Source organism: Cupriavidus basilensis, from assembly GCF_000832305.1.
GTDB classification, from domain to species: domain Bacteria; phylum Pseudomonadota; class Gammaproteobacteria; order Burkholderiales; family Burkholderiaceae; genus Cupriavidus; species Cupriavidus basilensis_F.
Window position 1 is genome coordinate 173,015 of the sequence record NZ_CP010537.1, and the last position, 56,041, is coordinate 229,055.

General features: G+C 67.3%; 53 protein-coding genes (2 of these 53 cut by a window edge). 23 read left to right on the forward strand and 30 right to left on the reverse strand.

What is annotated here, in order from left to right; translation table 11 throughout:
• Positions 1-51: the end of a hypothetical protein gene (locus RR42_RS21590; protein ID WP_052494845.1), read on the forward strand. 2,733 nt of this gene lie to the left of the window's left edge; only the last 51 of its 2,784 coding nucleotides appear in the window; its start codon lies beyond the left edge, outside the window; its stop codon occupies positions 49-51.
• Here RR42_RS21590 and RR42_RS21595 read toward each other — a convergent pair.
• The 4 genes from RR42_RS21595 to RR42_RS21610 all read right to left on the reverse strand — a co-directional run bounded on the left by RR42_RS21595 (position 48) and on the right by RR42_RS21610 (position 4,127).
• Positions 48-812: an IclR family transcriptional regulator gene (locus tag RR42_RS21595; RefSeq protein WP_043352872.1), complete on the reverse strand. Its 765-nt coding sequence runs from the start codon at positions 810-812 to the stop codon at positions 48-50. The genes RR42_RS21590 and RR42_RS21595 overlap by 4 nt on opposite strands.
• Before the next feature lie 63 nt (positions 813-875).
• Complete coding sequence (locus RR42_RS21600) at positions 876-1,985, reverse strand: nucleotidyl transferase AbiEii/AbiGii toxin family protein (RefSeq protein WP_052494846.1); 1,110 nt, start codon at positions 1,983-1,985, stop codon at positions 876-878.
• On the reverse strand, positions 1,966-2,373 hold the full coding sequence (locus RR42_RS21605) for a DUF6088 family protein (protein WP_043352873.1): 408 nt from the start codon (positions 2,371-2,373) through the stop codon (positions 1,966-1,968). Before RR42_RS21605 ends, RR42_RS21600 begins: the two co-directional genes overlap by 20 nt.
• A 443-nt stretch (positions 2,374-2,816) precedes the next feature.
• Positions 2,817-4,127, reverse strand: a complete 1,311-nt coding sequence (locus RR42_RS21610; protein WP_043352878.1) for an MFS transporter — start codon at positions 4,125-4,127, stop codon at positions 2,817-2,819.
• On the opposite strand from RR42_RS21610, the gene RR42_RS39820 reads away from it, so the two are divergent.
• The gene (locus RR42_RS39820) at positions 4,126-4,530 is read left to right on the forward strand and encodes a hypothetical protein (protein ID WP_144409916.1); all 405 of its coding nucleotides are present in this window, start codon (positions 4,126-4,128) and stop codon (positions 4,528-4,530) included. The two genes, RR42_RS21610 and RR42_RS39820, sit on opposite strands and share 2 nt — an antisense overlap.
• Before the next feature lie 11 nt (positions 4,531-4,541).
• Here RR42_RS39820 and RR42_RS21615 read toward each other — a convergent pair whose 3' ends face one another.
• The 3 genes from RR42_RS21615 to RR42_RS21625 all read right to left on the reverse strand — a co-directional run bounded on the left by RR42_RS21615 (position 4,542) and on the right by RR42_RS21625 (position 9,309).
• Positions 4,542-7,568 (reverse strand): c-type cytochrome, encoded by a 3,027-nt coding sequence (locus RR42_RS21615; protein WP_052494847.1) that lies wholly within the window; start codon positions 7,566-7,568, stop codon positions 4,542-4,544.
• The gene (locus RR42_RS21620; protein WP_043352880.1) at positions 7,565-8,071 is read right to left on the reverse strand and encodes a (2Fe-2S)-binding protein; all 507 of its coding nucleotides are present in this window, start codon (positions 8,069-8,071) and stop codon (positions 7,565-7,567) included. Before RR42_RS21620 ends, RR42_RS21615 begins: the two co-directional genes overlap by 4 nt.
• A gap of 83 nt (positions 8,072-8,154) precedes the next feature.
• Positions 8,155-9,309, reverse strand: coding sequence for an FAD-dependent monooxygenase (locus RR42_RS21625; RefSeq protein WP_043352882.1), 1,155 nt, complete (start codon positions 9,307-9,309; stop codon positions 8,155-8,157).
• A 381-nt stretch (positions 9,310-9,690) separates the two neighbouring features.
• Between RR42_RS21625 and RR42_RS21630 the strand changes: the two genes are divergently transcribed.
• Genes RR42_RS21630 through RR42_RS21645 form a run of 4 tightly spaced genes read left to right on the forward strand, consistent with a single transcriptional unit; the run spans position 9,691 to position 13,078 of the window.
• Positions 9,691-10,443: an Asp/Glu racemase gene (locus tag RR42_RS21630; protein WP_043352885.1), complete on the forward strand. Its 753-nt coding sequence runs from the start codon at positions 9,691-9,693 to the stop codon at positions 10,441-10,443.
• 28 nt (positions 10,444-10,471) lie between these two features.
• A complete protein-coding gene (locus RR42_RS21635; RefSeq protein ID WP_043352888.1) occupies positions 10,472-11,314 on the forward strand; it encodes an alpha/beta fold hydrolase in 843 nt (280 codons plus the stop codon).
• Positions 11,315-11,343: 29 nt separating this feature from the next.
• On the forward strand, positions 11,344-12,444 hold the full coding sequence (locus tag RR42_RS21640) for a 2,5-dihydroxypyridine 5,6-dioxygenase (protein WP_043352891.1): 1,101 nt from the start codon (positions 11,344-11,346) through the stop codon (positions 12,442-12,444).
• Positions 12,437-13,078 (forward strand): N-carbamoylsarcosine amidohydrolase, encoded by a 642-nt coding sequence (locus RR42_RS21645; RefSeq protein WP_043352892.1) that lies wholly within the window; start codon positions 12,437-12,439, stop codon positions 13,076-13,078. Before RR42_RS21640 ends, RR42_RS21645 begins: the two co-directional genes overlap by 8 nt.
• 43 nt (positions 13,079-13,121) lie before the next feature.
• On the opposite strand, the gene RR42_RS21650 is transcribed toward RR42_RS21645, so the two are convergent.
• Positions 13,122-13,859: a TetR/AcrR family transcriptional regulator gene (locus tag RR42_RS21650; protein ID WP_043352895.1), complete on the reverse strand. Its 738-nt coding sequence runs from the start codon at positions 13,857-13,859 to the stop codon at positions 13,122-13,124.
• A gap of 162 nt (positions 13,860-14,021) precedes the next feature.
• On the opposite strand from RR42_RS21650, the gene RR42_RS21655 reads away from it, so the two are divergent.
• Positions 14,022-16,286 carry a xanthine dehydrogenase family protein molybdopterin-binding subunit gene (locus RR42_RS21655; protein ID WP_043352897.1) on the forward strand — a complete coding sequence of 755 codons (2,265 nt, stop codon included), beginning with the start codon at positions 14,022-14,024 and terminating at the stop codon, positions 16,284-16,286.
• Positions 16,287-16,293: 7 nt separating this feature from the next.
• On the opposite strand, the gene RR42_RS21660 is transcribed toward RR42_RS21655, so the two are convergent.
• The 3 genes from RR42_RS21660 to RR42_RS21670 all read right to left on the reverse strand — a co-directional run bounded on the left by RR42_RS21660 (position 16,294) and on the right by RR42_RS21670 (position 18,271).
• Entirely contained in the window at positions 16,294-16,806 is a 513-nt protein-coding gene (locus RR42_RS21660) for a MarR family winged helix-turn-helix transcriptional regulator (protein ID WP_043352899.1), read from the reverse strand.
• Positions 16,807-16,912: 106 nt separating this feature from the next.
• Positions 16,913-17,893 (reverse strand): CDF family Co(II)/Ni(II) efflux transporter DmeF, encoded by a 981-nt coding sequence (dmeF, locus tag RR42_RS21665; protein WP_043352901.1) that lies wholly within the window; start codon positions 17,891-17,893, stop codon positions 16,913-16,915.
• A gap of 99 nt (positions 17,894-17,992) precedes the next feature.
• Positions 17,993-18,271, reverse strand: coding sequence for a metal/formaldehyde-sensitive transcriptional repressor (locus tag RR42_RS21670; protein WP_043352904.1), 279 nt, complete (start codon positions 18,269-18,271; stop codon positions 17,993-17,995).
• A gap of 329 nt (positions 18,272-18,600) precedes the next feature.
• Between RR42_RS21670 and RR42_RS21675 the strand changes: the two genes are divergently transcribed.
• A complete protein-coding gene (locus RR42_RS21675; protein WP_043352906.1) occupies positions 18,601-19,041 on the forward strand; it encodes a YbaN family protein in 441 nt (146 codons plus the stop codon).
• A 15-nt stretch (positions 19,042-19,056) separates the two neighbouring features.
• Here the strand turns inward: RR42_RS21675 and RR42_RS21680 are convergent, their stop codons facing one another.
• Entirely contained in the window at positions 19,057-19,743 is a 687-nt protein-coding gene (locus RR42_RS21680; protein WP_052494848.1) for a TetR/AcrR family transcriptional regulator, read from the reverse strand.
• A gap of 81 nt (positions 19,744-19,824) precedes the next feature.
• Here RR42_RS21680 and RR42_RS21685 point away from each other — a divergent pair, with 81 nt between their 5' ends.
• Entirely contained in the window at positions 19,825-20,841 is a 1,017-nt protein-coding gene (locus tag RR42_RS21685; protein WP_043352909.1) for an LLM class flavin-dependent oxidoreductase, read from the forward strand.
• Positions 20,842-20,890: 49 nt separating this feature from the next.
• Here the strand turns inward: RR42_RS21685 and RR42_RS21690 are convergent, their stop codons facing one another.
• From RR42_RS21690 to RR42_RS21700, 3 genes are all read right to left on the reverse strand, one after another.
• Positions 20,891-21,418: a GNAT family N-acetyltransferase gene (locus RR42_RS21690; protein WP_043357564.1), complete on the reverse strand. Its 528-nt coding sequence runs from the start codon at positions 21,416-21,418 to the stop codon at positions 20,891-20,893.
• A 14-nt stretch (positions 21,419-21,432) separates the two neighbouring features.
• Positions 21,433-22,020: a helix-turn-helix domain-containing protein gene (locus tag RR42_RS21695; RefSeq protein WP_043352911.1), complete on the reverse strand. Its 588-nt coding sequence runs from the start codon at positions 22,018-22,020 to the stop codon at positions 21,433-21,435.
• A gap of 529 nt (positions 22,021-22,549) precedes the next feature.
• The gene (locus RR42_RS21700; protein ID WP_043357566.1) at positions 22,550-24,121 is read right to left on the reverse strand and encodes a methyl-accepting chemotaxis protein; all 1,572 of its coding nucleotides are present in this window, start codon (positions 24,119-24,121) and stop codon (positions 22,550-22,552) included.
• 284 nt (positions 24,122-24,405) lie between these two features.
• Between RR42_RS21700 and RR42_RS21705 the strand changes: the two genes are divergently transcribed.
• The 10 genes from RR42_RS21705 to RR42_RS21750 all read left to right on the forward strand — a co-directional run bounded on the left by RR42_RS21705 (position 24,406) and on the right by RR42_RS21750 (position 36,095).
• Positions 24,406-25,371, forward strand: a complete 966-nt coding sequence (locus RR42_RS21705; RefSeq protein WP_043352912.1) for an aldo/keto reductase — start codon at positions 24,406-24,408, stop codon at positions 25,369-25,371.
• A 27-nt stretch (positions 25,372-25,398) separates the two neighbouring features.
• Positions 25,399-26,160, forward strand: coding sequence for a haloacid dehalogenase type II (locus RR42_RS21710; RefSeq protein WP_082055038.1), 762 nt, complete (start codon positions 25,399-25,401; stop codon positions 26,158-26,160).
• 273 nt (positions 26,161-26,433) lie between these two features.
• Positions 26,434-28,470 carry a sigma-54-dependent Fis family transcriptional regulator gene (locus RR42_RS21715; RefSeq protein WP_043352914.1) on the forward strand — a complete coding sequence of 679 codons (2,037 nt, stop codon included), beginning with the start codon at positions 26,434-26,436 and terminating at the stop codon, positions 28,468-28,470.
• A 260-nt stretch (positions 28,471-28,730) separates the two neighbouring features.
• Positions 28,731-29,855, forward strand: a complete 1,125-nt coding sequence (locus tag RR42_RS21720; RefSeq protein ID WP_043352917.1) for an ATP-NAD kinase family protein — start codon at positions 28,731-28,733, stop codon at positions 29,853-29,855.
• Between the two features lie 11 nt (positions 29,856-29,866).
• Positions 29,867-30,871 (forward strand): thiamine pyrophosphate-dependent dehydrogenase E1 component subunit alpha, encoded by a 1,005-nt coding sequence (locus RR42_RS21725; RefSeq protein WP_043352919.1) that lies wholly within the window; start codon positions 29,867-29,869, stop codon positions 30,869-30,871.
• A 67-nt stretch (positions 30,872-30,938) separates the two neighbouring features.
• Positions 30,939-31,955, forward strand: coding sequence for an alpha-ketoacid dehydrogenase subunit beta (locus tag RR42_RS21730; RefSeq protein ID WP_006157630.1), 1,017 nt, complete (start codon positions 30,939-30,941; stop codon positions 31,953-31,955).
• Positions 31,955-33,067 (forward strand): acetoin dehydrogenase dihydrolipoyllysine-residue acetyltransferase subunit, encoded by a 1,113-nt coding sequence (locus tag RR42_RS21735; protein WP_043352921.1) that lies wholly within the window; start codon positions 31,955-31,957, stop codon positions 33,065-33,067. The genes RR42_RS21730 and RR42_RS21735 overlap by 1 nt, the downstream gene beginning before the upstream one ends.
• Before the next feature lie 131 nt (positions 33,068-33,198).
• A complete protein-coding gene (locus tag RR42_RS21740; protein ID WP_043352924.1) occupies positions 33,199-33,975 on the forward strand; it encodes an SDR family NAD(P)-dependent oxidoreductase in 777 nt (258 codons plus the stop codon).
• 65 nt (positions 33,976-34,040) lie between these two features.
• Positions 34,041-34,796 (forward strand): lipoyl protein ligase domain-containing protein, encoded by a 756-nt coding sequence (locus tag RR42_RS21745; protein ID WP_043352926.1) that lies wholly within the window; start codon positions 34,041-34,043, stop codon positions 34,794-34,796.
• Between the two features lie 141 nt (positions 34,797-34,937).
• A complete protein-coding gene (locus tag RR42_RS21750) occupies positions 34,938-36,095 on the forward strand; it encodes a CaiB/BaiF CoA transferase family protein (protein ID WP_043352928.1) in 1,158 nt (385 codons plus the stop codon).
• 370 nt (positions 36,096-36,465) lie between these two features.
• Here RR42_RS21750 and RR42_RS21755 read toward each other — a convergent pair whose 3' ends face one another.
• The 13 genes from RR42_RS21755 to RR42_RS21815 form a co-directional block, all read right to left on the reverse strand.
• Entirely contained in the window at positions 36,466-37,302 is an 837-nt protein-coding gene (locus RR42_RS21755) for a shikimate dehydrogenase family protein (RefSeq protein ID WP_043352931.1), read from the reverse strand.
• Between the two features lie 105 nt (positions 37,303-37,407).
• Complete coding sequence (gene gabD / locus RR42_RS21760) at positions 37,408-38,856, reverse strand: NADP-dependent succinate-semialdehyde dehydrogenase (RefSeq protein ID WP_043352934.1); 1,449 nt, start codon at positions 38,854-38,856, stop codon at positions 37,408-37,410.
• A gap of 139 nt (positions 38,857-38,995) precedes the next feature.
• The gene (locus RR42_RS21765) at positions 38,996-39,736 is read right to left on the reverse strand and encodes an SDR family NAD(P)-dependent oxidoreductase (protein WP_043352936.1); all 741 of its coding nucleotides are present in this window, start codon (positions 39,734-39,736) and stop codon (positions 38,996-38,998) included.
• A 14-nt stretch (positions 39,737-39,750) separates the two neighbouring features.
• Complete coding sequence (gene lpdA / locus RR42_RS21770) at positions 39,751-41,151, reverse strand: dihydrolipoyl dehydrogenase (RefSeq protein ID WP_043352937.1); 1,401 nt, start codon at positions 41,149-41,151, stop codon at positions 39,751-39,753.
• A 10-nt stretch (positions 41,152-41,161) separates the two neighbouring features.
• On the reverse strand, positions 41,162-42,394 hold the full coding sequence (locus RR42_RS21775) for a pyruvate dehydrogenase complex dihydrolipoamide acetyltransferase (protein WP_043352940.1): 1,233 nt from the start codon (positions 42,392-42,394) through the stop codon (positions 41,162-41,164).
• 1 nt (position 42,395) lies between these two features.
• The gene (locus tag RR42_RS21780; RefSeq protein WP_043352944.1) at positions 42,396-42,881 is read right to left on the reverse strand and encodes a VOC family protein; all 486 of its coding nucleotides are present in this window, start codon (positions 42,879-42,881) and stop codon (positions 42,396-42,398) included.
• A gap of 45 nt (positions 42,882-42,926) precedes the next feature.
• Complete coding sequence (locus RR42_RS21785; RefSeq protein WP_043352947.1) at positions 42,927-45,116, reverse strand: alpha-ketoacid dehydrogenase subunit alpha/beta; 2,190 nt, start codon at positions 45,114-45,116, stop codon at positions 42,927-42,929.
• Between the two features lie 58 nt (positions 45,117-45,174).
• The gene (locus RR42_RS21790) at positions 45,175-45,999 is read right to left on the reverse strand and encodes an SDR family NAD(P)-dependent oxidoreductase (RefSeq protein ID WP_236702145.1); all 825 of its coding nucleotides are present in this window, start codon (positions 45,997-45,999) and stop codon (positions 45,175-45,177) included.
• Positions 45,996-46,730, reverse strand: coding sequence for an ABC transporter ATP-binding protein (locus RR42_RS21795; RefSeq protein ID WP_043352949.1), 735 nt, complete (start codon positions 46,728-46,730; stop codon positions 45,996-45,998). The genes RR42_RS21790 and RR42_RS21795 overlap by 4 nt, the downstream gene beginning before the upstream one ends.
• Positions 46,727-47,485, reverse strand: coding sequence for an ABC transporter ATP-binding protein (locus tag RR42_RS21800; RefSeq protein ID WP_043352950.1), 759 nt, complete (start codon positions 47,483-47,485; stop codon positions 46,727-46,729). The genes RR42_RS21795 and RR42_RS21800 overlap by 4 nt, the downstream gene beginning before the upstream one ends.
• On the reverse strand, positions 47,482-48,777 hold the full coding sequence (locus RR42_RS21805) for a branched-chain amino acid ABC transporter permease (protein ID WP_043352952.1): 1,296 nt from the start codon (positions 48,775-48,777) through the stop codon (positions 47,482-47,484). The genes RR42_RS21800 and RR42_RS21805 overlap by 4 nt, the downstream gene beginning before the upstream one ends.
• A gap of 2 nt (positions 48,778-48,779) precedes the next feature.
• Entirely contained in the window at positions 48,780-49,721 is a 942-nt protein-coding gene (locus tag RR42_RS21810) for a branched-chain amino acid ABC transporter permease (protein ID WP_043352955.1), read from the reverse strand.
• 116 nt (positions 49,722-49,837) lie between these two features.
• A complete protein-coding gene (locus RR42_RS21815) occupies positions 49,838-51,085 on the reverse strand; it encodes a branched-chain amino acid ABC transporter substrate-binding protein (RefSeq protein ID WP_043352956.1) in 1,248 nt (415 codons plus the stop codon).
• A 426-nt stretch (positions 51,086-51,511) separates the two neighbouring features.
• On the opposite strand from RR42_RS21815, the gene RR42_RS21820 reads away from it, so the two are divergent.
• Positions 51,512-52,216, forward strand: coding sequence for a FadR/GntR family transcriptional regulator (locus RR42_RS21820; protein ID WP_043357572.1), 705 nt, complete (start codon positions 51,512-51,514; stop codon positions 52,214-52,216).
• An 89-nt stretch (positions 52,217-52,305) separates the two neighbouring features.
• Here the strand turns inward: RR42_RS21820 and RR42_RS21825 are convergent, their stop codons facing one another.
• Positions 52,306-52,863 carry a hypothetical protein gene (locus tag RR42_RS21825; RefSeq protein WP_144409918.1) on the reverse strand — a complete coding sequence of 186 codons (558 nt, stop codon included), beginning with the start codon at positions 52,861-52,863 and terminating at the stop codon, positions 52,306-52,308.
• A gap of 87 nt (positions 52,864-52,950) precedes the next feature.
• Positions 52,951-53,865 carry a LysR family transcriptional regulator gene (locus RR42_RS21830; RefSeq protein WP_043352959.1) on the reverse strand — a complete coding sequence of 305 codons (915 nt, stop codon included), beginning with the start codon at positions 53,863-53,865 and terminating at the stop codon, positions 52,951-52,953.
• A 116-nt stretch (positions 53,866-53,981) separates the two neighbouring features.
• On the opposite strand from RR42_RS21830, the gene RR42_RS21835 reads away from it, so the two are divergent.
• The 3 genes from RR42_RS21835 to RR42_RS21845 form a co-directional block, all read left to right on the forward strand.
• Positions 53,982-55,103: a muconate/chloromuconate family cycloisomerase gene (locus tag RR42_RS21835; protein ID WP_043352961.1), complete on the forward strand. Its 1,122-nt coding sequence runs from the start codon at positions 53,982-53,984 to the stop codon at positions 55,101-55,103.
• 37 nt (positions 55,104-55,140) lie between these two features.
• Entirely contained in the window at positions 55,141-55,419 is a 279-nt protein-coding gene (gene catC, locus RR42_RS21840) for a muconolactone Delta-isomerase (protein ID WP_043352963.1), read from the forward strand.
• 109 nt (positions 55,420-55,528) lie between these two features.
• Positions 55,529-56,041, forward strand: the 5' portion of a protein-coding gene (locus RR42_RS21845; RefSeq protein ID WP_043352965.1) for a tripartite tricarboxylate transporter substrate binding protein. It continues 474 nt past the right edge of the window; the window shows 513 of its 987 coding nt (coding positions 1-513); its start codon is at positions 55,529-55,531; its stop codon lies beyond the right edge, outside the window.

Consider the following 56,041-nt stretch of genomic DNA (forward strand, 5'->3'; position numbering starts at 1 on the left):
GGTGGTGGCGCCGGCGGCGATGCGGTGGCGCGCGCCTTGTGGGCGCGTTAGCGCCCGAAACCCACCACCTCTTCCAGCCGGCGGCTGGCTTCGCGCAGGGCTTCCAGCAGGCGCGGGACCGACTCCTCATTCAGGCGTTGCTGCGGGCCCGCAATGGCCAGTGAGCCAACCACCTCGGTCTGGTCGCGCGACCACAGCGGCAGGGCCAGCCCCGCCACGCTGGCGGCGGCCTCGCCGCGCGTGTGGGCCCAGCCCTGTTCGCGGATCTCGGCAAGCTGCGGCTCGATGACGGCGGGATCGGGCGCGGCCAGCGCAGGCTGGTCCTGGGCGCGCTGCCTGGCGTTTTCCAGCACACGGGCCCGGAAAGCGTCGTCCTGGAAGGCCAGGATGGCCTTGGCGTGCGCGCCCGCGTGCAGCGCAAAGCGCTGTCCAAGTTCAATCGAGAAGCGCAGCTGATGCTGGCTCTGGACCATGCCGACGCAAAGCCCTTCATGGCCGTCCAGCCACGACAGGAAGACAGTCTCGCCGCTTTGCGCGGCCAGCTTTTCCAGCACGGGCTGCACCACCTCTGCGGGCGAGAACGTCTTGCGCACCACCTGGCCCAGCTCGAACAGCCGCAGCCCCAGCGAATACTTGCCGCTGGCCGCGTCCTGCACCAGGAAACCGTTGGCGGCAAAGGTGGCCAGCACGCGGTGCACCACCGCGTGATGCACGCCGCTGTGCTTGGCCAGCTCGCGCACGCCCCAGGTGGGCTGGCGCACCGTGAAGTAGGTCAGCAAGGCCAGCGCGCCGTCCAGAGTCTTGAGAGTCATACCGTTATCCTGCCTTGATCCTGCTTTGCATGGGCAGCATGGTACGGATAAGCGGCGCGCGGCTCAATCTTTGTTGTCGGGAAGGCACGGTGGCGGGGGGTGCCAGCCGGACTTCGTCACACTTGCCGTTGTCAGGAAGTGCTCTGCGATCGCGGCGAAAGACGCAAAGCAGGTCTCGAAAACTGGCTTCTCTTTTGCGAACAGGAGAGGGAGCAGGCGCTGCGAGAAATCTCGGCGCAGGCCTTCGTCGCTACGGGCGCGATCCAGCGCGTTGCTCAGGACTGCGTAGGGTTTGGTATCGAACCCAGGATGTTGGCCCTTGAACTCTTCAACGTCTTTTACCACGAGCGCGGCAAAGACAGCGCGAGCCGGCTCGATTGCCTCTGGCCGTGCCGTGTGGATACGCCAGACGTCATAGACGTGGCGAACCAGCGCCGGGTCGGAGTCGCCGCGCTGGTGCCCATCCCACTTCCAGGCGCAGCGTCGCAAGAGCGAGAGCACCTTCTCCGCAAGGGTCTCCGCGACCGAGATCGCAAGCATCTGGAAACGAACCGGCGTGTCGCGGGGAATGAAACGATCCAGCAGGTAGCCCATGTCGAGCGCTTCGACCGGGAGCTTGGGCGGACGATGGATGAGCTCGACTTTCAACTCTGGACGCAAGACGCCGGAGACATCCTTGAATTGCGGACCATACTCAACCGCGAGCCTGTAGTAGCGACGGTTGTCATTGGAGAACGGGTTGTTCTTGTCTTCGATTTTCGTAAAGACGAAGCCAACCCGGGTCAGGCGCTCCTCCAGTTCGGTCTGGATGTCGCCCAGGCGCTTGCGCGTCGAATGACCTTTCGGCAGCGCATAGCCATCCGGAGCGTTTTCCAGCAGAACCTTGATGTCGATGTCTTCCGACATCCGTTCGATGAGGCCGTGGGCTTTCGACAGGCAGGTGCCGCCGGCAAAGACAAGCTGGCTCTTCAATGCTACCCGAGCCGGGCGGGTATCTCCCTTCCTGCGCTCTTGCCGATGTGCAATGTGCGCGATCCGGATTTTGGAGAGTGCAATCAGCGCATCGGTGATGTGGATGTCTTTTTCCGCTACGGCGGGCGGCAAGCTGCTCAGCAGGCCAGCTGCGGCAGCGTCTTCAATGTCGGACTTGAGCTCAGCGGTGATGGCTTTCATATTGGATGGTCCGATCGCCTACCGTGATTTGCCGGCTGATGCGCCGGCGCCCAGTGTTGACAACGCTTCCCATCGGGATCTGGGTGCTCCTGCCGCTGTTGTATTCCTCCGCGAGCTGGCTTGGGGAGATCGCGATGCCAAGCTTCTGGAACAGCTCGGCAGCAATGTCTTCGAGCGTGCCGGCGGGCGTTGGCTTTCCGGTGAACTTGTTGACGCGCGTCTTGGCGAACGCTCCCTTGCTAACGCGGACCAGCTTGCCCTCGTCCACAAGACGGGCTAGCACGCGGCCCACCTGTGCGGAGCTTCCCAGCTTGGCAAGCTCCGAGCGCAGGATGACAGTCGCGGCGCGCTGCGTCAGCGAGCGATTGATTCGGTCTTCCAGTTTCATGGCTTGCCTGCCGGGTTGGATTTACGTTCGTAGTGACTCTATCACATGAAATGCCAGAAACCGGCTGTGGCATTGGGAAATACGTTTTCAGAATCTGCTCATTTACGATCAGTTGTTGTGAGCGAAGTCAGCGGAAAAGCGCATAAAAATCCACAAAAAAAGCTCCCGATTCCTCGGGAGCTCAGATTGCTGACAAATCCGGATCTACGTTGTCCTGCTCCTCTCTCCCGCGCGCGGGAGAGAGGTTGGGAGAGAGGGCGGGCGCTCGTCATGCCAGCGTGCTGGATAACCCCACGGGCTTCGCTTCAAGTGGCTCCTAGCTAAGCCACCCCTACCCAGGAACCTCCCCGGCCCTCTCCCCCTGAGGGGAGAGGGAGAGACAGCCGTCGTCAGGGCGCGCGGATTTTGCCCGTTCGGCGGCTCCGGCACGGGCTTGATCCAGGCTAGCGGTTGACCACCTTGGCCGGCATCGCCAGCACCAGGAAGCAACTCGCCACCAGGCAGCCTGCGAACAGGATCAGGCCGGCGCTGGGGCTGTGGAATGTGTCCTTCAGCCAGCCCAGCAGGTAGGTGGCCGCGAACCCGCCCAGGTTGGCGATGGAGCAGGCCAGCGCGATGCCGGCGGCGGCCGCGGTGCCGCTCAGGAAGGTGGATGGCAGGCACCAGAACACCGGGAACGTCGCCACGATGCCTACGTTGGCCACCGTCAGCATCACCAAGGTGGCGGAGGTGGAGCCGGTGACGAAGGTGCTGCCGACCAGGCCGGCGGCGCCTGCCAGGGTGGGCAGCACAATGTGCCAGCGGCGCTCGCGCGTCTTGTCGGAGTGGGCGCCGTTGAGCAGCATCCCGATCACCGCCGCGGCGTGCGGGATGGCGGTGAGCAGGCCGATGTGCAACGGGCTGGCCACGCCGGAGTCGCGGATGATGGTGGGCATCCAGAAGCCGATGGAGTACGTGCCCATCAGCAGGCACATGTCGATCAGGCCCAGCATCCACACGCGGCGATCGGTGAAGGCGGCCATGAGCGAGTGGTTGCTCTCCACCAGCACGTCCGTGTCCAGGTTGCGCTGCAACGTGCGCTTTTCGTCGGCCTGCAGCCACTTGGCGTCCTTGATGCCGTTGGGCAGGTAGATGAACACCATCACGCCCAGCAGCACCGAGGGAATGGCCTCGAGGAAGAACAGCCACTGCCAGCCGGCCCAGCCGTGCATGCCGGCGAAAGCGGTCATGATCCAGCCGGACAGCGGGCTGCCGATCATGCTGGCAAGCGGCAGGCCCATCATGAACAGCGCGATGATCTTGCTGCGCTTGTGGGTGGGGAACCAGTAGGTCAGGTACAGCAGCACGCCGGGCAGGAAGCCGGCCTCGGCCGCGCCCAGCAAGAAGCGCAGCACGTAGAACTGCGTTGGCGTGGTGACGAACATGGTCGCCCCTGACAGCAAGCCCCACGTCACCATGATGCGGGCGATCCACAGGCGCGCCCCCACCTTTTGCAGCACCAGGTTGCTGGGTACCTCGAACAGGATGTACCCCACGAAGAACAGGCCCGCGCCTAGCCCGTAGATCGTCTCGCTGAAGTGCAGGTCGTCCAGCATCTGCAGCTTGGCCAGCCCGACGTTGATGCGGTCGAGATAGGCGGCGAGATAGCAGGCGCAGAAAAACGGGATCAGGCGCCAGGTCACCTTGCGGTAGATGTCTGGCTCGGCCGCCGCGGGTAGTACGCCCGCCGCGCCGTCTGGATACTGATACGACATGTTCACTCCTTTACTGTTTGCCGTTGTCTACCGTGTGTGTGTCTTTGCCACCGCCGCGGGCGGCTGGCTTGTGCTGTTTGCCATGCAAGCAGCGGGCCAGGCCTGTTCAGTGATGGATGGCTGTCTTCTTATGGTTTCCGGCGGGCTGGCCGGGGTGTTACGCGCCGTCCTTGTGCAGGGGCGGCACCGCTTTCCTTCATCCGGCACTCATGTAGTGCCCGCTACATTATGGTTCAGCGTAAGCTACATAAAAAAAGCTGGCAAGAGCGTGGTGGTGGTTTTCTCCTCGGGGTTTTCCCCCTGCCGTGCGGCGTACTCAGCGGGTACGCGCGGCAGGCGGCTGCGGCAAGGTGGCTTGCCGGAAAAATGGCGGACTGGTGGCTTCAGGCAGGACCGGTATTGATCGGGGCCTGCTTAATGATTGGGTTGGTGATTGGGCCGGTGAGCGGGAGCCGCGCGCAGCCGCGCGAGCGTATCGTCCACGTTGTCCCAGGCGGGTTTGTCGGGGGCGAAGCGCTTGCGCAGGTAGTGCACCAGTTGCGTCAGCTGACGGTCGTCCAGGCTCTCGCCAAAGGCTGGCATATAGCCCAGATCGCTGGTCCCCGGCGTGGGAATGCCATCCAGCAGCACGCGGATCAGGTTGTCCGGCTTGTCGCCGTGCAGATTGGTATTGAGCGCGAGCGACGGCTTGATGCCGAATTGCCTGATGCCCTGGTCGCTCTGGTGGCAGACCGCGCAGGCATTCTGGTACAGGCGCGCGGCGGGTCCCCCGAGCGTGCGCGCGGCGTCAGCGCTGCGTTGCTCAAGCTGGCGCGCCTGTGCGCTGGCTAACGCCGCATCGGGCTGCGCGTCGCCGAACGATGCCACATAGTGCGCGATGGCGCGCACATCCTCCTCGGGCAGCAGCGCCAGCTCTTCGATTACCGGCGCCATCGGCCCGGCCGCCGCACCGTGATGCGGGGCGTAGCCGGTGCGCAGGTAGGAGAACAGCGCTTGCTCCGTCCACGGCACCGGCGCGTGCGACAGCTTGCCCAGCGCGGGCGCTTCCCAGCCTTCGGCCTCGCCGCCGCCAAGATAGCGCCGCCCGCCTTGCTCGGCGCCCAGCGCGTTGCGCGGCGAATGGCAGGCGCTGCAGTGGCCCAGCCCTTCGGCCAGGTACGCGCCACGGTTCCACTGCGCCGAGCGGGCCGGATCGGCCTCGAATGGCTTTGGGCTGTGGAACAGCAGGTTCCATCCCGCCATCAGCGGGCGCAGGTTGTAGGGGAAGGCCAGCGCGGTCTCGGGCGCCTTGGCGCGCACCGGCTCGGCGGCCATCAGGTAAGCGTAGAGCGCTTGCAGATCGCCATCGCTGGTCTTGGCAAAGGCGGTGTAGGGGAACGCCGGGTAAAGATGCCGGCCATCGCGATGAATGCCCTGGCGCATGGCGCGCTCGAACGCCGCGTAGGACCAGTTGCCGATGCCGGTCTCGACATCGGGCGTGATGTTGGTGCTGTAAATGGTGCCGAATGGGGTGTCCAGCGCCAGCCCGCCCGCGTTGCGCGCGCCGTTGGGCGCCGTATGGCAGACCGCGCAATCCCCGGCCGCCGCTACCAGCCGGCCGCGCTCGATGGTCGCGGCCGAGTAGAAGCCGGCCCCCGGCGGGGCCACCGGGGCGATGGGCGCGCGCCATGGCATGGCCGTGACAAACAAGCCGGCCGCGGCGGTGGCGCCGGCCAGCAGCCAGTTGCGCTTGCGGGCGGCACCGCGCTTGGGTGTGCTCTCGGGATTGGCCTGCGCGGCGAGCGCAAGCCGGATGCGTTCGCCGCTGAAGGGCGGCTCGCGCAGGCGCACGCCGGTGGCGTCGAAGATGGCATTGGCCACGGCCGGCGCGGCGGGCAGGGTGACAGCCGCGCTCGTGCCGAGCGTGGCGCTGGCGGGGCGCAGCGCGCCGCCAACGCGCACTTCCGGCAATTGCGCGGTGGCAAGCGCCGGCAGGCTGGCATCGTGTACCGCGGGCAGGTTGGCGGCGGGCCAGCTATCGGAGCGGCTGCCGTCGACGGTGAGTTGCTGCGCGGCGCGCGCGGCCTCCTGCTGCAAGGCCACGGCATCGACCCCGCCTTGTTCGCCCGCATCGCTGTCGTGTCCTAGCGTGACACCGGTGACGCTGACCTCGCCGGTGGTGGCATCCACTTCGACTTCCGCCACCCAGGCCGACCAGCTGTGCACGGGCTGGCCGCCATCGGCCAGCCCGGCTTCAATGGTGCTGGCGTACGCAAAGCCGCGTCCGCGCCGTACGTTCTGTTGCGCTTGCGGGCGTTCGCCGCGTGGCTGCCAGTTGGCCTGCGCCGCGACCCGGCGCACGAGGCCAGCGCCGCGCGTGTCGTCGAGATGGCGCAGCCGCAAGGCCACGGGATCCTGCGCGCTAGCTGCCGCCACTTCGTCCAGGTGCGACTCATGCGCGAACACGTGGGCGCGCGCTGCCTGCGCCGGCGTGCTCTCCACGCGCGGCTGTCCCGGCAGGTCGGCCTGCGTCACGCTCAGGCTGTCAAAGCGGTAGGGGGGCAGGATGGCGTCGTCGCGCGTGTCGCCTCCAGCGGATGCTTGCGGCTCTATTTCGGTGACCGGCGCCGTCGTGCGGGTCAGCCACAAGGCCAGCGGCGGCGCATGCATGACCGCAGCGCTGCCGCGCGCATCCACGGCCGTATTGACGGCATAGGCGGCGATTTCGCCATCGCGTGTCCAGGCGCTTTCGATGTGGGTGTTGACCACCGCCTGCGTGGCGCCAAGTTCATGCGCCTCCACGCGCACGCGCACCACTCGCCCGGCCGAATGCGCCAGCAGGGCGGCATCGGCGGCGGCGTGGTGGGCGTACAGGGGATCTTCGTCGTGGCCCGGAGCCTGCCAGCAGATCAAGGTAATGCGGTCCTCGCCGATGCCGAGCAGGGCGGCGAGTTCGGCCCGCAACGCGCCGGGGCGGCGGCTGGGCAGCCACACGCGCAGCGCGCCGTCGCGCCATTCCGCCATCGCGGAGCAGCCGGCGGCTTGCAGGCCGGCGAGTGGCCATGGATAGTCCTGCGCGCTGCGGCCGGCGGCATCCGCCATGGCCTGCGCGGCGTCGCCGTGTTCGGCAACGATGCGGCGGGCGAGCGGCAAGCCCGAGGCTGCCGCTTTCGGCGGGGCTTGCCAGCGGGCACGCAGCGCGTGGGCGGCTTGCAGCGCCTGTGGCGCGGTATCGGCAGCGATGCCGAGAAAGTCGCCCCGGCGCAATACCGTGGCAACGCCAGGCAGAGCGCGCGCGGCCGTCTCATCGCAGCCGATCAGGCGGGCGCTAAGCAGCGTGCCGGTTTGCCATGCCAGCACGGGCGGGCGGATGACGTGCCCGGCCAGCCACTCCCGCTCGGGCGGCGGCTGCCATGCGCCGGGGCTGGCCGGCGCCATGACGAGGTCGTCGCGCCCGCTCATGCCGCGCCATCCTGGCCGGCGGCCTGGCGCAGCAGCACGGCGGCGCGTTGCACCGCGCGCAGGATCTCCACGTGCGTGCCGCAGCGGCAAAGGTTGAAGCGCAGCGCCTCGCGGATCTGCGCCTCGCTGGGGTCGGGGTTTTCCGCCAAGAGTGCCTTGGCGGTCATGATCATGCCGTTCAGGCAATAGCCGCACTGCGCGGCCTGCTCATCGATAAAGGCTTGCTGCACCGGGTCGGGCTGCCCGCCGGTGGCCAGCCCGTCGAGCGTGGTGATGGCGCGCTGCGCCACCGCTTTCACGGGAATCACGCAGGAGCGCGCCGCCACCCCGTCCACCAGCACCGTGCATGCGCCGCACTGGCCCAGCCCGCAGCCGTACTTTGGCCCGTTGCAGGCGAGGTCATTGCGCAGGACGTAGAGCAGCGGCGTGTCGGGATCGACCTCGGCATCGAGCTGGTACGTGGTCCGGTTGACCCGGAGGCACAGGGGGCGGGGCGTGTTCATCGGGGGGCAGGGGGCGTTTTAGAACATCACTCGCTCGGGGCCGGGGCCCCGGAAGGCACCCGGCGGTCTGGCCGGGGCGTGGCTCAGGCTGCGGCGGCCACGCGCCCGGCTTCCACCAGCGGCTCGTTGAACACATCGTAACCGAAGCACCAGTCCGGGTTCTCGTTGGTGCGCAGCCAGGTGTTGTTATGCGAGACCAGTTGCACCTTGCCGGCACGCTCGGCGCGGTTGGCTTCGTACAGCGAGAACGCGGCGCTGAAGTCCGACAGCCCGGTCTGCTGCAGGCAGCGCGTCAGCATGGCAGCGTCTTCGATGGCCATGGCCGCGCCCTGCGCCATATGCGGCTTCATCGGGTGGCAGGCGTCTCCCAGCAGCACCAGGCGGCCGCGGCTCCACACCGGCAGCGGGTCGCGCTCCAGCAACGGCCACTTGGTCACTTCCACGGTGCCTTCGATCAGCGATTGCACACCTTCATGCCAGCCGTCGAACGCGGCGCGCATTTCCTCGATGCTGCTGGGCAGCCAGCTCTTGGTCATGTCCCACGTGGGCTCGGGCACGCCGGTGACGTAGTAGATCTCGTCGAGCTTGCTGGTGTCGAAGTACACCATCATATGGCGATCGTCGGACCACCACTTGGTGCAGCGGTCATGGGTGAAGCCCTTGACGCGCGCGATCGGGAACACGGCGCGGTGCGCCACGTAGCCGGTGTACTTGGGCGGCTCGGCGCCCAGCAGTGTTTCGCGGATGCGGGAGTTCACACCGTCAGCGCCGATCACGATGTCGGCTTCGTCCACCGTGCCGTCGGCAAAGCTCAGGCGCACCACGTGGCCAAGGTCTTCCACGCTGGCCAGCTTCTTGTCGAACAGCAGCGTGCCGGGCGCCACCGCCTCGGTCAGCAGGGCATGGAAATCTCCACGGTGCACGGTCAGGTAGCTGGCGCCGTAATGCGACAGCGCATAACGCCCAAGCGGGATCTGGGCAACGACCTCGCCGCTTTGCCAGTCGCGGCTGTACCAGTAGTCCGGGTGGCAGCCCATGTCGTTGAGCGCATCTTCGAGTCCGATCCTGCGCATGACCTTCATCACGTTGGGCCCGACGTGGATGCCGGCGCCCAGGCGCGAGAACGCCGGAGCCTGCTCATACAGCTTGACTTGGAATCCGGCGCGCTGCAGCAGGGCGGCCGCAACCGTCCCCCCCAGTCCGGCGCCAATCACTGCGATCCGTGGTTTGCCTTGCACGATATTTCTCCTGGCGGTGTGATGTGGGTCTGACGTGGCCGTCTGGCCAATCGGTAAATCGAGTGTACACACTAGAAATTTGCTTGTAAAGAAAGGACGTGCCGCCCCTATGGAAAACCCTTATGCCAAAGTGATTGCTCCGTGTTGATGCCCATAAACCGTGAAATGGAGCACCATATGAGGGGTTTATTCATGAAGTGGGCACTGAAATCGTGCGTCGCGCCTGGTCGAGCGTCTTGTTGTGAAAATAACGTGTGTACACTACAATCATTCGCAGGACACGGAGACCGGTGAAGGCTCCGGTCCGGCCGTGCAGGGCGCCTCTCCGGTACGACGGGCGCCAGGGCGGGTGGACAGAACAGACAGATGACGGAGTCGACAGTGCAAAAAATTTTCCGTATCGGCCAGATCGTGCCGAGCTCGAACACCACCATGGAAACCGAGATCCCGGCGATGCTGACGTTGCGCCAGCAGGTGCGCCCCGAACGCTTCACCTTCCACTCCAGCCGCATGCGCATGAAGAAGGTGGTCAAGGAAGAGCTGGCGGCCATGGACGCCGAGTCCGACCGCTGCGCGCTGGAACTGAGCGACGCCCGCGTCGACGTGCTGGGCTATGCCTGCCTGGTGGCCATCATGGCGATGGGCCACGGCTACCATCGCGTTTCAGAGAAGCGCCTGCAGGCCCATACCGCCGCCAACGGCGCTGACGCGCCCGTGATCACCAGCGCCGGCGCGCTGATTGACGCGCTCAAGGTGATCGGCGCCAAGCGCATCGCCGTGGTCGCGCCTTATATGAAGCCGCTGACCGAGCTGGTGGTGGACTACATCCGCAACGAAGGCTACGAGGTGGTGGACTGGCGCGCGCTGGAAATCCCCGACAACCTCGAAGTGGGCCGCCACGACCCCGCCAGGCTGCCCGGCATCGTCGCGCAGATGAACACCAAGGATGTGGACGCCATCGTGCTGTCCGCCTGCGTGCAGATGCCGTCCCTGCCGGCAGTGGCCAAGGTGGAAGCCATGACCGGCAAGCCCGTGATCACGGCCGCCATTGCCACCACTTACGCCATCCTCAAGCAGCTCGACCTGGAGCCGGTCGTGCCCGGCGCGGGTGCGCTGCTGTCGGGTGCCTATTGATCACGTCTTCGGTAAAGGGAGCCCAGCAATGAGCCAGTTTCTCCACGGCGGCAATGTGTTCGCCAATGGCATTCGCCAGCATTACCTGCGCTACGGCGGCAGCGCCGGCGCGCGCGCGCAGCGCGATGCCGTGGTGATCGTGCCCGGCATCACCAGCCCGGCGGTCACCTGGGGCTTTGTCGGCGAGCAGTTCGGCAAGCACTTCGATACCTATATCCTGGATGTGCGTGGACGTGGCCTGTCCGAGGCCAGTGATGCGCTGGACTACGGCCTGGACGCGCAGGCGGCGGATGTGGTCGCCTTTGCGCAGGCGCTCGGCCTGGCGCGCTATGCCATCGTTGGCCATTCCATGGGCGCGCGCATCGGCATTCGCGCCGCGCGCGGCAATCCGGCCGGGCTGACCCGGCTGGTGATGGTGGACCCGCCCGTCTCCGGGCCGGGACGGCGCGCCTATCCCTCGCAGCTGCCGTGGTACGTGGATTCCATCCGCCTGGCGCGCCAGGGCATCGATGCCGAAGGCATGCGCCGCTTCTGCCCGACCTGGACGGATGCGCAACTGCGCCTGCGCGCCGAGTGGCTGCACACCTGCGACGAGCGCGCCATCGTCACGAGCTTCGAGGACTTCCACCGCGATGACGTGCATGCCGACATGCCCTCGGTACGGGTTCCCACGCTGCTGATGGTGGCCGGCCGCGGCGACGTGATCCGCGCCGAAGACATCGAGGAAATTCGCGGTTTGCTGCCTGCCGTGCAGGTTGCGCGCGTGCCGGATGCCGGCCACATGATCCCGTGGGACGACGAGGCGGGTTTCTACCGCGCCTTCGGCGATTTCCTCGGTGCGCCGCTGCTGCAGGACCAGGCTGCCGCCTGAGCTGCCCGCTTCACCAGAAAGGAGAACACATGCCAGTAAGCGATCACGACCTGACCCAGGCATGGCGCCAGGTGCTCACCCTGTCAAAACTGGAGCCGGGCCAGACGGTCACGGTGCTGACCGGCGCCGCCACGCATCCGCAAACGCTGCGCACGGCGCAGATGGCGGCCACGGCGATGGGCGCCATCGTCAACCGGCTGGACCTGCCGCCCGTCAACGCAGACAAGGCGCTCAGCCGCGACGCGCTGGCTTATCTCGGCACGACGCCGCTGACCGGCAACCCGGCCGCCATCGCCGCGCTCAAGGCCAGCGACCTGGTGCTGGACCTGATGACGCTGCTGTTCTCGCCCGAGCAGCACGAGATCCTCTCCGGCGGCACCAAGATCCTGCTGGCCGTGGAGCCGCCCGAGGTGCTGGTGCGGCTGGTGCCCACCGAAGGAGACCGCACCCGCGTGAAAGCCGCCACGGCGCGGCTGGCGCGCGCGCGGGAGATGCACATCACGTCAGATGCCGGCACCGACCTGCGCTGCGCGCTGGGCGAGTTTCCCGCCATCAGCGAGTACGGCTTTGTCGATGAGCCGGGCCGCTGGGACCACTGGCCAAGCGGCTTCGTGCTGACCTGGCCGGACGAGGGCGGCACCAATGGGCGCATCGTGCTCGATCGCGGCGATATCCTGCTACCGATGAAATCCTATGTGCAGGCGCCGATCGACATCACGGTGGGCAAGGGCTATGTCACCCGCATCGAAGGCGGGCTGGATGCCGAGCTGCTGAGTGACTATATGGCCTCGTTCAACGACCCCGAGGCCTACGCCATGTCGCATATCGGCTGGGGCCTGCAGCCGCGCGCGCGCTGGTCCACGCTCGCCATGTATGACCGCGAGGCCACCATCGGCATGGATGCGCGCGCGTTCGAAGGCAACTTCCTGTGCTCCTTCGGCCCGAACAACGAAGCCGGCGGCAGCCGCACGACGGCCTGCCATATCGATATCCCCGTGCGCCATTGCACGGTTCGGCTGGACGGCGAGGCGGTGGTTGAACAAGGAAAGCTGCTGGATCACGAATACCAGCAAGAGCGGCAAGAGCAGCAAGAGCAGCAACGAGATGCCAGGGGAGCCATCCATGCATGATGAAGTGAAAACCTACCAGCGCCAGGGCTTCGGCGCCGCGCTGGAACCCAAGGCACCTTACGGCCTGCTGATCATCGACTTCGTCAACGGCTTCGCCGATCCGGCCGTCTTTGGCGGCGGCAATATCCCCCAGGCCATCGCCAACACCGTGCCGCTGCTGGCCACGGCGCGCGAGCAGGGCTGGCCGGTGGCGCACAGCCGCATCGTGTTTGCCGACGACGACAGCGACCACAACATCTTCACGCAGAAGGTGCCCGGCCTGCTGGCCCTGAAGGAAGACAGCCACAACAGCGCCATCGTCGGGCAACTGGCGCCGCGCGCGGGTGAACTGGTGGTGCGCAAGACCGTGCCATCCGCCTTTTTCGGCACCTCGCTGGCCGCGTGGCTGAACCAGCGCGGCGTGCAGACGCTGCTGGTGGCGGGCTGCGTGACCAGTGGCTGCGTGCGCGCCAGCGTGGTCGATGCCATGTCGTACGGCTTGCGCCCGCTGGTGCTGTCCGATTGCGTGGGCGACCGCGCCATCGGGCCGCACGATGCCAACCTGTTCGACATGGCGCAGAAGAACGCCACGGTGATGCCGCGCGACGAAGCGCTGGCGATGCTGGCGCGGGCTACGGCCACAGCCACGGCTTAAGGGAAAGGCATTCGGCGATGCTGATGACCGCCGGATGCGAGGCTCAGGTGCGCTTGGCGCGTGCCGGCTTCTTGCGGGCGGCGGGCGCCGCCGCTTCGGCCTCGGCCGGGGCGATACCAGTGCCCGGCACGCAAACCGTGCTTAGCACCGTACGCTGGATCACATCGCGCCAGTGCTCCAGCGCCGGCTTGCTCATCATGGGCTCGCCCAGGAAAGCGCTGAGCGTATGATGATTCGAATTGTAGAAGTAGCCCAGCGACGCGATCACCAGGTAGATATCGCGGGCGAGCACATCGGGCTGGAACAGCCCGGCAGCCTTGCCGCGCGCCAGGATGCCGTCCAGCACCGACAGGGCGTAGCTGGAGATCTCCCTGAGCCGGCTCGACTTCTTGGCGTGCTTGCCCTGGCTCATGTTCTCGCTGGACAGGATGGCGACGAACTCGGGATGATCGAGGTAGTAGGCCCAGACGAAGTCGATCAGCTGGGTCAGCGCGCGCACCGGATCCTCGGGGTCGAGCTTGAGCGCCTGCTCGGCCTCGTTGAGCTGGATGTAGATGGTTTCGAGCACTTCGACGAACAGCTTTTCCTTGCTGCCGAAGTAGTAATAGATCATCCGGTCGTAGGTCTTGGCCAGCGAGGAGATCTTCTCCACGCGCCCGCCTTCGTAGCCGCGCAAGGCGAAGACCTTGATGGCGGCCTTGAGGATCTTGGCGCGGGTGTCCTGAGCTTGCCGGGCCCGGGTTCCGGCTGCCGCGCTTTTCTTAGCGGTCGGGGTGCTCATATGTTTGATACGTATTGCTTGTTCGAGGCTGGCAGTATAACGGTCAAGGCGGGCGGCGCCGGAATCCGGCAGTCCGCCAGCGTGCCTACCTGAGACATGGAACGAATGGAAACGACACCCGGCTGCGGACCCCGGTCCACCTCTTTTCCCGCATCGGCGCCGATGTCCCCGGGCGCGCAGCGCGACGCCCTGCTGCAGGCGCGCGGCGTGCTGCTGGTGACGCGCGCGCCGCAAGCCGCGCCGCGGCCCGCGCCCGGCCAGCCCGGCGCGGCCTCCGACTACATCGCCGCGCAGCCCGACATCTTCGTGGCGGTGCGCGACACCGGCGAGATCCTGGCCTTCAACGGTCACGTTGACCTGGGCACCGGCATCCGCACGTCGCTCGCGCAGATCGTGGCCGAGGAGCTGGAGGTGCCGGCGGCGCGTGTGGCGATGACGCTGGGCCATACCGAGGCAACGCCCAACCAGGGCCCCACCATTGCCAGCGCCACCATCCAGATCTCGGCGCTGCCGCTGCGCCGCGCGGCGGCGCAGGCCATGGCCTGGCTGCGCGAGCGCGCGGCGCAGCGTCTTGGCGTGGCGCCCGAAGCGCTGATCGCAGAGGATGGCCGCCTGCGCTTGCGCGGAACAGGCAATGAGAACGCCGAAGGCCTGGCCTACGGCGACCTGCTGGCCGGCGAGCATATCGAGCTGCCCCTGGCTGACGCCATTGCCACCAAGCCGGTCAGCGAATACCGCGTGGTCGGGCGCGCCGCGCCGCGTGTGGATATTCCCCCCAAAGCCACGGCGCAGCTCACCTTCGTGCACGATGTGCGCGTGCCCGGCATGCTGCACGGCCGCGTGGTGCGCCCACCCTACGCCGGGCGCGATAGCGGCGGCTTTGTCGGCACCAGCCTGCGCGGCGTCGACCGCGCGTCGATCCGCGACGTGCGCGGTGTCGTCGACGTGGTGGTGCAGGGCGATTTCATCGGCGTGGTGGCGCAGCGCGAGGAGCAGGCCATGCAGGCGGCGCGCCGCCTGCGCGTGGACTGGAAGCCGGCGCCGCCGTTGCCCCCGCTCAGCGAGCCGGATGACACCGAGGCCGCGCTGCGCGCCAATCCCGCGACACGCCGCACGCTGGTGGAAGAGGGCGACGCCCAAGGCGCCTTCGACTCCGCTGACCGGATACTGTCGCGTGGCTACACGTGGCCCTACCAGATGCACGGCTCCATCGGCCCGTCGTGCGCCGTGGCGGACTACCGCGAAGATGGCCTCACGGTCTGGTCCGGCACGCAAAACCCGCATGTGTTGCGCATCGACCTGGCGCGCCTGACCGGCCTGGATGAAGGCCGCATCGAGATCGTGCGCATGGAGGCCGCCGGCTGCTATGGCCGCAACTGCGCCGACGACGTTTGCGCCGATGCGGTGCTGCTGTCGCGCGCGGTAGGCCGCCCGGTGCGGGTGCAACTCAGCCGCGAGCAGGAACATCTCTGGGAGCCCAAGGGCGCGGCACAGCTGATGGACGTGCGCGGCGCCATCGGCCCCGATGGCGAATTGCTGGCCTACGATTTCGTCAGCCGCTATCCGTCCAACGATGCGCCCACGCTGGCGCTGCTGCTGACCGGCGTGGTCGACAACGCGCCGCGCATGTTGCAGATGGGCGACCGCACCGCGGTGCCGCCTTACCAGTACGCCGCCACGCGCATCGGTTGCGACGACACGCCGGCCATCGTGCGCGCCTCCTGGCTGCGCGGCGTGTCCGCGCTGCCAAACGTGTTCGCGCACGAGTCCTTTATCGACGAGCTCGCGCATGAGTCCGGCGCCGATCCGCTGGCGTACCGCCTGCGCCACCTGCCCGATGCGCGCGCAACAGACCTGCTGCGCGCGCTGGCGGCGCATGCCGGCTGGCGCGAAGGCGCGCGCGGCACGCGTGGCCGGCCGGATGCGGATGGGCTGCTGCGTGGGCGCGGCGTGGCCTATGCCCGCTATATCCACAGCAAATTCCCGGGCTTCGGCGCTGCCTGGGCCGCCTGGGTGGTGGACCTGACGGTCGCGCCCGATACCGGCCAGATCGTGGTGGAGCGGCTGGTGGTGGCGCAAGACACCGGCATGATGGTCAACCCCGACGGCGTGCGCCACCAGGTGCAGGGCAATGTGGTGCAGGCGCTTGGCCGCGTGCTCAAGGAGCAGGTGCGCTTTGACGCCAACGGCGTGGCCAGTCGCGAATGGGGCAGCTATCCGCTGCTGACCTTTACCGAACTGCCGCCCATCGAAGTGCTGCTGATGCCGCGCCAGGAGGAAGCGCCGATGGGCGCGGGCGAATCCGCGTCGCTGCCGGGCGCGCCGGCCATTGCCAATGCGCTGTTCGATGCCACGGGGGTGCGGCTGCGGCGCGCGCCCTTCACGCCGGAGGCGGTGCTCGCGGCGCTGGCCGGCCAGCCCGCCTGAGGCGGGCTTACTCTGGCTCGCCGTCCGCTGCGTTGCCGCGCTCGTCGCGCTCGTCGAACTCGCTCATCTTGCGCAACAGGTAGGTGATCGCCACCCGCTCGGCGGGATTGAGGTCGCCGAAAGTCTGCTCGGAGATCTTGTGCGCGAACGGCACGGTTTGCTCGATCAGCGCATGGCCGGCCGGGGTCACCGTGACCACGACCTTGCGGCGGTCGTTGGTATCGTGCGAGACGGCCACCAGCTCGCGCGCCTTGAGGCGCTCGATGATGCCGCGCACGGTGGCCTGGTCGATGGCGGTGGCCCGCACGATTTCGCTCAGCGAGCACGAGCCGCGCTCGTTGACCGCGCACATCACCACGAACTGCGCCGCGGTCAGCTGCGAGTCGGCAATGGTCTGCTGGAAGATCGCCACGTGGCGCTGGTAGGCGCGCCGCAGCAGGTGCCCGACTTGCTCGGTGAAATCGTAGTCGGCGGCGGCGGGTTTTTGCGCGGCGGTCTTGCGCGCGGAGGAGTTGGACACGATGGGCGGTCTGCAGGCATGAGATAAACGTGCCTCGGAGTATACCGAGCGGGGCCGCGCGCGGCGGGTTTTTTGCGCGTGCACGGCCCCGCACCGTGCAATCCGCTCAATCCGCTCGATCCGCGCAGCGGTGGATTTCCACAGTGATATGCACGAGCTCTTCGTGAACTGCAAGGGCGCTCCTGACGCGCGCTGCCGTCAGCGCAGGGTCGTGAGTCACCAGACTGACAAGGCAGGAGAATGTCTCCTTGCCCACTCGCCAGACATGAAGGTCGGCAACACGGGCACCCTCGTCGCCGGTATCGAAAGCCTGCAACACTTCGCGTACTTCATCCACGACCGGATGGTCCATTTCGCGATCGAGCAGAACGACGCCGGTTTGTTTCAACAGGCCGAAGGCCCATGCGCCGACCAGCCCGGCGCCAACGATGCCCATGACCGGGTCGAGCCAGCGCCACCCGAGCAGCCAGCCTCCGGCGAGTGCCAGAATGGCAAGCACCGATGTTGCGGCATCTGCCAGTACATGGACGTATGCCGAGCGCAAATTCAGGTCATGCTGGTGATGGCCGCCATGACCATGACCGTGTCCATGTTGGTGCCCATGCTCATGCCCATGTGCGTGGCCATGGGCATGCGCATCGCCCAGTATCAGCGCGCATCCTATATTGACAAGCAGTCCGATGACCGTGACTGCCATGGCTTCCTTGTAGTGAATGGCCTGCGGACTGAAGATCCGTTCCACGGACCCGAAGACCATCAAGGCGGCGATGCCGAGAAGAAAGATCGCGCTGGCGAATCCCGCCAGGATCTCGATCTTCCAGGTGCCGAAGGCGAACCGATGGTCATGCGCGTAGCGCCGCGCCGCCGCATAGGCAAAGGCGCTCAATCCGATGGCAAGCGCGTGGGAACTCATATGCCACCCGTCAGCCAGCAGCGCCATCGAGTTGAACCAGAGGCCGGCGGCGATTTCCACAACCATCATCGCGGCGGTGATCAGCATGACGAGGCGCGTTCCTCGCTCGGCAGCCTTGTTGCCTGAGTCGAATACGTGGGTATGCGTCCACGGGGTGATGTCATGTGTATGCATGGTCGATCTGCTTGGTTGTTGCCCAAGCAGCCGCAGGCTTGAGCAGTTTCGTGACGATTCGAGCGTGAAGCGGGCAATAGGCTGAGTGAGTCAGGCTGCTCATTTGAAGTAGCTGTGCACCACCTCGATGAGCTGCTCCCTGGCGTCGCCTTCGGACTCGCCATGGGCTGGCTCGGCTTCGACAAGGTGCGTGCGGATGTGGTCTTCCAGTACCACCGCCAGCAGGCCGTTCATGGCTCCACGGCAACTCGTGATTTGCTGCAGCACGTCCACGCAGCCGTGCTCTTGCTCGAGTGCGCGTTCGATAGCATCAATCTGGCCCCGGATGCGGCGCACCCGGTTCAGCAACTTCTGTTTTTCGCGGATTGTATGGCTCACGGCATCGCCTTAAATATAGTATGGGGGAGTATATATTCCCTGCCGGGAAAGGGACCATGTCCTTGCAAGCCGCGGGGTCTTGCCCGCTGTCCGGTACCTGGCAAGTCTTCCTGCTCGTCCTGCCATGAGAAGCGTTGACCACCTGCATCGCCCGCGTGGACAATGGTGCCAGTCGTGCCTTCTGCCAGAACCGAGAGAACTGCCACATGCCTTCTGCCGTTGCCGTTGCCGTTGCCGTAGCGGTTGCCGCCGCCTGCAGGCTTTCACTGCCGAGGCACCGCTCTCCAGGGCGCCAACCGCGCCAACAGCGAGATTCGCGGTGACCGGCCGTGGATGACGCCGATACGGCTTCGCCGGTGCCGGGCGCCAACCCGGGCGATCCGCCGCTGCGGCTGGCGCGTACCCGCACGGCACGCGCGCTGCTGACCGCGCTGGCGTTGCTGAGCCTGGGGGTGGCCATCCTCGGGCTGTTCGTGCCCGGCCTGCCCAGCACCGAGTTCATCCTGCTGTCCGCCTGGGCCGCGGCCAAGGGGTCGCCGCGCCTGCATGCGTGGCTGCTTGGCCATCGCGTGTTCGGCCCGATGCTCTACAACTGGCACAACGGCCGCATGGTGAGCCGCCGCGCCAAGTGGAGCGCCACGGCGGCCATGAGCATCTGCGGCGCCGTGCTGCTGTTCGGCATGCATCGGCCCTGGCTGGCCTACGGGGCAATTGCCTGCATGGCCTGCGTGCTGGCATGGCTGTGGCGCCGGCCCGAGCCGGCGGCCTGATGCCGCACCCGCCAGTTACGCTGCCTGGGTTTCGCGCGGCCTGGTCTTCCTTGCAGCCTTTACTGCCTTTACTGCCTTTACCACCTTTACCGGCCACGCCAGCATCGCGGTAGCAGCCAGCGCTTCGAGCGCGGCGCGCGACGCGCCATCGCGCGCCTGCATCGACATTCCCTGCATGACCGTGTTGAAGAACTTGGCCAGTGCTGGTGCATCCGTGCCGGCGGGTAGTTCGCCGCGCTGGATGCCCTGCTGGATGCAGGCCTGCAGGGCTTGCTCCTTTTCCTTGCGGCGCTGGCGCAGCGTGTCTTCGATATAGGCGCAGTCGGCCGAGCAACTGGTGCCCGTCATCAGGAAGCAACCGGCGGGGTTGCCCTTGGCGCTGAACAAGGCGGCTGCGCCGGCGAGCAGGCCGTGCACGGCGTCATGGGCGCTGCCAGCGCCTTGCAGCGGCGCGTAGAGCAGCGCGCCGTGGGTATCCGCATAGCGGTCCACGGCTTCGTAGAACAATTGCTCCTTGCTGCCGAACGCGGCGTACAGGCTGGGCGCGGTGATGGCCATGGCCTCGGTGAGCGCGGAGATCGAAGTGGAGCCATAGCCATAGCGCCAGAACAGCGACAGGGCCTGGCCCAGCGCCTCGTCGCGATCGAACTGCCTGGGCCGCCCGCGGCCCGCACCGGAAACACTCTTTTTCATAGTGGTCATTATATTTTTCCGTTGCCAGTGACGCCAGTGGTGATTACTATAGTGATCGTTCAATAAATTGCTGCGCCGCAGTCGCTCGCCATGATCCCCTATTCCCTGCTTGACCTGTCGCCCATCGTGGAAGGCGGTGACGCCGGCCAGGCCATGCGCAATTCGCTCGCGCTTGCCCAGCACGCTGAGCGCTTGGGCTACCAGCGGTTCTGGCTGGCCGAGCATCACAATATGCCTGGCATCGCCAGCGCCGCCACGGCGGTGCTGATTGGCTACGTTGCCAACGGCACGTCCACCATCCGCGTGGGTTCCGGCGGCATCATGCTGCCCAACCATTCGCCGCTGGTGGTGGCCGAGCAGTTCGGCACGCTGGCCTCGCTGTTTCCCGGCCGTATCGATCTTGGCCTGGGCCGTGCGCCCGGCACCGACCAGTCCACCGCTCGCGCGCTGCGCCGCAGCGCCACGCAAGACGCCGCCGATGCCTTCCCGCAGGATGTGGAGGAGCTGCAGGCCTACTTTGACGACCCGCGTCCCGGCCAGCGCCTGCGCGCGGTGCCCGGTGCGGGCCTGAAGGTGCCGCTGTGGCTGCTTGGTTCCAGCTTGTTCAGCGCGCAGTTGTCGGCGGCGATGGGCCTGCCCTTCGCGTTTGCCTCGCACTTCGCGCCGGGCTTCATGCGCCAGGCGGTGGACTTGTATCGCACGACCTTCCAGCCGTCGGCGCAGCTCTCCAAGCCGCATGTGATGCTGGGGCTCAACGTGTTCGCGGCGGATTCGGACGCGCAGGCGCGCCGGCTGTTCAGCTCGCTGCAGCAGCAGTTCCTGGCGCTGGTGCGCGGCAGCCCTGGCCCGATCCGGCCGCCGGTGGACAACATCGAGCTGATGTGGACGCAGACCGAGGCCACGCATATCCGGCGCTCGCTGGCGTGCTCGGTGGTGGGCGATCCGGAAGGCGTGCGCAACGGCCTGCGCGCCTTCATCGAGGACCTGCGGCCGGATGAGCTGATGCTCACCGCGCAGATCCACGATCACGAGGCCCGCCTGCGCTCCTTCGAGATCGCGGCGCAGGCCATGCGGGTGGCGGCGTCGCCAGCCAAAGTCATGATCTGACGCGTCGGTCGCGTCGGTCGCGTCGGTCGTGCCGATGGCGCCGATGCGCTCAGAGGTGCTTGTAGAAGAACGTGGTCCCGCAGAACTCGCCATCCGGCATCAGCGCGTACTTCGGCACCACGCCGGCGCGCTGCCATCCAGCGCGCGCGTACAGGCGCTCGGCATCGCCGCCGGTCACCGTGTCGAGCACCAGCACCGACTTGCCCGCCTCGCGCGCGGCATCGTCCAGGGCCGCCAGCAGCCGCTGCGCTACGCCGCGGCGGCGGGCCTTGCGGTGCACCAGCATCTTGGCCACGTCGGCGCGGTGGGGCTGGTTGTCAGGCATCGACAGGATGATCTGGACGGTGCCAAGGATCTGCCCTTCGCCGTCCTGCGCGATCAGCAGCACGCGCTCTGCGCGCGCGACGCCATCGGCCACGCCGCGCCAGAACTGCAGGGCCTTCTCGCGTGGCAGCGGCAGCATGAAACTCACCGACGCGCCCCCTGCCACGCAATCGATCAGCACATCGGCCAGCGCCTCGATGCACGCGGCCGCCTCATCGGCGCCGACGCGCCGCACGGTGATAGGTTCGGTCATCCCGGGCATCTCGGTCATGCGTTTCTCCTGGTCGGCGTGAATGGCATCGTGGCCAGCGCCACGACGTAGCGCGCGGGCTTGCGGGTGGGATTCTTGTAGACGATGGGGCGGTCCAGCCGCATGGACAGGCAGTCGCCGGTTTCCAGGCGCCAGTGCTGGTCGCCCACCGTCATTTCCATGACGCCGTCGATCATCCAGACCTGCTGATGGATATCGGCTTCGCGCGCGGCGGTTTCGTACGCCACGCGCTTGCCTGCCGGGAAGACCACGTCAACCAGCTGGATCGGCGAGGGTGCCGCCGGGGAGAGGTTGCGGCGGATATAGCCGGAGGCGGGGTCGGTCCACACCGGCTGCTCCGCCGCACGAGCCATGGGCGACGGCTCGGCCTGCGGCGTGCTGTCCTCGAACAGCGACGCCACGGTGACGCCCAGCGCGGCGGACAGCTTGTCGAGCACCGTGGCCGTGGCGCTGCTCTGGCCACGCTCGATCAAGGAGATGTTGGAGCGGCTCACGCCGCTGCGCTCAGCCAGGGCGGCCAGCGAGAAGCCCTGGGCGTCGCGCAGTGTTCGCACGCGCCGGGCGATGAGGTCGTTGATGTCCATGGTTGTCCAGTATGCTGGATGTTCGTGTCCTGTAAACTGACATACATCGCGATTCAAAGCAACTGGAACCTGCCAATGCAATAGCGCGTTCCGGGCCGGGGCGGTGCCGCTCAAGGCTGCCTCGGAGCGACTTGGCTTTCAAGGGGCCGGCGCACAACGGGCTGCCTTGTCGGCAGGATGCGGCCCTTGTTCATGCCGACGGCCGGCACACACCACGAAGGCGAAGATCTCGCGCACCTTGGACAGACGGTGCGCTTATATGGACGTTGGTCGGGAAATGAAAAAGAGCCCGCCGGTGTGGCGCGGGCTCAGGCTGCTGACAAACCTGAAGCACCAGCCGAAGCCGCTGAACGGGCCAGATCCGCGCGCCATGACGACGGCTGTCTCTCCCTCGCCCCTCAGGGGGAGAGGGCCGGGGAGAGTGCCGGAGAGCGGGGTGGCTTAACCAGGAGCCACTTGAAGCGAAGCCCGTGGTTTGTTTCAGCACGCAGGCGCAACGAGCGCCCGCTCTCTCCCCCAGTCCCGCTCCCTAAGCCGCCAGCCGGAACGATGCCACCGAGCGCATCATCGATTGCGCCTGCTCGGCCAGCGCTTGGGCCGCGGCGGCGGCCTGTTCCACCAGTGCCGCGTTCTGCTGGGTCACGGTGTCCATCTGGTTCACCGCTTGCCCGACCTGCTCGATGCCGGTGCTCTGCTCGTTCGATGCCGCGCTGATCTCGCCCATGATGTCGGTCACGCGCTTGACCGCGCCAACGATGTCCTCCATGGTCTGGCCCGCCTTGGCGACCAGCGCCGAGCCGTTGTCCACCTGGGCCACCGAGTTGTCGATCAGGCCCTTGATCTCCTTGGCGGCGGTGGCCGAGCGCTGGGCCAGGCTGCGCACCTCGCCCGCCACCACGGCAAAGCCGCGGCCTTGCTCGCCGGCGCGCGCCGCTTCCACGGCGGCGTTCAGCGCCAGGATATTGGTCTGGAAGGCGATACCTTCGATCACGCCGATGATGTCGACGATCTGGCGCGAGGCGCCGTTGATCTCGCCCATGGTGCTCACCACCTGGTTGACTACCTGCCCGCCGCGTTGCGCGATATCGGAAGCGTTGACCGCCAGCGAGCTGGCCTGGCGCGCATTGTCCGCGTTCTGGCGCACGATGCCCGTCAGCTGTTCCATGCTTGAAGCGGTTTGCTCCAGTGCCGAGGCTTGTTCCTCGGTGCGTTGCGACAGGTCGGTATTGCCCGCGGAAATCTGCTGCGTGGCCGAGGCGATCGAATCCGCCGCGCCACGGATCTCGCCGAGCGTGCCGGACAGGCGCTGCTGCATGCGCTGCATGGCCGCCAGCAGGCTGTGCTCGTCGCCGGCGCGAATGCGCACCGGCACCGTGAAGTCGCCGTCGGCAATGCGCGTGACCACTTCGGTGGCGTAGGCCGGCTCGCCGCCCAGGCTCTTGCGCACGGTGCGCATGATGGCCAGCATGAATGCCGATACCAGCGCGCCGATCAGCAAGGTGCTGATCGCGGCGGAGATCAGGTCGTCGCGGAAGCTGCCTTCGATGTCCTTGAGGAACACGCCGGTGGCCACGTGCCAGTCCCATGCCGGCACATAGCGCACATAGGTCAGCTTGCGCGCGGGCGTTTCGGTGCCGGGGAGGCGGCCACGGTAGGTGACGAAGCCGTCATCAGGGCCGGCGCCGGCGCGCGCGCTCGCCTTGCCCGCATCGACGATGCTCTGGTAGACCAGCTTGCCGTCGGGGTCCTTGAAGTCACCCAGGATCTTGCCTTCCGTATCCGGCAGGCCGGGGTTGAGCACCACCTGCGGCTTGGAGTTGAGCAGGAACAGGTAGCCCTTGTCGCCGAAGCGCATCACACGCAGTGCATCCTTGGCCGCGACCTGGGCATCCTCGATGCTCATGGTGCCCTTGGCGGCGCGGTCCACGTAGAGCTTGATGATGCCTTCGGCGGTCGCCACCAGGGACTGCAGGCTCTCGCGGCGCTCGGCCATCATGGTGGCGCGGGTGTGCACGGCGCTCCAGGTGCTCAGCGCCAGCAGGGCCAGCCACATCGCCACCAGCGCGGCCCAGAGTTTGGCGTTCAACGAGATTCGATTCATGATCATGCTTGACCGGTATGGGCAGCCGGTTTGCGCCGGCGGCGCGGCATCGGCCTGACCCTGATGTTGACAGTGCGGCACAGGCGAGGCGAATGCGCTCGCTGCGCATCGCCTGGCCACAGCCGGTTAACGGCCCATCAGCGTCGGGACTTGAATGGGGGAAATAGAAGTGGTTAAAGAGATGCTTCTGCCCGGGCCGGCAAGCTTTCCGATCCCTGCCTACAATGTGACTTTCGCCGCGCCTGGATGACGGGCGGCTCGACGCAACCCGCGGAGCAAAACGCATGACCTCAAGCATCACCACACGCAAACTGGGCAGGTCCGGGCTGGAAGTCTCGCCCCTGGCATTTGGTGGCAACGTGTTCGGCTGGAGCGCCGACGAGGCCACCTCCTTCCGGCTGCTCGATGCCTTTGTCGGCGCCGGGCTCAACTTCATCGATACCGCCGACGTGTACTCGCGCTGGGTGCCGGGCAACCAGGGCGGCGAGTCCGAGGCCATCATCGGCAAGTGGTTCAAGCGCAGCGGCAAGCGTGCCGAGGTGGTGCTGGCCACCAAGGTGGGCAAGGACATGGGCGAGGGCCGCAAGGGTTTGTCGCGCGCCTATATTGAACGCGCCGTCGACGCGTCGTTGCAGCGCCTGCAGACTGACTACATCGATCTCTACCAGTCGCATGACGACGAAGACCGGGACACGCCGCTCGAGGAAACCCTGGACGCCTACGCCCGCCTGATCAAGGCCGGCAAGGTGCGCGCCATCGGCGCCTCCAACTACAGCGCCGCGCGCCTGGCCGAGGCGCTGGAAACCAGCCGCCGCCACAACCTGCCGCGCTACGAGAGCCTGCAGCCGCACTACAACCTCTATACCCGCAGCGAGTATGAGGCCGAGCTTGAGCCGCTGGTGCTGCGCGAAGGCCTGGGCGTGTTCAACTACTATGCACTGGCCAGCGGTTTTCTCAGCGGCAAGTACCGCTCCGAGGCCGACCTTGCCAAGAGCGGCGCGCGCGGCCAGCGCGTCAAGGCCTATCTCGATGCGCGCGGCCTGCGCATCCTGGCGGCGCTGGACGAGGTCGCGGCGCGCACCGCCACCAACCCGACGCAGGTAGCGCTGGCCTGGCAGATCGCGCGCCCCAGCATTACCGCGCCGATTGCCAGCGCCACCTCGCTGGCGCAGCTGGACGACCTGATTGCCGCCACGCGCCTGCCACTGAGCGCCGGCGATATCGCGCTGCTGGACCAGGCCAGCGCCTGAACTGGCCTGCCCCGGAGGAGATAAGGGATGCATGAGAACAGATTGAGCCACGGCAACAGCGCCGGTAGCAAGGCGGCGGACCTGAGCGCGGTCAAGGCGCTGGTGTTCGACGTCTTCGGTACCGTGGTGGACTGGCGTACCAGCGTGATCGCGGACCTGTCCGCGTTCGGGCGGAACAAGGGCATCGAGGCCGACTGGACGGCCTTTGCCGACGCCTGGCGCGCCGGCTACGTGCCCGGCATGGAGCGCGTGCGCAAGGGCGAGCGGCTGTGGGCCAATATCGACGTGCTGCACCGCGAACGGCTCGACGCACTGCTCGACCAGTTCGGCATCGAAGACCTGAGCGAAGTGGAGAAGGACTACCTCAACCGTGCCTGGCACCGCCTGCGGGGCTGGCCGGATAGCGTGCCCGGCCTCACGCGGCTAAAGCAGCGCTACATCATTTCCACCTTCTCCAACGGCAGCGTGCAGTGCCTGGTCGACACGGCCAAGTATGCCGGCCTGCCGTGGGACGCGGTGTTCAGCGCGGACATCGTGCGCCACTTCAAGCCGCAGGCGGAGATCTATCAAGGCGTGATTGCCTTCTTCGACCTGCAGCCGTCGGAGGTGATGCTGGTTGCGGCGCACAACAATGACCTGCGGCATGGCCGCTCGCATGGCATGCGGACTGCCTATGTCAACCGGCCTACGGAGTACGGGCCGAACCAGGCGAAGGATCTGGCGGCCGAGTCGGACTGGGATGTGGTGGTGGATAGCTTGACGGAACTGGCGCAGCGGCTCGGCGCTTGAGCGCGCGCGTGCGCCAACCAGCGCACACCGGCTTGGGAAAGCCTGCCATAGCGGCCTCCCGCCGTGAAGCGCTGGCTGCACTTGGCGCGCGTTGACGCTCGTCCTGCGCGCCCGGCCAGCGCGATCGGGTTTGCCCAAGCCGCTCCCTGTCGGATACATTAGGACTCCCGGCCGCCCACGCTGCAACCCTGCGGCGCAGCAGAGGCCACGCGAGAGCCGGGAGTTGGCACGCGCCAGCACGGCAGCGCGCCAGGAGACGACAAGGAGACCACGATGGACCTGCGGCAACGCGAGCACATCGACACGGTAGTCCAGCTCACCACCCGCGCCAGCGCGCCGATGGTGCGTGCGCCGGAAACCATCATCCAGAATTCGTGGCGGCGCTGCGTGCATCAGTACGGGCTGGATCCGGCGCGCATGCAAGAGGCGCGCATCCTGCCGCAGACCCGGTTGCGCGAGCACCAGCAGCGCATCGACGATTTTGCGCAGATTGCGCGCCACGGGCTGCAGACGCTCTATAGCCAGGTGGCCGGGATGGGCTACGTGGTGCTGCTGACCGACGCGCAGGGCGTGACAGTGGATTACCTGGGCGACGCCAACGCCGATGCCCGCCTGCGCCATGCCGGCCTGTACCTGGGCGCGCAATGGAGCGAATCCGGCGCCGGCACCTGCGCGGTGGGCACCGCGCTGGCCACCGGCCAGGCGCTGACCGTGCACCAGGCGGATCATTTCGACGCCACCCATATTCCGCTCACCTGCACCGCGGCGCCGCTGTTCGATTCGCACGGCAGCCTCTGCGCCATCCTCGACATTTCCGCGCTGACCTCGCCGCAGGCCAAGGACAGCCAGGGCCTGGCGCTGCAGATGGTGCGCATCTATGCCAGCCGGATCGAGAACGCCAGCTTTGTGCGCAGCCACCGCGAGGACTGGATCCTCAAGCTCAACGCCGCGCCGGAGTTTGTCGACGTCAACCCGGAATATCTGCTCGCGCTCGATGCGTCGGGCCGCATCGTTGGCCATAACCGCCGCGCGCAGCAGATGCTGGAGGCCGAGCTGGGCGTGGCCCCGGGTGGCGCGCCGCTGCTTGGCATGCCATTCGAGTCGCTGTTCGAGGCGCGGCTCGATGAGCTGGGCCGCTTCATGCATTCGCGCCCCAGCGAGCAGCGCGCGCTGGCGCTGGCGCGCACCGGCGCGCGGCTTTACCTGAGCGTGATGCCGCCGGCGCTGCGCTGGCAGCGCGCGCGTGATACTACCGAGCGGGCCACGCCGCTGCAGGCGCCGCTGGCCGCGCTGTGCGGTGGCGATGCCGCATTGCAGCAGCAATTGCTGCGGGCCGCAAAGCTGGTGGATTCGCCCATCAACCTGCTGATCAATGGCGAGACCGGCAGCGGCAAGGAGTACCTGGCCAAGGCCCTGCACCGGGCCAGCGCGCGCCGCGACGGCCCTTTCGTGGCGGTGAACTGCGCGGCGATTCCCGAATCCCTGATCGAGAGCGAACTGTTCGGCCACCTGGCCAACAGCTTTTCGGGCGCGGGCTCGCGTCCCAAGCGCGGGCTGATCCAGGAGGCAGACGGTGGCACGCTGTTTCTCGACGAGATCGGCGACATGCCGCGCGAGCTGCAATCGCGCCTGCTGCGTGTGCTGGCCGAAGGCGAGGTGCTTGCCATCGGTGCGGCGCGCCCGGTGCCGGTCAACCTGCGCGTGATCTCCGCCACGCACCATCCGCTGGACCAGCTGGTGAGCAGCGGGCGCTTTCGCGAGGACTTGTACTACCGGCTAAACGGCGCGCGGCTGATGCTGCCGCCGCTGCGTGAGCGCACGGACCTGGACTGGCTGATCGGCAAGATGCTGGATGCGGGCGGCAAGCCAGCTACCGCGAGCCTGTCGCCCGCGGTGCGCGCGCGGCTGCACGCGCACCGCTGGCCCGGCAACCTGCGGGAGCTGCGCAATGCGCTGGAGTACGCGCGGGCGGTCTGCGACGACGGCCATATCGAGGTGGAGGATCTCCCGGAGGGGATTGGCGAGGGGATGCCGCAGCAGGGCCTGCTTCCGGTTTCCGCCAGCGTCCCGCCGGGCAGCGCGGCCACCGAAGCGGCCACCGAAGCCGCCAGCGCGCCGGCCTTGCCGGCCCCCTGCCTGGACCCGCATCAGTTGCCGCCTGAAGGCATGCTGCTGATGCAATACCTGCGCGCGGCCGGCTGGAACCTGAGCGCGGTGGCGCGCCAGATCGGCGTGAGCAGGATGACGCTGTACCGCCGCATGGCGCGCTACGGCATCGCATCGCCCAACCAGCGCGACGCGGCGCATTAGCCAGCCAGCGAGCATGGCGGCGCGGCTCGCCCGCGCCGCCTTCCCTGCCCGGCGCAAGATCCCCGCTACACCTGTTCACCCCCTGTACACGTGATGCTGTGACACCTGTCACGCCGCGGCGTGCGCATGGCCCGTAAAGTCCCCGCGCGCCCCGCGTTTACCTGGGGTAATCCCGGGTTTTTGCCGTCCCCGGCGCGCTGATGCGGGCTGGCACGGCCGTTGCGATATGCCTGTCATAACCAGAAAGACAGGAGACAGGCATGGGTGAGCAAGCGCTGGCCAGCCGGCCACTGGTCGGCATCATCGCCAACCCGATTTCCGCGCGCGATATCCGCCGCGTGATCGCCAACGCCAACACGCTGCAACTGGCCGACCGCGTCAATATCGTGCTGCGCCTGCTGGCCGCGCTGGCTGCCTGCGGGGTTGGCCGCGTGCTGATGATGCCGGACCGCGAGGGCATGCGCGTGCTGCTGTCGCGCCACCTGTCGCGCCGCCAGGGGCCGGACGCCGCGCTGCCGGAGGTGGAATACCTTGACATGCCGGTCACCGCGCGCGTCGACGACACCTTCCTGGCCGCACGCATGCTGCGCGAGGCGGGCGTTGCCGCCATCATCGTGCTCGGCGGCGATGGCACCCACCGCGCGGTGGTGCGCGAATGCGGCAACGTGCCGATTGCCGGCATCTCCACCGGCACCAACAACGCCTACCCCGAAATGCGCGAGCCCACCATCACCGGGCTGGCCACGGGGTTGTTTGCCAGCGGCCGCGTTCCCGCCGCGCATGCGCTGGCCGCCAACAAGCGGCTCGACATCACGATTGCGGGTGAAGGCGAGGTGCGCCACGACATCGCGCTGGTCGACGCCGTGATTTCCCACGAGCATTTCATCGGCGCGCGCGCCTTGTGGAAGACCGAGACGCTGGGCGCGGTCTACGTGTCCTTCGCCGATCCGCAGGCGATTGGCTTGTCCGCCATCGGCGGCTTGCTGGAGCCCGTGGGCAGGCATGAGCCCGGCGGCCTGGCGATCGAGCTGGCCGCGCCCGGCGAAGGCCGCTTCGCGCTGCACGCGCCGATTGCGCCCGGCCTGCTGCGCGCGGTGCCCATCGCGGGCTGGGAACGCCTGACCGACGGCGTTGCGCACCGCGTGCGCCAGCGCGCCGGCATCGTCGCGCTGGACGGCGAGCGCGAGCTGGTGTTCGGCCCGCAGGACGAAGTCACCGTGACGCTGCGCGAGCGCGCCTTCCTGAGCATCGACGTGGCGGCCTGCATGCGCTACGCCGCCGCCGCCGGATTGATGCGCAGCGGGCGCGCGCCGCCGCCCCGGCAACCACAGCATTCCCCACCCCAGCCACTCACCGAGCTTTCTACCGCCACCACAAAACCATGAAGGAGACAGACATGACAGCCAACGCATCCGGTACCGCCGGGAACACGCTGCCCCTCGACAAGCAGGAACTGCTCGCCGTTTATCGCAGGATGCGCACCATCCGCGATTTCGAAGAGCGCCTGCACGTGGACTTCGGGCGCGGCGACATCCCGGGCTTCGTCCACCTCTACGCCGGCGAGGAAGCCGCCGGGGTCGGCATCCTGCACCACCTGGGCGACGGCGACCGCATCGCCAGCACCCACCGCGGCCACGGCCACTGCATTGCCAAGGGCGTCGACCCGGTGGCGATGATGAAGGAGATCTACGGGCGCAAGGGCGGCTCCTGCAACGGCAAGGGCGGCTCCATGCATATCGCCGATCTGTCCAAGGGCATGATGGGCGCCAACGGTATCCTGGGCGCGGGCGCGCCGCTGGTGTGCGGCGCCGCGCTGGCCGCCAAGTTCCGCGGCAAGGGCGAGATCGGCATCACCTTTGCCGGTGATGGCGCGTCCAACCAGGGCACCTTCCTGGAGAGCCTGAACCTGGCCGCGGTGTGGAACCTGCCGGTGATCTTCGTGATCGAGAACAACGGCTATGCCGAATCCACCGCGCGCGACTACGGCACGGCAGTGGACAGCTACGTCGACCGCGCCGCCGGCTTCGGCATTCCCGGCGTGACGGTGGATGGCACGGATTTCTTCGCGGTGCACGAGGCGGCGGGCGAAGTCATCAAGCGGGCCCGCGAAGGCGGTGGCCCGGCCCTGCTGGAATGCAAGATGGTCCGCTTCTATGGCCACTTCGAAGGTGACGCGCAAACCTATCGCGCCTCCGGCGAGCTCGATGACATTCGCGCCAACAAGGACTGCCTGAAGAAGTTCACCGCCACCGTGACCCAGGCCGGCGTGATCGCGCTGGATGAGCTCAAGGCCATCGACGAGCAGGTTGCCGCGCTGATCGAGGACGCCGTGCAGCAGGCCAAGGCGGCGCCGTTCCCCACGCCCGCCGACCTGCTGACCGATGTGTACGTCAGCTACTAAGCACTAAGCGCGCGACCTCAGCCATTCCGAGACATAACGACAGCAAGCAAGATCAGGAGACCACACCATGTCCCGCAAATTAAGCATGAAGCTGGCGATCAACGAAGCGATCGACCAGGAAATGACCCGTGACCCGAGCGTGATCATGCTCGGCGAAGACATCGTCGGCGGCGCCGGCGCGGACGGCGAGAAAGACGCCTGGGGCGGCGTGCTCGGCGTGACCAAGGGCCTGTACGCCAAGCACGGCGACCGCCTGCTGGACACGCCGCTGTCCGAATCCGCCTATGTGGGCGCGGCCATCGGCGCCGCGGCTTGCGGCATGCGCCCGATTGCCGAGCTGATGTTCATCGACTTCATGGGCGTGTGCTTCGACCAGATCTTCAACCAGGCGGCCAAGTTCCGCTACATGTTCGGCGGCAAGGCGGAGACGCCGGTGGTGATCCGCGCCATGGTGGGCGCGGGCTTTCGCGCAGCCGCCCAGCACAGCCAGATGCTCACGCCGCTGTTTACGCATATCCCCGGCCTCAAGGTGGTGTGCCCCAGCACGCCATATGACACCAAAGGCCTGCTGATCCAGGCGATCCGCGACAACGACCCCGTCATCTTCTGCGAGCACAAGAATCTCTATGGCTTCGAAGGCGAGGTGCCGGAGAACTCATATGCGATCCCCTTCGGCGAGGCCAACATCGTGCGCGACGGCAAGGATGTTTCCATCGTCACCTATGGCCTGATGGTGCACCGTGCGCTGGAGGCGGCGGCGACACTGGCCAAGGAAGGCATCGAAGCGGAGATCGTCGACCTGCGCACGCTCTCGCCGCTGGATATCGACACCGTGCTGGAGTCGGTGGAACACACCGGCCGCCTGGTGGTGGTGGATGAAGCCAGCCCGCGCTGCAACATCGCCACCGACATCTCGGCACAGGTGGCGCAGCGCGCGTTCGGCGCGCTCAAGGCCGGCATCGAGATGGTCTGCCCGCCGCATACGCCGGTGCCGTTCTCGCCCGCGCTGGAAGACCTCTACATCCCCAGCGCGGCGCACATCGCCGATGCCGCGCGCAAGACCGTGAAAGGAGGGAAACACTGATGGCCGCGATCACCCCGATCGTCATGCCCAAATGGGGCCTGTCGATGAAAGAAGGCACGATCAACGACTGGCTGGTCGAGCAAGGCGCGCAGATCACGGTCGGCATGCCGATCCTCGACGTGGAGACCGACAAGATCGCCAACGCGGTGGAAGCGCCGGACGCCGGCACCCTGCGCCGCAAGGTGGCGGCCGTGGGCGACATCCTGCCGGTCAAGGCGCTGCTGGGTGTGCTGGCGCCGCCCGAGGTCAGCGACGCGGACATCGACGCTTTTGTCGCCGCCTATGAAACGCCGGCGGCTGATGAAGAAGAGGAGGGCGCCGCCGCCTCGGCCTATCAGTTCATCGAAGTCGACGGCATTCGCACGCGCTACGCAAAGCGCGGCGAGGGCGCGGACACCGTGCTGTTCATCCATGGCTTCGGCGGGGACCTGGACAACTGGCTGTTCAACCTCGACGCACTGGCCGATGCGCACACCGTCATCGCGCTGGACCTGCCGGCGCACGGACACGCCACGCCCAGGCTGCCCGGCACTACGCTCGCATCGCTGGCAGGGTTCGTCGCGCATTTCATGGATGCGCTCGACATCGGCCAGGCCCACCTGGTGGGCCATTCGATGGGCGGCGGCGTCGCCGCGCAGCTGGCGGTGGACGCGCCGCAACGCGTGCGCTCGGTCGCGCTGGTATCGCCAGCGGGCCTTGGCGAGGAGGTCAACAGCCAGTACACCGAAGGCTTCGTCAACGCGCAATCCCGCCGCGACCTCAAGCCGGTGGTGGAACTGCTGTTCGCCGATGCCGGGCTGGTCAGCCGCCAGATGCTGGACGACCTGCTCAAGTACAAGCGGCTGGACGGCATTACGCAAGCGCTCGGCACGCTAGGCGCCAGCCTGTTCGGTGGTGGCCGGCAAACCGAGCTGCCCGGTCACAGGCTGGGCGATACCGGCAAGCCTGTGCTGGTGATCTGGGGCGCGCAGGACCAGATCATTCCCGCGTCGCATGCGGCCAACGCGCCGGCCGGCGCGACGGTGAAGGTGTTCGACGATGCCGGCCATATGAGCCAGATGGAGAAGGCCAACGAAGTCAACGCGCTGCTCAAGCGGCATATCGGCGGCTGACGAAGCGCAGTCCCGCTGGTTTGCTCCCCTCTCCCACGAAGCGGGAGAGGGGAGCAAACCAGCGCATCGCGCGACGTATTTCGTGGCTGTATGCACAAGAAAATCAACAAGACAAGGCTAGGAGACCACCCATGAACGAACCCCTGAAGCGACAAGTCGCCGTCATCACCGGCGGTGCGCGCGGCATTGGCCGCGGCATCGCCCTGACACTCGCCAAGGCCGGCGCTGATATCCTGATCGCCGACCTGCTCGAAGACGCCATGCGCGAAACCGCGCAAGACGTGCGCGCGCTCGGCCGCCGGGTGAGCACCCTCAAGGTCGACGTGACAAAAGCCGAGATGCACCGCGCCATGGTCAGGCAGGCACTCGACCAGCTCGGCGGCCTGGATATCCTGGTCAACTGCGCAGGCGTCATCAGCATCCACCCTGTCGATGCACTCAGCGAGCGCGACTGGGACTTTGTCATGGACGTCAACGCCAAAGGCACCTTCCTCGGCTGCCAGGCCGCGCTGGAACACATGAAAGCCCAGCACAAGGGCCGCATCATCAACGTCGCCTCGATCGCCGGCAAGGAAGGCTTCCCCAACCTTGCCCACTACAGCGCCTCGAAGTTCGCGGTGGTTGGCTTCACCAACGCCCTGGCCAAGGAAGTGGCACGCGACGGCATCACCGTCAACGCGATCTGCCCCGGCATCGTGCGCACCTATATGTGGGATCGCCTCTCCGACGAATGGAAGGCAGAAGGCGAATCGGTGGAGGATTCCTGGGCCCGCCACCAGCTCACGCTGATCCCGCAGGGGCGGGCGCAGACGCCCGAAGACATGGGCCGGATGGCGCTGTTCTTCGCGACCATGGACAATGTGACCGGGCAGTCGGTCAACGTCGACGGTGGCTTCACCTTCCATTGACCGGCACCGGGCCGCGGTGCGGCCCGGCATGTGCGCGTTCCGTCCCGGCGCTTACCGGTCATGCCATGCGATTTGAATTCCTCGATCCCGATCCCACCGACCCCGATCCCTTGCACGCCGAGCAGGCGCTGCTGGAGCGGGCATCCGCCGGCCGCTGGCTGGCGCACCTGTGGCAGGCGCCGGTTTCGCTGGTGGTGCCGCGCAGCTACCTGCGGCATGCGCAACTGGAGGCCGCGCGCGCCGACTTTGCCGCGCGTGGCTGCCCGGTCTGGCTGCGCCTGTCAGGCGGCGGGCTGGTGCCGCAGGGCCCGGGCATCGTCAACCTGAGCCTGGCCTATCCGGTGCGCGGCGGCGCCGGGACCTATGCCGAGCTGGCCTATCTGCATCTGTGCGAGGTGCTGGCCGCCGCGTTGAGCCGCCTGGGCTTGCAGACGCACTGGCAAGCGGTGGATGGGTCGTTTTGCGACGGCCGCTTCAACCTGGCCTGGGGCCCGCCGGAGCAGGCCCGCAAGATTGCCGGCACGGCGCAATATTGGCGCCGCGTGGCGGGCGCGGGCGACGCCAGCCTGCACGTGGTGCTGGCGCACGCCGTGCTGCTGGTCAGCGCCGATCCGCGGGAGATCAATGGCCGCGCCAACGATTTCGAGGCCGCCATAGGCAGCGGGCGCCACTACCGTGCCGACAAGGTGGTCAGCGTGGCCCAGGCACTGGCCGACAGCGGGCAGCCGGTGCCCGGCGACCTCGGCGAGCGCATGTCCCAAGCGCTCGCCGAGGCGCTTGCCGCGACACCGCCGGCTTTCGCGGCGGCGGGCCTGGCCTAGGCCCGGGCCGTTGTTGCGCGCGTGTTCGCATGTTCGTCTATTCGCGTATTCGTCGTTATTGACGATTCCACAGCCCGGCGAGCGTGGCAAACTGACCGGCACGACGCTTCCCCTGCGGGAGCACACAACCGGAGACAGGACATGGCGGGACCGTTGGCTGGACTGAAAGTGGTGGAAATGGTTGGAATCGGCCCGGCGCCGTTCTGCGCGATGATGCTGGCCGACCAGGGCGCCGAGGTGATTCGCATCGACCGCCCTCGCCCGGCCAATCCCGGCGAGGCGCCGGCCACCGGCGCCGGCCGCGCGCGCTGCGACGTGACCGCGCGCGGCAGGCGCTCCCTGGCCATCGACCTGCGCAAGCCCGGCGCGGCCGAGGTCGTGCTGGACCTGATCGCCAAGGCCGACGTGCTGATCGAAGGCTTTCGCCCCGGCGTGATGGAACGCCTGGGCCTGGGGCCGCAGCCTTGCCTGGCGCGCAATCCGGCGCTGGTGTACGGCCGTATGACCGGCTGGGGCCAGCACGGCCCGCTGGCCCAGGCCGCCGGCCACGATATCAACTACATCGCCATCGGCGGCGCCCTGCACGCCATCGGCCGGGCGGGGGAACCACCGGTGGTGCCGCTCAACTACGTTGGCGACTTTGGCGGCGGCGGCATGCTGCTGGCGTTTGGCGTGATGTGCGCCATCAACGAAGCCCGCAACTCCGGCAAGGGGCAGGTGGTGGACGCTGCCATGACCGACGGCACGGCCTTGCTGTCCGCCATGATGTACGGCTTCAAGGCCGCCGGGCGCTGGACCAACCAGCGCGGCGACAACCTGCTGGATGGGGCGGCGCATTTCTACGACACCTATGCCTGCGCGGATGGCAAGTACGTTGCGGTGGGCGCCATCGAGCCGCAGTTCTACGCGCTGCTGCGCGAGCGCTGCGGCCTGGACGATCCGCTCTTCGACAAGCAGCTCGACAAACGCCACTGGCCCGAGCTCAAGGCCCGCATGACCACGCTGTTCCTCACCCGCACGCGCGCGCAGTGGTGCGAGCTGCTGGAAGGCAGCGACGCCTGCTTTGCCCCGATCCTGGACTGGGACGAGGCGCCGCAACATCCGCATAACCGGGCGCGCGAGACGTTTCTTGAGATCGACGGGGTGATGCAGCCGGCGCCGGCCCCGCGTTTCAGCCGCACGCCGGCGGGGGTGCCTCAGGCGCCTGCGGAGCCGGGTGCGGATAGTGAGGCGGTGTTGCGGGATTGGGGGGTGACGGGGGAGGTGATTGAGGGGTTGCGGCGGGATGGGGTGATTTGATATTGCTTGCCGTTCAAAGTCAAAGTCAACTGCAGTTTCACCGCCCCTGCGGGGCGGCGACCTACTTTCTTGTCTTGCCAAGAAAGTAGGCAAAGAAGGCGCCCCATACGGCCTGTACACCTTGACGGCTCGCTTCGCATCGCGGGTTGGTGTGGCCCGCCCCTTGGGCGCTCCGCACGGCTACACCGAATCGGCGTCTGGCGGCAGCGCTCTTGCTTTCGTCCTCGGATATCGCGCGTTTGGGCTTTCGCGCGGGGCGGTATCTGCCGGCGCGCCACCGTTTGCTATCCACCGGCTTGCTCCCCTCTCCCGCTTGCGGGAGAGGGGCGGGGGGAGAGGGCGGGCGTTCGTTATGCCGCCGTGCTCGTGCTCAGTCCGCCGGCCCCAGGATCCGTTCGACAAACTCCGGTGCCAGCGCAACGCCAAGGAAGCGCGCGATCTCCACGATCTGCCCATACAGCATCCATTGACCGTGATGCACCGCGCAGCCGCGTTCGCGCGCGGCCTTCAGCAGCGGGGTATCGCCATCGCGGATCACCGCCTCGCAGACCAGCGTGCCTGCGCCTAGTTGCTCGGCGGGGAGCGGTGTGGCGTCGGTATCGCGCAAGCCGAGCGCGGTGGCGTTGACGACCACGTCGAAGCCGGCGGGGTTGTTATCGCCGGCGCGGATCGAGACGGTCGGCAGCACGGCTTTCAGGCTCGCGGCCAGTTCTTCGGCCTTGTCGGCGGAGCGGTTGTAGATGACCAGTTCGGCCGGCTGCTCGCGCGCCATGGCGTAGGCCATCGACTTGCCGGCGCCGCCGGCGCCAAGCTGCAGCACGCGCTTGCCAGACAGGCTGTGGCCGCGTTCACGCAGGCCGGCGACGAAGCCGTCGCCATCAAAGTTGCCGCCGACCCAAAAGCCTTTCTGGCGGTCGAAGCGCATCGCATTGACGGAGCCGAGCAGGCGCGCGGCATCGGTCAGTTCGCCACAGATGGCCACCACCGCCTCCTTGTGCGGCATGGTGACGACGAGGCCTTGCAGGTTTTGCGCGGCCGGCGCGCCGGCGAGGAATGTCTGCAATTGCGCCGCATCCACATGAAAGGGCACGCACACGGCGTTCAGGCCCTGGCGGGCGACCGAGGCATTGAAGAGTTGCGGCGTGCGCACGTGCGCGATGGGGGCGGCGATGATGCCGACAAGCTGGGTATTGCCATCGATCTGCATTGCGGGATTCCGGGTGACGTGGAAGTGGGCGAGGGAGAGGCGAGAGGGAGAAAAGGAAGCGGGAGGCGGGACGGATGCGCGCCGTCCCGCGGGCATGGCGATGGCTCAGATGCCGGCCATGCAGGTGTATTTGATGACCAGATAGTCCTCGATGCCGTAGTGCGAGCCTTCGCGGCCCACGCCCGATTGCTTGACGCCGCCGAAGGGCGCCACCTCGTTCGAGATCAGGCCGGTGTTGACGCCGACCATGCCGTACTCCAGCCGCTCGGAAACGCGCCACACGCGGCCGAGATCGCGGGCGTAGAAATAGCTCGCCAGGCCGAATTCCGTGTCGTTGGCCATGGCGACGACTTCGTCCTCGGTCTCGAAGCGGAACAGCGGCGCGAGCGGGCCGAAGGTTTCTTCACGCGCGACCAGCATGCCGGGCGTCACGTCGGCCAGCACGGTAGGCTCGAAGAACGATTGCCCGAGCGCGTGACGCTTGCCGCCTTGCAGCACGCGCGCGCCCTTGGAGATCGCGTCGGTGATATGTTCCTCGACCTTGGTCACGGCCTTGCCGTCGATCAGCGGTCCGATGCGCACGCCGTCTTCCATGCCGTTGCCCACCTTCAGCGCGCGTACCGCCGCGACCAGCTTTTCGGCGAAGGCGTCATAGACCTTGCTGTGCACGTAGAGGCGGTTGGCGCAGACGCAGGTCTGTCCCGCGTTGCGGTACTTGGACACGATGGCGCCTTCGACGGCGGCATCCAGGTCGGCATCCTCGAACACGATGAAGGGCGCGTTGCCGCCCAGCTCCATCGAGACCTTCTTGATGGTGGACGCCGTCTGCGCCATCAGGGTACGGCCGACTTCCGTCGAGCCGGTAAAGGTGAGCTTGCGCACCAGCGGGTTGCTGCTGAGCTCGCCGCCGATGGCGGCGGCCGAGCCGGTGACGACCGACAGCACGCCTGCGGGAATGCCGGCGCGTTCCGCCAGCGCCACCATCGCCAGCGCGGTCAGCGGGGTTTGCGAGGCGGGCTTGACCACCATCGTGCAACCTGCCGCCAGCGCCGGGCCGGCCTTGCGCGTGATCATGGCCGCGGGAAAATTCCACGGCGTGATGGCCGCGCACACGCCCACCGGTTCCTTGGTGACGACGATGCGCTGGTTGCTGACCGGTGCGGGGATGGTCTCGCCGTAGACGCGTTTGCCTTCTTCGGCGAACCACTCGATGAACGAGGCCGCGTAGCCGATCTCGCCGCGGGCTTCGGCAAAGGGCTTGCCTTGCTCGGCGGTCATGATGCGGGCGAGGTCGTCCTGGTTCGCCAGCAGCAGTTCGAACCACTTGCGCAGCAGCGCGGAGCGTTCCTTGGCGGTACGCGCGCGCCAGGCCGGCAGGGCGCGGTTGGCGGCCTCGATGGCCTGGCGCGTTTCGTCGGCGCCCAGCAGCGGCACCTGGCCGACGCGCTCACCGGTGGCGGGATTGGTCACGTCGATATGACGCTGCGCATCGGTCCAGCGGCCATCGATATAGCACTGCTGGCGCAGCAAGGAGGGGTCTTGGAGTTGCAACATGGTCTGGTTCCGGTTCCGTAGCGATGTTGGGGGGATTCGGCGCAGCGCCGCTGACGGCAGGTTAGCAGGATCCGGCGATCTCGTTTGGCCGCCGGAGGGATGATCAAGCCGCGATTCAAGCCGCGATTCAACCTGCGATTCAACCCGCGATATACAGCCCGCCATTGACGTGCAGCACCTCGCCGGTGACAAAGCTGGCCGCATCGCTGCACAGGAAGCCGATGGCGGTGGCGATCTCGCGGGGGTGGCCGAGGCGCTTGAGCGGTGTCTGCTCGACGGAGTCGGCGCCGCGTTTCTGGATCAGCTCGGTGGTCATCGGTGTCTCGATCACGCCCGGCGATACAGCATTGACGCGGGTGCGCGGCCCGAGTTCCCGCGCCAGGCTGCGGGTGAGGCTGAGCAGGCCACCCTTGGAGGCCGAATAGTGCGCATTGTAGTAAGCGCCCCGGTGCGCCGCCACCGACGTCAGGTTGACGATGGCGCTGTTCTCGCGCAGCGCGGGAATGGCGCGGCGCACAAGATAGAACACGCCATCGAGATTGATCGACAGCGTCTGCCGCCATTGCGCGTCGCTCATCTCGGCCACTGGCTGGGCCTGGTACAAGCCTGCCGACGGCACCAGGAAATCGATGCCGCCGAAGCGCGCCTGCGCGAGCGCCACGGCGCGCTCGCAATCGTCGGGGCTGGCGGCGTCCATGCGCATCGTGGCGATGCGCTCACCGCTCGGGTCCAGCTCGCGGGCAAATCCGGCGACGCCGGCTTCGTCCAGATCCGTCAGTACCAGGTTGGCGCCTTGCGCCAGGAACAGTTTGGCCGTCTCACGGCCGATGCCGCCGTTGGCCCCGGTCAGCAGCAGCGTGCGTTGATCGAAGTTGTACATGTTGTCTCCCGTGTTCAGATATGCAGTGCGCGCCCGTAGGCCGCGAGCACGGCTTCGTGCATGGCCTCGGACATGGTCGGGTGCGGCAGGACAGCGGCCATCAGGTCGGCCTCGGTGGTCTCCAGCGTCTGCGCGATGGCGTAGCCCTGGATCATCTCGGTGACCTCGTCGCCCACCATATGGGCGCCGAGCAGTTCGCCGCTGCCTGCGTCGAACACCACCTTCACCAGGCCGGCAGTGCTGCCCATGGCAATGGCCTTGCCGTTGCCGGCGAAAGGGAACTTGCCGACCTTGACGGGATGGCCGCGCTCCCTGGCCTGTGCCTCGGTGAGTCCCACGCTCGCCACTTGTGGATGGCTGTAGGTGCAGGCCGGAATTCGTGTGGCATCGAGCGCATGCGGATGCAGCCCGGCAATCCGCTCCACGCAGATCACGCCTTCGTGGCTGGCCTTGTGCGCCAGCCACGGCGGGCCCGCCACGTCGCCGATGGCATACACGCCGGGCTCATCGGTGCGGCCGAAGCCGTCGGTGACGATATGCGTCTTCTCGACCTTGACGGCGGTCCGCTCCAGGCCGAGGTCTTCCACGTTGCCGACAATGCCTGCGGCCACCAGCACGACGTCGACGTCGACTCTCGCGCCGCCGGACTTGCCGCCTTGCAGCTCGATGGACCAGCCCTGCCCCTTGCGCTCAGCGCTCTGGATGCCGGTGCCCGTATGCAGCACGATGCCTTCCCGGGTCAGGCTGCTTGCCACCTGCGCGCAGATGTCGGCATCTTCCACCGGCAGGATGCGCTGCGCCATCTCCACCACCGTCACCTCGGCACCCACCGCGCGATAGAAGCTGGCGAACTCGATGCCGATGGCACCGGCGCCAACGATCAGCATGCGCTTTGGCACCACGGGCGGCGCCAGCGCGTCGCGATAGGTCCAGACCGTCTTGCCGTCCGCCGGCAGCGCGGGCAGCTGGCGGGCGCGTGCGCCGGTGGCGAGCAGGATGTGGGCGGACGACACGATGCGCGTCTTGCCATCCGTCGCGGTGACTTCTAGCTTGCCCTTGCCCGCCAGCCGTCCGTGGCCGTTGAGCACGGTCACGCCGTTCTTCTTCATCAGGTGGGCCACGCCCTTGTTGAGCTGCGCGGCCACCGCGCGGGAGCGGGCCACCATGGCCGGCAGGTCGGCGGTGGGCGGCGCGGCATGCACACCGTAGGCCGCTGCGTCCTTGACCAGCCGCAGCACATCGGCGCTGCGCAACAGCGCTTTGGTGGGAATGCAGCCCCAGTTCAGGCAGATCCCGCCCAGGTGCGCTTTCTCGACCAGCGCGGTTTTCATGCCTAGCTGCGTGGCGCGGATGGCGGCCACGTAGCCGCCCGGGCCGCCGCCCACGACGATCAGGTCAAATGAGGAGTTCGCCACGTCATGGTCCTTAGATCAGCATCGACAAGGGGTTTTCAAGCAGGCGCTTGAACGCGGCCAGCCATTGGGCGGCCAGCGCGCCGTCGATGGCGCGGTGGTCCACCGAGAGCGTGCAGCGCATGACCTGCCCGGCCTTCAGCGCGCCGCCTTCCACCACCGGCACTGCTTGCGTGGCGCCCACGGCAAGGATGGCGGCCTGCGGCGGATTGATGATGGCGGAGAACTCGGACACGCCGAACATGCCCAGGTTGCTCACGCTGAAGCTGCCCCCCTGGTACTCCTCGGGGCGCAGCTGCGAAGCGCGCGCACGCGTGGCCAGGTCGGCGATTTCGGCGCTGATGACGGACAGCGGCTTCGTATCGGCAGCGCGCACGATGGGGGTGATCAAGCCGGCGTCCGTGGCTACCGCTACCGCGATATCGGCCTGCGGATACTGGCGCATCGCCGTATCGGTCCAGCCCACGTTGGCCGCCGGCACCTCACGCAAGGCGACCGCGACGGCGCGCACGATGAAGTCGTTGACCGAGATCTTGCGCGGCGCATTCGCGTTTATCTGCGCGCGCAGCGCCAGCAAGGGCTCCATGCGGCAATCCGCCGTGAGGTAGAAATGCGGGATGGTGGCCTTGCTCTCGCTCAGCCGGCGCGCGATGGTGCGGCGCATATTACTGTGCGGGATTTCGGTGAATGCATCGCTGGCCTTGGCTTGCGGCGCGGCGGGGCGCGCAACGGCAGGTGCGCTGGCAGCGGCCGCAGCGGTGGCGGCCTGCTCGATATCGCGCTTGACGATGCGGCCATTGGGCCCGCTGCCGCGCAATGCCGCCAGGTCCAGTCCGCGCTGCGCCGCCAGGCGGCGGGCCAGCGGGCTGGCGAAGATGCGTGTGGCTTGCGCCGAGGCGGCTTTGGCAGCCACCATGGCCTGGCCAGCGGATTCCGCCTTGGCCGGCGGCACTTGCGCGCCGCCACCCGCCGCCGCGATCAGCGCATCGATATCCGCGCTGGTTTCGCCATTGACCAGCAGCACGCCGATGGGCGCGCCCACTTCCACGTCCTGGCCGGCCGCCACCAGGCGGCGGGCGAGCACGCCGGCCGAATCGGCATTGAGCTCGACCACGGCCTTGTCGGTTTCGATTTCGGCGATGCACTCGCCCACGGCAATCGTATCGCCTTCGTTCTTGGTCCACGCTTGCAGCGTGGCCTGGGTGGCATTGGCCGCCACCTCGGGCATGCGTAGCAGGGTGGCCATGTCAGGCGGTCCTCAGTTGCAGGTCGGGGCGGTAGGCGGCGATATCCGCGTACTGCACGATCTCCAGCACATTGCCTTCGGGATCGCGGCAGAATGCCAGGTAGGTGCCGGGGCGCACTTCGATGCGCTGCGGGCCGGTCAGGAACTCCACGTCGGCAGCGAGCAGCTTGTCGACGGTGGCCTGGATGTCGTCCACGATAAACGTGAGGTAGGTGGAGTTGGCCTTGTCGAGGATGTACTCGGGCGCTGCCGCAGGTGCGGGCGCTTGCACCGGGGCCAGCAGCTTGATGCGCTCGCCATGGTTCGTCTGCAGGCGCACGGCGGTATAGCCGCCGGCGTGCATGGCGGCCTGCATGGCGCTTGCCGCAGGCACGGCGACTTCGCTGACGAAGGCGAAGCCAAGCACTTGCTCGTAGAAGCGGCGCATGCGCGGCAGGTCGCGCACGGCGATGCCGACCTCCAGGGGAACAATCATGTTCAGGGTCATCGGTATTCCTTGGGTTCGTTCAGTTGGCCGGGCGGGCTTCCGGACTCACGCCGCGCCCTTGTCGCGCATCACCTGGCGCAGGCCCTCGGCCACTTCCTCGGTGCGGGCGGCGGCGGCGCGCTCCAGCACCTTGGAGATGCTCGGCGCGGCCTCCGCGCCGGTCACACGCTGCACGGGCTGGTCCAGCCAGTCGAAGTAGCGGCGCTGGATCTCGTCGGCCAGCCATCCGCCGTAGGAGGTGCCCCGCGCGCCTTGTTCCACGATCAGTACGTTGTTGGTCTTCCTTACGCTCTGCGCGATGGTGTCCCAGTCAATGCTGGCGCGGTCCAGCCAGCGCAGGTCGATCACCTCGGCATCGATGCCGGTCTGCTCCACCGCTTCGAGCGAGTGGCCGACCATCGACAGATACGTGATAACCGTGACGTCGCTGCCGCCGCGGCGTACCGCCGCCTTGCCCACAGGCAGGTGATAGTCGAAGTCATCCACGGGGCCCACGCCCGAGGCGTTGTACAGGTCCACATGCTCGATCACCAGCACCGGGTCCTTGCACGCCAGCGCGGTGTTCATCAGGCCCACGTAGTCGAACGGCGTGGAAGGCGCCACGATGCGCCAGCCCGGGTTGGTGGCGAAGATGCCGGCCGGGTCCATCGAGTGCTGCGAGCCATAGCCCGTGCCCATCGCCACCTTGGTGCGCAGCACCAGCGGCACGTCGCTCTCGCCGCCGAACATGTGGCGTGCCTTGCCGATCTGGTTGAAGACCTGGTCGGCCGCCACCCACATGAAGTCCGGGTACATGAATTCCACAACCGGCTTGTAGCGGCCATCCAGCGCCAGCCCGCCACCCAGGCCCACGAACGCGTTCTCGCTGATCGGCGTGCCCAGCACACGGTCGGGGAAGTTGTCGCGCAGGCCGCGCGTGGCGCCGTTGGTGCCACCCTTGAGGCGGTGCACGTCCTCGCCCATCACCACCACCGACGGATCGGTCTCCATGCGCCGTTGCATGACGTCCGCCACCACGTCGATGAACTTGCGCTGGTCCAGCTTGCCGCAGAAGCCGGCCTCCTCCTCGCAGCGCAGGCCTGCCAGCTCGCCCAGGTCGCCACGGATGCCCACGTCGCGGAAGTCCGGGCTCGGCCACAGCTCAGGCCGGATGCGGCGCTTGCCCGGCTTGCCGGAAGGATCGGCTTCGGTCAGTGCGGCCATCGCGTCGCGCATGGCTTGCTTGATGCGCTCACGCAGCGCGGCGACGTCGTCGGCGCTGATCAGGCCGCGCGCCTGCATGCGGCGCGCCATCAGTTCGAGCGGGTCGCGCGCGCGCCATTGCTGCTCTTCGTCCTTGCTGCGGTAACCGAAGGCGCTCCCCGGGAAGGGGCCGTTCTGGTGGAAGAAGCGGTAGAGATCGGCTTCGATGATCGTGGGGCCCTTGCCGGCGCGCATGTGCGCGAGCGCTTCGCGCGTGGCCAGGTACACCGCCAGCGGGTCCATGCCGTCGACCTTCCAGCTCGGGATATTGAAGCCCATGCCGCGCGCGGACAGGCGCGGCTCGGCGGTGGACTCTTCCACTGTGGTGGAGACGGCGTAGCGGTTGTTCTCGATAAAGAAGCACAGCGGCAGCTTCCATGCGGCGGCCAGGTTCATGGTCTCCAGCACCGAGCCGATATTGACCGCGCCGTCGCCGAAGTAGGTGATGGCGACCGCATCCGTGCCCGCATGCCGGTGCGACCACGCCGCGCCCGCGGCCATGGGCACGCCGCCGCCCACGATGGCATTGGTGCCCAGCGCGCCGGCTTCGGCCCATTGCAGGTGCATGGAGCCGCCACGGCCTTTGCAATAGCCCTGCGCCAACCCCAGGATTTCCGCCAGCGTGCGTTGCAGCAGCGTTTGCACGTCCGCCGGCAGCGGCGCGCGCGGGTCGATGCCGTTGGGCGCGAGGTAGCCCAGCGCCTTGGAGATGAACTGGTGATGCCCGCGATGCGAGCCATTGATCTGGTCCGCGCCGGTCAGCGGCACGATGGAGCCGGCGGCGCCGCCTTCCTGCCCGATGCTGGAGTGCGCCGGGCCGTGGACCAGGCCTTCGGCGGCGAGTTCGAGCACGGCTTCCTCGAAGCCGCGGATCAGGTGCAGGTGGCTCAGCAGGGTGCCGAGCAGGGCCGGGTCGGCCTTGGCCCAGTCTTCATCGGTGGTGCGCAGTTCCACCCATTCGGCGGCGGGGCGCAGGGCGCTACGTTCAGACATTTGAGAATCCTTGATTACCGTTCGATGGTGCTTTCAATCGTGTTGGGGGACTGCGTGCTCAGAAGCCGTCGGCGGTCCAGCCGCCATCGGAGACCAGCGCATGGCCGGTGATGAACGCGGCCGAGTCCGAGGCCAGGAAGAGGGCGACTTCCGCCATCTCCTCAGGTGCGCCAAAGCGGCGCAGCGGCGTGCGTGCCAGCAGCGCCTCGCCGTCGATGGCCTTGCTGGCCAGCAGCGTTTCCATCAGCGCGGTGCTGGTGTAGCCCGGGCAGACCGCGTTTACGCGGATGTTGTACTCGGCCCATTCCGCCGCCAGCGACTTGGTCAGCGACACCACGCCAGCCTTGGCGGCGCAGTACGCCAGGCGCCGTGCGGACGAGGCCAGGCCCCACATCGACGCGGTGCTCAGGATGGAGCCGCCGCCCTGGCGCACCATGCGGCGCGCCGCCGCCTGCGTGCAGAAGAACACGCCGGAGAGGTCGATATCGATGGCGCGGCGCCAGTCGTCGGGGGTCAGTTCCAGCGACGGCTTGTTCATCGAGATGCCGGCGTTGTTGAGCAGGATGTCGATGCGGCCGAAGCGGGCCTCGGTGGCGGCGCAGGCTTGCTCCACGGCATCGGGGTCGGTGATCGAAGCCTTCACGATTTCGACCTGCACTTCCGGGTAAGCCGCTTCCAGCTCCGCCTTGGCGCTGGCGAGTCCTTGCGCATCCAGGTCCAGCAGCATCAGGCGCGCGCCATGCCGGGCAAAGCCATGCGCCATCGCGCGGCCGATGCCGCTGGCGCCGCCGGTGTTGAGCACGACCTTGCCGGCCAGGCCGGGGTAGCTGGCGCGCGCAAAGGGCTGCGCATTCGGGTATCCAATAGGCAAAGAGGTGCTCATACGGCTAACCAGTCCTTCAGAAGTTGGGTATTGGAGGTGAGTTGTTCGGGCGTGCCTTCAAAGACGATGCGGCCGTGGCCCATCACGCAGACGCGGCTCGATACCTTCAGCGCGATGGCGAGCTTTTGCTCCACCAGCACCACCGAGACGCCCCGGCGGTGAATGTCCTGGATGGCCTCGCCGACGACCGTCACGATCTTTGGCGCGAGGCCTTCGGTGGGCTCGTCGATCAGGATCACCAAGGGGTTGCCCAGCAGCGAGCGGCACATGGTCAGCATCTGCTGCTCGCCGCCGGAAAGACTGCCGGCCTTGGTGTTGCGGCGCTCCTTGAGGCGCGGGAAGTAATCGAACATCTGCTCGAAGGTCCATTGCGGCGCGCCTTCGGTGGCGCGCTGCTCGCCCATGCGCAGGTTTTCGTCCACGGTCAGGTTGGCGAAGACCTCGCGCTCTTCCGGCACATAGGCAATGCCGCGCCGGCAGATCGCATACGATTGCGCGCCGGCCAGATCGCGCCCGCGTAGCCTGATGTGGCCAGCGCTTGGCGGCACCAGGCCCATGATGGCCTTGAGCGTGGTGGAGCGGCCCGAGCCGTTGCGGCCCAGCAGGCTTACCACTTCGGCCCGCCCGACGTGGAAATCCACGCCGTGCAGGATGTGGCTCTTGCCGTAGTGCGCGTGCAGTCCTTGCACGCTCAGCAGCGCATCGGCGCCTTGTATGGACTGCGCGCTCATACGGTGACCTCCTCGCCCAGATAGGCTTCCTTGACGCGTGCGTTGTTGCGGATCTCGTCGGGCGTGCCGGTGGCGACGATCTCGCCGTAGACCAGCACGCTGATGCGGTCGCTGAGCGAGAACACCACGTCCATGTCGTGCTCCACGATCAGCAGCGTGCGGCCCTGCGCGATCTCGCGGATCAGGCCGGCGGTGTAGTCGGTTTCCTCCTGCGACATGCCCGCCATCGGCTCGTCGAGCATGATGACCTTCGGGTCCGAGGCCAGCGTCATGGCGATCTCCAGCGAGCGCTGCTCCGAATACGACAGCTCGCCGGCGATGGTTTGCGCGCGCCCGGCCAGCCGCACCTGTTCGAGCAGGTGCTGGGTCTCGTCGCGCACGGCACGCACCTTGTGGGCGAACTTCCACAGCGTGTATTGCAGGCCGTGGCGCCGCATCACGGCCAGGCGCAGGTTCTCGAAAACCGTGAGGCCCGCGAAGATATTGGTGATCTGGAACGAGCGCGCCAGGCCGCGATGGTTGATGCTCTGCGGCGACAGGCCATGGATCGGCTCGCCGTTGAGCAGGATCTCGCCCTTGCTCAGGGGCAGGCGCCCGGAGATCAGGTGGAACAGGGTGGACTTGCCGGCGCCGTTCGGGCCGATCAGCGCGTGGCGTTCGCCGCTGACGAGATCGAGGTCCACGCCGCGGATGATGTCGACGTCACCGAAGGATTTGCGCAGTCCGCGCAGGGAGAGCATCGCTTGCGTGTTCATGCCGGTTTCCTCCGGACGTTGGTGGCCGTGGTGGCGGGGGCGTCGATGGCGGCGGTGGTGTCCTTCAGGTGCAGCCAGCGGCCGTTGGCCAGGCGGGCCGTGGCGATGCCGGCCACCAGCAGCGCCGCGGGCGCCAGCCAGGTCAGCGGCGAGATGGGATCCCACTCGCGCCCAAACAGCGCAATCGCGGGCCAGCCTCCACCATTCAGGGCAGCCATGGAGCGGTAGTCTTGCGAGAAGAAGCGCTGCAGCATCTCCACCGTGAATACCGTGCCGCCTGCGAGCAGCAACGTGCCGATGACGAACGCCAGCGCTATCGGCAGCAGCGCACGCAGGCCATAGGTCTTGCTGTGCGTGGCGAAGGACTTGATCAGCCCGGCGAGGCCCGTCGGCAAGAACATCATCACCAGCACGAACACGATGCCCTGGTACAGCAGCCACGAGCGCGTCAGGTCCGATACCGCATAGCCGAAGAAGGTCATCACCGCCGCGCCCAGTGCCGGGCCGAGGAAGATCTTCACGCCGCCGATATAGCTGTTGAGCACCACCGCGGCGGAGGCGGATGACTCGAACACGACGTAGTTGGCCGCCTCCATGTTGAGTGCCTGCAGCGCGCCGGCGATGCCAGCGAACATGGCCGAGACGGCAAACACCAGCACGCCGAGGCGGTGCGTGTCATAGCCGAGAAAGCGCAGGCGGTTGGCGTTCTCCCGCAGGCCCAGCGTCAGGCGGCCCACCGGAGTCAGCGTGAACAGGTACAGCAGCGCCAGCGACAGCAGCACCCAGAACAGGGTCAGGTAGTAGACCTGGTTGCTGTCGCCGAAGGCGAGGCCCCATGCCGGCATGCGCATGGTGGACAGGCCTGCTTCGCCGCCGAACCAGCCCTTCAGGTGCGGCGCCAGCGAGTGCAGCAGTTCGGCCAGCGCCAGCGTGATCATGGCGAAGTAGACGCCGGTACGCTTGGTGGCGAACCAGCCGGCGGCCAGGCCGGCAACCAGGCCCATGGCGCCGCCGGCCAGCGGCAACAGCGGCGTGGGCAGCAGGCCGTTGCCGCCGAAGGCGTTCATGGCGTGCACGGTGGCAAAGCTGCCGATGCCGAAGTACGCCGCATGGCCAAACGACAGCATGCCGCCCTGGCCGCTGAGCAGGTTGAACGAAGCCGCGAACAGCACCGCGATCAGCATCTGGATGGATGCGTTGACCAGCGATTGCGACAGCACCATCGGCAGCGCCAGCAGTGCGCCTGTGCCGAGCAGCAGCAAGGTCTTCCGCGTGTTGGAGAGGTGGGTCATGGTTACTCCTTCTCGCCCATCAAGCCCGACGGACGGACCAGCAAGATCAGCAGCATCAGCGCGAACGGGATCGTCCCGGCCAGGCTGGAGAGTTTCAGGGTCATCAGCCCCGCGGCTTCCTCGGCCCAGGCGCCCGCCCCGGCCAGGGCCAGCAGGTCGGCCAGGCTGCGATCGATGCCGACCGAGAACGACGTGATCAGCCCGATCAGCAGCGAGGCGAGCATGGCGCCCTCCAGCGAGCCCAGGCCGCCCACTACCACCACGACGAAGACCATCACGCCGAGTTCCAGCGCCATGTTCGGGTTGGTGGTGTAGAACGCGCCCGCCACCGCGCCGGCCAGGCCCGCCAGCGCCGCGCCGATGCCGAACACGCCCATGAAGACCAGCGGCACGTTGTGGCCCAGCGCCTCGGCCATGCGCGGCTTGTAGATCGCCGAGCGCACCACGATGCCGACCCGGGTGCGCGTGAGCAGGAGGTAGATCACGGCGAACATGGCCACGGCGATGCCGCCCATGAACACGCGATAGAAGGGGTAGGAGGACACGCCCAGGCGGAAGGCCGCGAAGTCCAGCGACGCCGGGATGCGGTAATCCACCGGGAAGTTGCCGAAGAACAGCTTGATCAGCTCGGCAATGATGAAGGACAGGCCGAAGGTCAGCAGCAGTTCGTGCGCGTGGCCGTGGTGATGGACGCGGCGCAGGAAGAACCGCTCCACCGCCACCCCGACCAGTCCGACCAGGATCGGCGAAACCACGATGGCCGGCCAGAAGCCGATCGTGCCTTGCAGCGCATAGGCAAAGTAGGCGCCCAGCATGTAGAACGACGCATGGGCGAAGTTGAGCACGCCCATCATGCCGAAGATGAGGGTCAGGCCAGCGGAGACCATGAACAGCAGCAGGCCGTAGATGGTGCCGTTGAGCAATGAGACGACGAGGTATTCCATGAGGCTTCCTTGGAACGAGCCTGTGCGGCCAACTGGCGCATGGCCGTACTTGCCGGCGCCCGCGCCGCGGCGGCGCGAGCGTGGCTGATGTTGCTAGGGTGGCTTGGACAGGGGAATCAGCTGGGGCGCTGCATCTTGCAGCTGGCCTGAGCCGGCGTGGCGGCCTCGGCGGCGGAGAAGGTCTTGACCGGCTTGAAGCCCATGTCGGTGCCGTCGACCTTGAACCTGGCGTCCTTGGCGACCACGGATACCACCATCGGCAGCAGCACCTGGTGATCGGCGGCGCGCATGCTCATCTCGCCCAGCGGCGATCCGACCTTGGCGGCTTCGAGCGCCTTGGCCAGTGCGCTGGTGTTGAGCTTGCCGCCTTCCGGCTTCACGGTCTTGAGCGCCTCGCCCAGCATCTGCACGGCGAACACCGTCTGTGGCTCGATGTAGGCGGGCATATGGCCCTGCCTGGCCTTGAAGTCGCTGGCAAAGCGCTCACTGTCGGCGCCACCCGCCTCGGCATTGAAGGGGTGGGCAACATAGTGGCCCAGGGCCACGTCGGCGGCGTTGCCGATATTGCCCGGCTGGTCGAGGAACACGGTGGCGAAGCGCGTCTTCAGGCCGGCCGCCTTGCTGGCCTTCATCAACAGCAGCAGGTCGTTGGACCAGTTGCCGGTGATCACGCTGTCTGCTTTGGCAGCAGCGATCTTGGCGACGTAAGGCGAGAAGTCCTGCACCTTGTTGACGTCATGCAGCGTCTTTTCCACCACCGTGTAGCCGCCGGCGGCGGCGTAGTCGCCGATGGCCTTTTCCATGTCGATGCCCCAGGAGTAATTCTGGTTGATCGAGTACACGCGGGTGCCCAGCGCGTGGAGCGGCTTCATCGCACCGACCAGCGCCTTGACGCGGATCTGCGCATTGGTGGCGAACTTGAAATGGTAGAAGTGGCACTTCTCGCCAGTCAACTCCATCGCCTCGCCGCCGACGTTCATGAACAGGATTTCCTTGCCCGGATTGCGCAGGTTGAACTTGCGCACGTCCTCGGTGATCTGGCCGGACACGGCCGACGACGAGCCTTGCATGACGATCTGGGCGCCATCGGCAACGGCCGCCTTCAGCTTGTCCGCCGCGCCTGCGGGGCCGCCCTGGTTGTCGTACTCCACCAGTTGGAGCGGCTCGCCGTTCCAGCCGCCGGTGGCGTTGATCTTGTCGATCGCATAGCGCGCCGCTGCGCGGAACATCAGGCCGGTGGATGCCTGCGGGCCGGACAGCGTCTCGACCAGCGCAATCTTCACCGGCGCCGCCGATGCCGTGCCCGCCAGCACGGAGAGTGCCGCGGCTGCGAACAAAGGACGGGTAATGCGGCTACCGCTCATGGGTGTCTCCTGGCTATTGTTTGGATTCATCTGGCGGGCGCCGAAACTGGCCCGTCATAGTGGTCTGACCTGTGTTTAAAGTGGTCTGACAGGTTTACTATAGGGAGATGGGCGGCGGTCGTCAACGGCGACTTGCGCGCCATGCGGGTTTCTACTGAGCGTCCGATCGGACGTGTATCCGCGTAGCGGAACGAGGGGCTTATACCGTTGTGGAGCTTGGCTTACGGACGAATAACGGATGCCGGCGCCGCTTCGTGCTGGTACATTCCACACGTTTCATGCGCGCTAAGACGTGCTACATTGACCTGTAAGACCAATTTAAGATCGAGCGCCAGCCAGAGGCTGGCTGGCGCCAGGGAGCCCGTATTGAACAAGACCGTGCCCGGTGCCGCGGCGCCGCCGCCCACCCAGCGCCCGGAGGGAACCATGTTCCACCCCGAGCCCAGACACCTGCCGGACGAAATCGCCAGGCGCCTGATCCAGGCGATCCAGGCGGGCGAGTTCGCCGTGGGCGACCGCCTGCCCAGCGAGCGCTTGCTGTGCGAGCAGTTCTCGGTCAGCCGCGCGGTGGTGCGCGAGGCCCTGTCGCAGCTCAAGTCCGAGGGGCTGGTTGCGCCCAAGGTGGGCAGCGGTGTGTTCGTGACCGAGCGCAGCCAGCGCCAGGCGTTTCGCATGCAGGATGTGGCCATCGACGAGAAAGACTCGCTGGCCATGGTGATGGAACTGCTGGTGACAATCGAAGTGGCGGCCACCAGGTTCGCGGCCATGCGCCGCACACCGGAAGACCTCAAGCGGATCCGGCGCGCGCTGATTGGCATGGAGTACGAGATCGCCAACGACAGGTTGGGCGATGAAGAGGACTTCGCCTTTCACCAGGCCATTGTCGAGGCGACGCACAACCCGCACTTCCAGGCCTTGAGCGAACACCTGGAGCACGGCGCGCGGCGCGTGATCCGGCAGGCGAGGAGCAATACCAAGAGCCATCACGCGGACATGGTCGAGGCCGTGCAGGAAGAGCACAAGACCATCTACGACGCGATCGCGGCGGGCGATCCCGAGCGCGCGGCGCAGGCGGCGGAAACCCACCTTCGCAACGCTGCCAAGCGGCTGAACATGTACCTCAAGGGGTGACAGGCGGGATGACGGGCGGGATGACGGCCGGATGACCGGCAAGCGCCGATGGGCAGTCCGCGTTCTAGTCCCGCCTGGGCTTGCCTGACTTATTCCAGCCCGGCCGGGCCCAACTGGAAGCGCTGGCTCAACCGCTCGCCGCTGGCTAGCAAAACGCTCACTTCCACCCCCGATGCCATCGTCTGGCAGGCCGCGCGGCTGGTGCCGGAGACCGACACGCTGGCACCCTGCGGGCAAACGCACACGGCATGCCCCTGGCCCTCGGTATCGACCGTGACCGCACCGTAGCCGGCCCGCATCGACAGGCCGGACGCCTGGCGCCAGGTCCATGCGCACGGGGGCACAGAGGCGGTAATGTCGGTGCCGTCGCCCCGCAGCACCGCGGCGGTGGCGGTGACCCGGGGCACACCGGGCGTCAGCGGCGTGTCGGCGTAGGTGAGTTGCAGGCGCAAGGCGCAGTCCGGCGCCAGGGCGGAGGTAGCGTTGCGCGTCGTGGGCGGTTGGAGCAAGGTGAGTGCTACCTCACCTTGCTCGCCGCGCCAGACCTTGCGCAGCGTGTCCCCGCACGCTTTTAGCAGCGCAATGAGCAGGCCGCCTGGCCGTGGCGCGGCGCGGCCCGATAGTGACCCTGAGTGCATCGATGGCACGATTTCCCCGTATCCTTTTTATAAAGGCACTCTACAAACCGAGCGGCCTTCGCGCATCACCCATTCATGGGATGCCACCGGGTTTTCTCATGGCCGGCGCGGGATTTCGGCCGATGGCGGTGTCCCGGCCAGTTCGCCGACGCGCCTGACCACCTCGGCCAGTAATGCCGAGCTGTCGTCGCTGCGATAGCTCATCATCACCGGCGAGGTAAAGCCGGGTGCATCAATCGGCACGTAGGCCACATCGTCGCGGTGCAGGCGCTGCACCGATGCCGGCACCAGGCAGATCCCAAGCCCCGCAGCCACGAGGCCGATGGCGGTCTGCAGCTCATTGGCCTCCTGCGCCACGCGCAACTGCAGGCCCTGCGTGCGGAACAGCGCCAGCACGTGGTCGGCGTAGCTGGGGCGGGGCCGCGCCGGGTAGAGCACGAAGGGGTGGGCCGCCAGTTGCGCCGGCGTCATGGGCGGGCCCGCAAGCGCCGGGTGGCCGCTGGGCACGGCGGCCACCAGCGTTTCGGCCATGACCACCGTGCGGGTGATGGCCGGGTCGTCCAGCACGATGCGGCCGAAGCCGATATCGATGCGCCCGGCTTTCAGCGCTTCCAGCTGCTGTACGGTGGTCAGCTCCGACAAGCCCACCTCCAGCGCCGCATCGGAGCCCCGCACCAGCCGGATCAGTTCCGGCAGGAAGCCATAGAGCACCGATGGCACGAAGCCGATGCCGAACCAGCGCTTTTCATTGCGGCCGATGCGCCGCGTGCCTTCCACCATCTCGTCGATGCGCTGGTTGAGCTGCAGCGATTGCTCCAGCAGGAAGCGGCCGGCCTCGGTCAGCCGCACCGCGCGCGAGGAACGGTCCAGCAGCACGGTGCCGATTTCGTCCTCCAGCTGGCGGATCTGGCGCGACAGCGGCGGCTGGGCGATATGCAGGCGCTCAGCCGCGCGGGTGAAGTTGAGTTCGGCCGCAACGGCCTGGAAATAACGCAGGTGACGTAGCTCCATGACCTCGTCCTTTCATACTTTAAAGGTATTGATCGGGACATACTCGGTCTTGGACACCCTGGATGTCAAGCCACATACTGCTTCTCAACGTATTCCATACTTGGCAGACCCCCAGCATGAAAGCAACCGTCACCTCCGTCGAAGCCATCCTGGTCGACTTGCCCACCATCCGGGCGCACCAGCTTGCCATGACCACCATGCAGCGCCAGACCCTGGTGATCGTGCGGCTGCGTTGCAGCGACGGCATCGAGGGGATTGGCGAAGCCACCACCATCGGCGGCCTGAGCTACGGCGACGAAAGCCCCGAGGGCATCAAGCTGACCATCGATACCTACCTGGCGCCTGCACTGGCCGGCATCGACGCGTGCAATATCCACGCCGCCATGCAGCGCCTGGCTTCGGTGGCGCGGGGAAATCGCTTCGCCAAGTCGGCGCTGGAGTCCGCGCTGCTCGATGCGCAAGGCAAGCGCCTGGGCCTGCCCCTGTCCGAGTTGCTGGGCGGCGCGGTGCGGCCGAACCTGGCCTGCCTGTGGACGCTCGCCAGCGGAGACACCGGCCGCGATATCGAAGAAGCCGAAACCCTGCTGGCCGAGCGCCGCCACAACACCTTCAAGCTCAAGATCGGCCGTCGCAGCGTGCGCGATGACGTGGCCCATGTGTCCGCCATCAAGCGCGCGCTGGGCGACCGTGCCCGCGTGACCGTGGACGTCAACCAGGCCTGGAACGAAGCCGATGCCGCCACCGGCATCGCCATGCTGGAAGCCGCCGGCATCGATCTCGTCGAGCAGCCCGTGCCGCGCGAGCAGCGTGGCGCGCTGGCCCGGCTGGCGGCACGCTTCGTGGTGCCGGTGATGGCCGATGAGGCCGTGTGCGGCCCCGAGGATGCGATGGAACTGGCGCGCATCGCGGGCGCGGACGTGTTCGCGCTGAAGATCTCCAAGTCCGGCGGCATCTTCGAGATGCTGCGCACAGCGGCGGTAGGCGACGCGGCCGGCATCGCGTTGTACGGCGGCACCATGCTGGAAGGCAGCGTGGGCACCATCGCCGCTGCCCACGGCTTTGCCACGCTGCCGCGGCTGGCCTGGGGCACCGAGCTGTTCGGCCCGCTGCTTCTCAAGGATGATGTGGTGACGGCTCGCCCCGAGTACCGTGACTTTGCCTTGCACCTGCCGGTTGGCCCGGGGCTTGGCCTGACGCTGGACGAAGACAAGCTGGCCCACTACCGCCGCGCCGCCTGAGGCGCTGCCCAAGCAAACCTAGACCGAGGATTCAAGCATGTTGTTTCTGGTGAGAATGGACGTAAAGATGCCGGCAGACATGCCGCCCGCGCAGGCCGACGAGATCAAGGCGCGCGAGAAGGCGTACTCGCAGGACCTGCAGCGCCAGGGCAAGTGGCCGCATCTGTGGCGCGTGGTGGGCGAGTACGCCAACTACAGCGTGTTCGATGCCGAGTCCAACGACGAACTGCACACCATGCTCTCCAGCCTGCCGCTGTTCCCGTACATGGAAATCCATGTCACGCCGCTGGCCAAGCACCCGTCGTCGATCAAGTAAGCGGGCCGGCTCGCCGTTACCCTGAATACCGCCGCGGCCCCCGATGGCCGCGTTCCAACACCAACACCAACACCAACACCAACTCCGAATCCATTTGGAGGAGACTCTGATGCGCTTGCTATTCCTGCGCGCCTGGGCCGCCTGCGCCTGTGCGCTGGCCACCCTGGCCGTGCTGCCATCCGGCGCCCACGCCGACACCTATCCCGATCACCCGATCCGCTGGGTCGTGCCATTCCCCGCGGGCGGCGCGATGGACAATATCGCCCGCACGCTGGGCGAGGAAATGTCGAGGAGCCTGGGCCAGTCCATCGTGGTGGAAAACCGCCCCGGCGCCGGTGGCAATATCGGCGCCGAGATGGTGGCGCGCTCGCCCGCGGATGGCTACACGCTGATCATTGTCGCCAACGGCATGGCGGTGAACCCCTCGCTGTACGGCCGCCTCAGCTACGACCCGGTGAAGGATTTCGCGCCGGTCTCGCTCCTGGCTGTGGTGCCTAACGTGCTGGTCACCAGCAAGGCCAAGAAGCTGCCCGCCACGGTGCCCGACCTGATCGCCGCGGCGCGCGCCACGCCGGACAAGTACACCTATGCCTCTGCCGGAAACGGCACTTCGATCCACCTG

Bases quoted from the DNA above. Each gene is read 5' to 3' on its own strand.
- RR42_RS21595 (WP_043352872.1), bottom strand. From the start codon at position 812: ATGACTCTCAAGACTCTGGACGGCGCGCTGGCCTTGCTGACCTACTTC.
- RR42_RS21600 (WP_052494846.1), bottom strand. From the start codon at position 1,985: ATGAAAGCCATCACCGCTGAGCTCAAGTCCGACATTGAAGACGCTGCC.
- RR42_RS21605 (WP_043352873.1), bottom strand. From the start codon at position 2,373: ATGAAACTGGAAGACCGAATCAATCGCTCGCTGACGCAGCGCGCCGCG.
- RR42_RS39820 (WP_144409916.1), top strand. From the start codon at position 4,126: ATGTTCACTCCTTTACTGTTTGCCGTTGTCTACCGTGTGTGTGTCTTT.
- RR42_RS21610 (WP_043352878.1), bottom strand. From the start codon at position 4,127: ATGTCGTATCAGTATCCAGACGGCGCGGCGGGCGTACTACCCGCGGCG.
- RR42_RS21615 (WP_052494847.1), bottom strand. From the start codon at position 7,568: ATGAGCGGGCGCGACGACCTCGTCATGGCGCCGGCCAGCCCCGGCGCA.
- RR42_RS21620 (WP_043352880.1), bottom strand. From the start codon at position 8,071: ATGAACACGCCCCGCCCCCTGTGCCTCCGGGTCAACCGGACCACGTAC.
- RR42_RS21635 (WP_043352888.1), top strand. From the start codon at position 10,472: ATGAGCCAGTTTCTCCACGGCGGCAATGTGTTCGCCAATGGCATTCGC.
- RR42_RS21640 (WP_043352891.1), top strand. From the start codon at position 11,344: ATGCCAGTAAGCGATCACGACCTGACCCAGGCATGGCGCCAGGTGCTC.
- RR42_RS21645 (WP_043352892.1), top strand. From the start codon at position 12,437: ATGCATGATGAAGTGAAAACCTACCAGCGCCAGGGCTTCGGCGCCGCG.
- RR42_RS21650 (WP_043352895.1), bottom strand. From the start codon at position 13,859: ATGAGCACCCCGACCGCTAAGAAAAGCGCGGCAGCCGGAACCCGGGCC.
- RR42_RS21655 (WP_043352897.1), top strand. From the start codon at position 14,022: ATGTCCCCGGGCGCGCAGCGCGACGCCCTGCTGCAGGCGCGCGGCGTG.
- dmeF (WP_043352901.1), bottom strand. From the start codon at position 17,893: ATGCATACACATGACATCACCCCGTGGACGCATACCCACGTATTCGAC.
- RR42_RS21680 (WP_052494848.1), bottom strand. From the start codon at position 19,743: ATGACCACTATGAAAAAGAGTGTTTCCGGTGCGGGCCGCGGGCGGCCC.
- RR42_RS21685 (WP_043352909.1), top strand. From the start codon at position 19,825: ATGATCCCCTATTCCCTGCTTGACCTGTCGCCCATCGTGGAAGGCGGT.
- RR42_RS21690 (WP_043357564.1), bottom strand. From the start codon at position 21,418: ATGACCGAACCTATCACCGTGCGGCGCGTCGGCGCCGATGAGGCGGCC.
- RR42_RS21695 (WP_043352911.1), bottom strand. From the start codon at position 22,020: ATGGACATCAACGACCTCATCGCCCGGCGCGTGCGAACACTGCGCGAC.
- RR42_RS21700 (WP_043357566.1), bottom strand. From the start codon at position 24,121: ATGAATCGAATCTCGTTGAACGCCAAACTCTGGGCCGCGCTGGTGGCG.
- RR42_RS21705 (WP_043352912.1), top strand. From the start codon at position 24,406: ATGACCTCAAGCATCACCACACGCAAACTGGGCAGGTCCGGGCTGGAA.
- RR42_RS21710 (WP_082055038.1), top strand. From the start codon at position 25,399: ATGCATGAGAACAGATTGAGCCACGGCAACAGCGCCGGTAGCAAGGCG.
- RR42_RS21715 (WP_043352914.1), top strand. From the start codon at position 26,434: ATGGACCTGCGGCAACGCGAGCACATCGACACGGTAGTCCAGCTCACC.
- RR42_RS21720 (WP_043352917.1), top strand. From the start codon at position 28,731: ATGGGTGAGCAAGCGCTGGCCAGCCGGCCACTGGTCGGCATCATCGCC.
- RR42_RS21725 (WP_043352919.1), top strand. From the start codon at position 29,867: ATGACAGCCAACGCATCCGGTACCGCCGGGAACACGCTGCCCCTCGAC.
- RR42_RS21730 (WP_006157630.1), top strand. From the start codon at position 30,939: ATGTCCCGCAAATTAAGCATGAAGCTGGCGATCAACGAAGCGATCGAC.
- RR42_RS21735 (WP_043352921.1), top strand. From the start codon at position 31,955: ATGGCCGCGATCACCCCGATCGTCATGCCCAAATGGGGCCTGTCGATG.
- RR42_RS21740 (WP_043352924.1), top strand. From the start codon at position 33,199: ATGAACGAACCCCTGAAGCGACAAGTCGCCGTCATCACCGGCGGTGCG.
- RR42_RS21745 (WP_043352926.1), top strand. From the start codon at position 34,041: ATGCGATTTGAATTCCTCGATCCCGATCCCACCGACCCCGATCCCTTG.
- RR42_RS21750 (WP_043352928.1), top strand. From the start codon at position 34,938: ATGGCGGGACCGTTGGCTGGACTGAAAGTGGTGGAAATGGTTGGAATC.
- RR42_RS21755 (WP_043352931.1), bottom strand. From the start codon at position 37,302: ATGCAGATCGATGGCAATACCCAGCTTGTCGGCATCATCGCCGCCCCC.
- gabD (WP_043352934.1), bottom strand. From the start codon at position 38,856: ATGTTGCAACTCCAAGACCCCTCCTTGCTGCGCCAGCAGTGCTATATC.
- RR42_RS21765 (WP_043352936.1), bottom strand. From the start codon at position 39,736: ATGTACAACTTCGATCAACGCACGCTGCTGCTGACCGGGGCCAACGGC.
- RR42_RS21775 (WP_043352940.1), bottom strand. From the start codon at position 42,394: ATGGCCACCCTGCTACGCATGCCCGAGGTGGCGGCCAATGCCACCCAG.
- RR42_RS21780 (WP_043352944.1), bottom strand. From the start codon at position 42,881: ATGACCCTGAACATGATTGTTCCCCTGGAGGTCGGCATCGCCGTGCGC.
- RR42_RS21785 (WP_043352947.1), bottom strand. From the start codon at position 45,116: ATGTCTGAACGTAGCGCCCTGCGCCCCGCCGCCGAATGGGTGGAACTG.
- RR42_RS21790 (WP_236702145.1), bottom strand. From the start codon at position 45,999: ATGAGCACCTCTTTGCCTATTGGATACCCGAATGCGCAGCCCTTTGCG.
- RR42_RS21795 (WP_043352949.1), bottom strand. From the start codon at position 46,730: ATGAGCGCGCAGTCCATACAAGGCGCCGATGCGCTGCTGAGCGTGCAA.
- RR42_RS21800 (WP_043352950.1), bottom strand. From the start codon at position 47,485: ATGAACACGCAAGCGATGCTCTCCCTGCGCGGACTGCGCAAATCCTTC.
- RR42_RS21805 (WP_043352952.1), bottom strand. From the start codon at position 48,777: ATGACCCACCTCTCCAACACGCGGAAGACCTTGCTGCTGCTCGGCACA.
- RR42_RS21810 (WP_043352955.1), bottom strand. From the start codon at position 49,721: ATGGAATACCTCGTCGTCTCATTGCTCAACGGCACCATCTACGGCCTG.
- RR42_RS21815 (WP_043352956.1), bottom strand. From the start codon at position 51,085: ATGAGCGGTAGCCGCATTACCCGTCCTTTGTTCGCAGCCGCGGCACTC.
- RR42_RS21820 (WP_043357572.1), top strand. From the start codon at position 51,512: ATGTTCCACCCCGAGCCCAGACACCTGCCGGACGAAATCGCCAGGCGC.
- RR42_RS21830 (WP_043352959.1), bottom strand. From the start codon at position 53,865: ATGGAGCTACGTCACCTGCGTTATTTCCAGGCCGTTGCGGCCGAACTC.
- RR42_RS21835 (WP_043352961.1), top strand. From the start codon at position 53,982: ATGAAAGCAACCGTCACCTCCGTCGAAGCCATCCTGGTCGACTTGCCC.
- catC (WP_043352963.1), top strand. From the start codon at position 55,141: ATGTTGTTTCTGGTGAGAATGGACGTAAAGATGCCGGCAGACATGCCG.